The organism is Streptomyces sp. bgisy159, from assembly GCF_965341775.1.
Lineage (GTDB): Bacteria > Actinomycetota > Actinomycetes > Streptomycetales > Streptomycetaceae > Streptomyces.
In genome coordinates, this window is sequence record NZ_CBDQZH010000004.1 from 167,744 (window position 1) to 222,974 (window position 55,231).

58 protein-coding genes and 1 pseudogene (2 of these 59 cut by a window edge) are annotated in these 55,231 nt (G+C 72.0%); 38 read left to right on the forward strand and 21 right to left on the reverse strand.

Annotated elements, in window-relative coordinates; all coding sequences use genetic code 11:
* A protein-coding gene (locus ACSLTV_RS06400; RefSeq protein ID WP_435611786.1) for a hypothetical protein crosses the window boundary here: on the forward strand, positions 1-36 show its end. Its footprint begins 357 nt before the window's first position; the window shows 36 of its 393 coding nt (coding positions 358-393); its start codon lies off the left edge, out of view; it ends in the stop codon at positions 34-36.
* A complete protein-coding gene (locus ACSLTV_RS06405) occupies positions 33-626 on the forward strand; it encodes a hypothetical protein (RefSeq protein ID WP_435611787.1) in 594 nt (197 codons plus the stop codon). The genes ACSLTV_RS06400 and ACSLTV_RS06405 overlap by 4 nt, the downstream gene beginning before the upstream one ends.
* A gap of 199 nt (positions 627-825) precedes the next feature.
* Here ACSLTV_RS06405 and ACSLTV_RS06410 read toward each other — a convergent pair whose 3' ends face one another.
* The 7 genes from ACSLTV_RS06410 to ACSLTV_RS06440 all read right to left on the reverse strand — a co-directional run bounded on the left by ACSLTV_RS06410 (position 826) and on the right by ACSLTV_RS06440 (position 4,470).
* Positions 826-1,605 carry a hypothetical protein gene (locus tag ACSLTV_RS06410; protein WP_435611788.1) on the reverse strand — a complete coding sequence of 260 codons (780 nt, stop codon included), beginning with the start codon at positions 1,603-1,605 and terminating at the stop codon, positions 826-828.
* Positions 1,602-1,943: a hypothetical protein gene (locus ACSLTV_RS06415; protein ID WP_435611789.1), complete on the reverse strand. Its 342-nt coding sequence runs from the start codon at positions 1,941-1,943 to the stop codon at positions 1,602-1,604. Before ACSLTV_RS06415 ends, ACSLTV_RS06410 begins: the two co-directional genes overlap by 4 nt.
* Positions 1,940-2,128, reverse strand: a complete 189-nt coding sequence (locus ACSLTV_RS06420; protein ID WP_435611790.1) for a hypothetical protein — start codon at positions 2,126-2,128, stop codon at positions 1,940-1,942. The genes ACSLTV_RS06415 and ACSLTV_RS06420 overlap by 4 nt, the downstream gene beginning before the upstream one ends.
* Positions 2,125-2,346 carry a hypothetical protein gene (locus ACSLTV_RS06425; RefSeq protein WP_435611791.1) on the reverse strand — a complete coding sequence of 74 codons (222 nt, stop codon included), beginning with the start codon at positions 2,344-2,346 and terminating at the stop codon, positions 2,125-2,127. The genes ACSLTV_RS06420 and ACSLTV_RS06425 overlap by 4 nt, the downstream gene beginning before the upstream one ends.
* Positions 2,347-2,366: 20 nt before the next feature.
* Positions 2,367-3,188: a zinc finger domain-containing protein gene (locus ACSLTV_RS06430; RefSeq protein ID WP_435611792.1), complete on the reverse strand. Its 822-nt coding sequence runs from the start codon at positions 3,186-3,188 to the stop codon at positions 2,367-2,369.
* Positions 3,185-4,000, reverse strand: a complete 816-nt coding sequence (locus ACSLTV_RS06435; protein ID WP_435611793.1) for a hypothetical protein — start codon at positions 3,998-4,000, stop codon at positions 3,185-3,187. Before ACSLTV_RS06435 ends, ACSLTV_RS06430 begins: the two co-directional genes overlap by 4 nt.
* A gap of 191 nt (positions 4,001-4,191) precedes the next feature.
* Positions 4,192-4,470 carry a hypothetical protein gene (locus ACSLTV_RS06440; RefSeq protein WP_388517339.1) on the reverse strand — a complete coding sequence of 93 codons (279 nt, stop codon included), beginning with the start codon at positions 4,468-4,470 and terminating at the stop codon, positions 4,192-4,194.
* 211 nt (positions 4,471-4,681) lie between these two features.
* On the opposite strand from ACSLTV_RS06440, the gene ACSLTV_RS06445 reads away from it, so the two are divergent.
* The 9 genes from ACSLTV_RS06445 to ACSLTV_RS06485 all read left to right on the forward strand — a co-directional run bounded on the left by ACSLTV_RS06445 (position 4,682) and on the right by ACSLTV_RS06485 (position 14,087).
* Entirely contained in the window at positions 4,682-5,143 is a 462-nt protein-coding gene (locus ACSLTV_RS06445; RefSeq protein WP_435611794.1) for a hypothetical protein, read from the forward strand.
* Positions 5,144-5,243: 100 nt separating this feature from the next.
* Positions 5,244-5,456, forward strand: coding sequence for a hypothetical protein (locus ACSLTV_RS06450; RefSeq protein ID WP_435610283.1), 213 nt, complete (start codon positions 5,244-5,246; stop codon positions 5,454-5,456).
* A gap of 742 nt (positions 5,457-6,198) precedes the next feature.
* On the forward strand, positions 6,199-7,650 hold the full coding sequence (locus tag ACSLTV_RS06455) for an AAA family ATPase (RefSeq protein ID WP_435611822.1): 1,452 nt from the start codon (positions 6,199-6,201) through the stop codon (positions 7,648-7,650).
* A 525-nt stretch (positions 7,651-8,175) separates the two neighbouring features.
* Positions 8,176-9,132, forward strand: coding sequence for a hypothetical protein (locus ACSLTV_RS06460; RefSeq protein WP_435611795.1), 957 nt, complete (start codon positions 8,176-8,178; stop codon positions 9,130-9,132).
* Between the two features lie 132 nt (positions 9,133-9,264).
* Positions 9,265-9,723 carry a hypothetical protein gene (locus ACSLTV_RS06465; protein WP_432135194.1) on the forward strand — a complete coding sequence of 153 codons (459 nt, stop codon included), beginning with the start codon at positions 9,265-9,267 and terminating at the stop codon, positions 9,721-9,723.
* A gap of 58 nt (positions 9,724-9,781) precedes the next feature.
* Positions 9,782-10,102: a hypothetical protein gene (locus ACSLTV_RS06470; protein WP_432135195.1), complete on the forward strand. Its 321-nt coding sequence runs from the start codon at positions 9,782-9,784 to the stop codon at positions 10,100-10,102.
* 36 nt (positions 10,103-10,138) lie between these two features.
* On the forward strand, positions 10,139-12,844 hold the full coding sequence (locus ACSLTV_RS06475) for an ATP-binding protein (protein ID WP_435611796.1): 2,706 nt from the start codon (positions 10,139-10,141) through the stop codon (positions 12,842-12,844).
* A complete protein-coding gene (locus tag ACSLTV_RS06480) occupies positions 12,841-13,443 on the forward strand; it encodes an RNase A-like domain-containing protein (RefSeq protein ID WP_432135197.1) in 603 nt (200 codons plus the stop codon). The genes ACSLTV_RS06475 and ACSLTV_RS06480 overlap by 4 nt, the downstream gene beginning before the upstream one ends.
* Positions 13,440-14,087: a hypothetical protein gene (locus tag ACSLTV_RS06485; RefSeq protein WP_435611797.1), complete on the forward strand. Its 648-nt coding sequence runs from the start codon at positions 13,440-13,442 to the stop codon at positions 14,085-14,087. Before ACSLTV_RS06480 ends, ACSLTV_RS06485 begins: the two co-directional genes overlap by 4 nt.
* A gap of 182 nt (positions 14,088-14,269) precedes the next feature.
* Here the strand turns inward: ACSLTV_RS06485 and ACSLTV_RS06490 are convergent, their stop codons facing one another.
* Entirely contained in the window at positions 14,270-15,139 is an 870-nt protein-coding gene (locus ACSLTV_RS06490; RefSeq protein ID WP_435611798.1) for a UbiA family prenyltransferase, read from the reverse strand.
* A 144-nt stretch (positions 15,140-15,283) separates the two neighbouring features.
* Between ACSLTV_RS06490 and ACSLTV_RS06495 the strand changes: the two genes are divergently transcribed.
* The 3 genes from ACSLTV_RS06495 (at position 15,284) to ACSLTV_RS06505 (ending at position 18,037) form a co-directional block, all read left to right on the forward strand.
* The gene (locus ACSLTV_RS06495; RefSeq protein ID WP_432135200.1) at positions 15,284-16,342 is read left to right on the forward strand and encodes a type III polyketide synthase; all 1,059 of its coding nucleotides are present in this window, start codon (positions 15,284-15,286) and stop codon (positions 16,340-16,342) included.
* Between the two features lie 142 nt (positions 16,343-16,484).
* On the forward strand, positions 16,485-17,024 hold the full coding sequence (locus ACSLTV_RS06500) for an isoprenylcysteine carboxyl methyltransferase family protein (RefSeq protein ID WP_432135201.1): 540 nt from the start codon (positions 16,485-16,487) through the stop codon (positions 17,022-17,024).
* Positions 17,021-18,037, forward strand: coding sequence for an NAD(P)/FAD-dependent oxidoreductase (locus ACSLTV_RS06505; RefSeq protein ID WP_432135202.1), 1,017 nt, complete (start codon positions 17,021-17,023; stop codon positions 18,035-18,037). Before ACSLTV_RS06500 ends, ACSLTV_RS06505 begins: the two co-directional genes overlap by 4 nt.
* Positions 18,038-18,132: 95 nt before the next feature.
* Here the strand turns inward: ACSLTV_RS06505 and ACSLTV_RS06510 are convergent, their stop codons facing one another.
* Positions 18,133-19,050: an RNA polymerase sigma-70 factor gene (locus ACSLTV_RS06510; protein WP_432135203.1), complete on the reverse strand. Its 918-nt coding sequence runs from the start codon at positions 19,048-19,050 to the stop codon at positions 18,133-18,135.
* A gap of 65 nt (positions 19,051-19,115) precedes the next feature.
* The gene (locus ACSLTV_RS06515; RefSeq protein WP_435611799.1) at positions 19,116-20,339 is read right to left on the reverse strand and encodes an NAD(P)/FAD-dependent oxidoreductase; all 1,224 of its coding nucleotides are present in this window, start codon (positions 20,337-20,339) and stop codon (positions 19,116-19,118) included.
* Between the two features lie 350 nt (positions 20,340-20,689).
* Between ACSLTV_RS06515 and ACSLTV_RS06520 the strand changes: the two genes are divergently transcribed.
* Both ACSLTV_RS06520 and ACSLTV_RS06525 read left to right on the forward strand, forming a co-directional pair.
* Positions 20,690-21,583, forward strand: coding sequence for a glycosyltransferase family 2 protein (locus ACSLTV_RS06520; RefSeq protein ID WP_432135236.1), 894 nt, complete (start codon positions 20,690-20,692; stop codon positions 21,581-21,583).
* A gap of 429 nt (positions 21,584-22,012) precedes the next feature.
* A complete protein-coding gene (locus ACSLTV_RS06525) occupies positions 22,013-24,718 on the forward strand; it encodes a BTAD domain-containing putative transcriptional regulator (protein ID WP_435611800.1) in 2,706 nt (901 codons plus the stop codon).
* On the opposite strand, the gene ACSLTV_RS06530 is transcribed toward ACSLTV_RS06525, so the two are convergent.
* On the reverse strand, positions 24,678-26,402 hold the full coding sequence (locus tag ACSLTV_RS06530) for a bifunctional 3'-5' exonuclease/DNA polymerase (protein WP_432135206.1): 1,725 nt from the start codon (positions 26,400-26,402) through the stop codon (positions 24,678-24,680). The genes ACSLTV_RS06525 and ACSLTV_RS06530 overlap by 41 nt on opposite strands.
* 342 nt (positions 26,403-26,744) lie before the next feature.
* On the reverse strand, positions 26,745-27,512 hold the full coding sequence (locus ACSLTV_RS06535; RefSeq protein ID WP_432135207.1) for a Clp protease N-terminal domain-containing protein: 768 nt from the start codon (positions 27,510-27,512) through the stop codon (positions 26,745-26,747).
* A gap of 185 nt (positions 27,513-27,697) precedes the next feature.
* Between ACSLTV_RS06535 and ACSLTV_RS06540 the strand changes: the two genes are divergently transcribed.
* Positions 27,698-29,029: a DUF2786 domain-containing protein gene (locus ACSLTV_RS06540; protein WP_435611823.1), complete on the forward strand. Its 1,332-nt coding sequence runs from the start codon at positions 27,698-27,700 to the stop codon at positions 29,027-29,029.
* A gap of 2 nt (positions 29,030-29,031) precedes the next feature.
* Here ACSLTV_RS06540 and ACSLTV_RS06545 read toward each other — a convergent pair whose 3' ends face one another.
* From ACSLTV_RS06545 to rpmB, 4 genes are all read right to left on the reverse strand, one after another.
* Positions 29,032-29,631: a DUF4232 domain-containing protein gene (locus ACSLTV_RS06545; RefSeq protein ID WP_432155984.1), complete on the reverse strand. Its 600-nt coding sequence runs from the start codon at positions 29,629-29,631 to the stop codon at positions 29,032-29,034.
* 208 nt (positions 29,632-29,839) lie between these two features.
* Entirely contained in the window at positions 29,840-30,421 is a 582-nt protein-coding gene (locus ACSLTV_RS06550) for a hypothetical protein (protein WP_432155985.1), read from the reverse strand.
* An 84-nt stretch (positions 30,422-30,505) separates the two neighbouring features.
* Positions 30,506-30,811 carry a 30S ribosomal protein S14 gene (gene rpsN, locus ACSLTV_RS06555; RefSeq protein ID WP_432155986.1) on the reverse strand — a complete coding sequence of 102 codons (306 nt, stop codon included), beginning with the start codon at positions 30,809-30,811 and terminating at the stop codon, positions 30,506-30,508.
* Positions 30,811-31,047, reverse strand: a complete 237-nt coding sequence (rpmB, locus tag ACSLTV_RS06560; RefSeq protein WP_432135212.1) for a 50S ribosomal protein L28 — start codon at positions 31,045-31,047, stop codon at positions 30,811-30,813. Before rpmB ends, rpsN begins: the two co-directional genes overlap by 1 nt.
* Before the next feature lie 62 nt (positions 31,048-31,109).
* Between rpmB and rpmG the strand changes: the two genes are divergently transcribed.
* The 5 genes from rpmG to ACSLTV_RS06585 all read left to right on the forward strand — a co-directional run bounded on the left by rpmG (position 31,110) and on the right by ACSLTV_RS06585 (position 34,206).
* Complete coding sequence (gene rpmG, locus ACSLTV_RS06565; protein ID WP_432135213.1) at positions 31,110-31,274, forward strand: 50S ribosomal protein L33; 165 nt, start codon at positions 31,110-31,112, stop codon at positions 31,272-31,274.
* Between the two features lie 8 nt (positions 31,275-31,282).
* Entirely contained in the window at positions 31,283-31,531 is a 249-nt protein-coding gene (locus ACSLTV_RS06570) for a type B 50S ribosomal protein L31 (RefSeq protein ID WP_432135214.1), read from the forward strand.
* A complete protein-coding gene (locus tag ACSLTV_RS06575; protein WP_435611801.1) occupies positions 31,531-32,871 on the forward strand; it encodes a CobW family GTP-binding protein in 1,341 nt (446 codons plus the stop codon). Before ACSLTV_RS06570 ends, ACSLTV_RS06575 begins: the two co-directional genes overlap by 1 nt.
* Positions 32,872-32,874: 3 nt before the next feature.
* The gene (rpsR, locus tag ACSLTV_RS06580; protein WP_432135216.1) at positions 32,875-33,111 is read left to right on the forward strand and encodes a 30S ribosomal protein S18; all 237 of its coding nucleotides are present in this window, start codon (positions 32,875-32,877) and stop codon (positions 33,109-33,111) included.
* An 834-nt stretch (positions 33,112-33,945) separates the two neighbouring features.
* The gene (locus ACSLTV_RS06585; RefSeq protein ID WP_398866139.1) at positions 33,946-34,206 is read left to right on the forward strand and encodes a DUF397 domain-containing protein; all 261 of its coding nucleotides are present in this window, start codon (positions 33,946-33,948) and stop codon (positions 34,204-34,206) included.
* 73 nt (positions 34,207-34,279) lie between these two features.
* Here ACSLTV_RS06585 and ACSLTV_RS06590 read toward each other — a convergent pair whose 3' ends face one another.
* Complete coding sequence (locus ACSLTV_RS06590) at positions 34,280-34,777, reverse strand: ATP-binding protein (RefSeq protein WP_435611802.1); 498 nt, start codon at positions 34,775-34,777, stop codon at positions 34,280-34,282.
* A 387-nt stretch (positions 34,778-35,164) separates the two neighbouring features.
* On the opposite strand from ACSLTV_RS06590, the gene ACSLTV_RS06595 reads away from it, so the two are divergent.
* Both ACSLTV_RS06595 and ACSLTV_RS06600 read left to right on the forward strand, forming a co-directional pair.
* On the forward strand, positions 35,165-35,989 hold the full coding sequence (locus ACSLTV_RS06595; protein ID WP_432135237.1) for a helix-turn-helix domain-containing protein: 825 nt from the start codon (positions 35,165-35,167) through the stop codon (positions 35,987-35,989).
* Between the two features lie 129 nt (positions 35,990-36,118).
* On the forward strand, positions 36,119-37,579 hold the full coding sequence (locus tag ACSLTV_RS06600) for an aldehyde dehydrogenase family protein (RefSeq protein ID WP_435611803.1): 1,461 nt from the start codon (positions 36,119-36,121) through the stop codon (positions 37,577-37,579).
* Here ACSLTV_RS06600 and ACSLTV_RS06605 read toward each other — a convergent pair.
* Positions 37,524-37,877 carry a hypothetical protein gene (locus tag ACSLTV_RS06605; RefSeq protein ID WP_432135219.1) on the reverse strand — a complete coding sequence of 118 codons (354 nt, stop codon included), beginning with the start codon at positions 37,875-37,877 and terminating at the stop codon, positions 37,524-37,526. The genes ACSLTV_RS06600 and ACSLTV_RS06605 overlap by 56 nt on opposite strands.
* A 294-nt stretch (positions 37,878-38,171) precedes the next feature.
* On the opposite strand from ACSLTV_RS06605, the gene ACSLTV_RS06610 reads away from it, so the two are divergent.
* The 7 genes from ACSLTV_RS06610 to ACSLTV_RS06640 all read left to right on the forward strand — a co-directional run bounded on the left by ACSLTV_RS06610 (position 38,172) and on the right by ACSLTV_RS06640 (position 43,166).
* Complete coding sequence (locus ACSLTV_RS06610) at positions 38,172-38,966, forward strand: helix-turn-helix domain-containing protein (protein WP_432155991.1); 795 nt, start codon at positions 38,172-38,174, stop codon at positions 38,964-38,966.
* Positions 38,959-39,198, forward strand: a complete 240-nt coding sequence (locus tag ACSLTV_RS06615) for a DUF397 domain-containing protein (protein ID WP_435611804.1) — start codon at positions 38,959-38,961, stop codon at positions 39,196-39,198. The genes ACSLTV_RS06610 and ACSLTV_RS06615 overlap by 8 nt, the downstream gene beginning before the upstream one ends.
* A 76-nt stretch (positions 39,199-39,274) precedes the next feature.
* Positions 39,275-39,814 (forward strand): DinB family protein, encoded by a 540-nt coding sequence (locus tag ACSLTV_RS06620; protein ID WP_432155992.1) that lies wholly within the window; start codon positions 39,275-39,277, stop codon positions 39,812-39,814.
* Positions 39,815-39,859: 45 nt separating this feature from the next.
* Positions 39,860-40,501, forward strand: coding sequence for a PadR family transcriptional regulator (locus tag ACSLTV_RS06625; RefSeq protein ID WP_432135222.1), 642 nt, complete (start codon positions 39,860-39,862; stop codon positions 40,499-40,501).
* A gap of 76 nt (positions 40,502-40,577) precedes the next feature.
* The gene (locus ACSLTV_RS06630) at positions 40,578-41,528 is read left to right on the forward strand and encodes an ATP-binding cassette domain-containing protein (protein ID WP_432135223.1); all 951 of its coding nucleotides are present in this window, start codon (positions 40,578-40,580) and stop codon (positions 41,526-41,528) included.
* The gene (locus ACSLTV_RS06635; RefSeq protein WP_435611805.1) at positions 41,525-42,286 is read left to right on the forward strand and encodes an ABC transporter permease; all 762 of its coding nucleotides are present in this window, start codon (positions 41,525-41,527) and stop codon (positions 42,284-42,286) included. The genes ACSLTV_RS06630 and ACSLTV_RS06635 overlap by 4 nt, the downstream gene beginning before the upstream one ends.
* A 100-nt stretch (positions 42,287-42,386) precedes the next feature.
* Positions 42,387-43,166, forward strand: a complete 780-nt coding sequence (locus ACSLTV_RS06640; protein ID WP_432135225.1) for a MerR family transcriptional regulator — start codon at positions 42,387-42,389, stop codon at positions 43,164-43,166.
* 27 nt (positions 43,167-43,193) lie between these two features.
* Here ACSLTV_RS06640 and ACSLTV_RS06645 read toward each other — a convergent pair whose 3' ends face one another.
* Positions 43,194-43,559: a YbjQ family protein gene (locus tag ACSLTV_RS06645; RefSeq protein ID WP_432135226.1), complete on the reverse strand. Its 366-nt coding sequence runs from the start codon at positions 43,557-43,559 to the stop codon at positions 43,194-43,196.
* Positions 43,560-43,690: 131 nt separating this feature from the next.
* On the opposite strand from ACSLTV_RS06645, the gene ACSLTV_RS06650 reads away from it, so the two are divergent.
* Positions 43,691-44,614, forward strand: a complete 924-nt coding sequence (locus ACSLTV_RS06650; RefSeq protein ID WP_435611806.1) for a DedA family protein — start codon at positions 43,691-43,693, stop codon at positions 44,612-44,614.
* A gap of 94 nt (positions 44,615-44,708) precedes the next feature.
* Here the strand turns inward: ACSLTV_RS06650 and ACSLTV_RS06655 are convergent, their stop codons facing one another.
* A complete protein-coding gene (locus ACSLTV_RS06655) occupies positions 44,709-46,367 on the reverse strand; it encodes a threonine/serine ThrE exporter family protein (RefSeq protein WP_432135228.1) in 1,659 nt (552 codons plus the stop codon).
* Between the two features lie 139 nt (positions 46,368-46,506).
* Entirely contained in the window at positions 46,507-46,998 is a 492-nt protein-coding gene (locus tag ACSLTV_RS06660) for an inorganic diphosphatase (protein WP_121791090.1), read from the reverse strand.
* A gap of 79 nt (positions 46,999-47,077) precedes the next feature.
* Between ACSLTV_RS06660 and dacB the strand changes: the two genes are divergently transcribed.
* From dacB to folE, 6 genes and pseudogenes are all read left to right on the forward strand, one after another.
* Positions 47,078-48,727 carry a D-alanyl-D-alanine carboxypeptidase/D-alanyl-D-alanine endopeptidase gene (gene dacB / locus ACSLTV_RS06665; protein ID WP_435611807.1) on the forward strand — a complete coding sequence of 550 codons (1,650 nt, stop codon included), beginning with the start codon at positions 47,078-47,080 and terminating at the stop codon, positions 48,725-48,727.
* A 133-nt stretch (positions 48,728-48,860) separates the two neighbouring features.
* The gene (locus ACSLTV_RS06670; protein ID WP_432135230.1) at positions 48,861-49,985 is read left to right on the forward strand and encodes a zinc-dependent metalloprotease; all 1,125 of its coding nucleotides are present in this window, start codon (positions 48,861-48,863) and stop codon (positions 49,983-49,985) included.
* A gap of 751 nt (positions 49,986-50,736) precedes the next feature.
* A pseudogene (gene tilS / locus ACSLTV_RS06675) lies at positions 50,737-51,666 on the forward strand (tRNA lysidine(34) synthetase TilS); the annotation flags it as partial.
* A gap of 89 nt (positions 51,667-51,755) precedes the next feature.
* Complete coding sequence (gene hpt / locus ACSLTV_RS06680; protein ID WP_381078971.1) at positions 51,756-52,316, forward strand: hypoxanthine phosphoribosyltransferase; 561 nt, start codon at positions 51,756-51,758, stop codon at positions 52,314-52,316.
* 205 nt (positions 52,317-52,521) lie between these two features.
* Positions 52,522-54,561, forward strand: coding sequence for an ATP-dependent zinc metalloprotease FtsH (ftsH, locus tag ACSLTV_RS06685; RefSeq protein WP_432139141.1), 2,040 nt, complete (start codon positions 52,522-52,524; stop codon positions 54,559-54,561).
* Between the two features lie 163 nt (positions 54,562-54,724).
* A protein-coding gene (gene folE / locus ACSLTV_RS06690; RefSeq protein ID WP_432139136.1) for a GTP cyclohydrolase I FolE crosses the window boundary here: on the forward strand, positions 54,725-55,231 show its 5' portion. 99 nt of this gene lie beyond the right edge of the window; only the first 507 of its 606 coding nucleotides appear in the window; it begins with the start codon at positions 54,725-54,727; its stop codon lies beyond the right edge, outside the window.

Genomic DNA, 55,231 nt, shown 5'->3' on the forward strand with positions numbered 1-55,231 from the left:
CGGGCGCGCAACTTCGCAGGCATACTGATCGGGTGAGCACTTTTTGGGATCTTGTTATCAAGATCGGAACCGGTGCCCTGGCTGGCGCCGCCGCTGCCTACTTCTTGGCGCCGTATGTGAGTCATCGGCAAGAGATCGGTAAGGATCGGGCTGCGGCCCTGCTGGCGTTGCGTGGTGAAGTCGTCAAGTTGCGGGCTCACCTGGCGTTTCAGTGGCATCACTACAAGGCTCAGAAGTCGTACCCGGGTGATTTCCTTCGCCCGCAAGAAAGGGCGCGGATTCTCTGTGACATGGTCACGCACGCATGGAACCTGTCCCCCAAACAAAGGGTGAGAGTCCACCGTCATCTGGTGACCATCTTCGGGGCGTTGGATGTGCGCGCGGCAGAGGAACTATCGATGGTCCCCATGAAGGATGAGCGCTTCCACCCCGTGAACGAAACCGAGGTGTGGCAGGCAGCGCTCTTGGCTGACTACGACGAAGTGGAAGCGCTGGGGCTGGAGATGAGCGGCAGTATGCAAGGCTTCGTTGACAATCAGGCCGACGAGGATCGTTACAACCAACTTCAGTTGGACATCACTGAGTTGCTCCGCACGGTCGGCGGGGTTGATCGCCTCGCCCCGTAGCGGTCCGAGTTTCCGGGCACGCCGAAGGCGCCACCGACTATAGGTCACGGATCGATAACGACGCAACCCTGTAGCGCCAATGCCAGTAGCGGCGCTGGCGTCGGCGAGATCGATCGAATCTGTCAAGAGGGGGCGCCCCGGCGAGGGGGCGCCCCTGCTGGACTTTGGCGGGTCCGCTGACGCCCAACCTGTCCGGGGGCTACGCGGCGCGAGGGATGTCCACGCCGAGCGCGGCGATCAGTTCGGGGAGGTCGTCCCACTCCCACACCCGCGCGCGCTCCCTGCCGTCGAGCGGGACGGGCGCCGAGCAGCCTCGCCCGCCCGCGCACGTGATGCTCGGCGGCCCGTCGGGGGCACTGTGCAGGGTGAGCTCGCAGGCGCACCACGGGCACGGCTCGGGCAGGGGTGTCTCGCGCCGGTCGAGGCCGAGGGCGCGCAGCACCCGGGCCTCGGCGAGCCGTGCCGTGCGCCGCGCTTCGTGCAGCAGGTACAGCGGCAGCACCTCGAACGCCGGGGCAGCGAGGGCGCCGTCGAGCTCGTGCTCGGGGGCGGTGTCCTCATCCTGCACGCGCCCCTCGATCCACACGCACGCCCAATGCAGCCCATGCGCCCGCGATCCGGCCGTGCGCCGACTGTCCGGCGCGCTCGGGTTGGCGCTCTCCCATGTCCGGGGGTCGCCCTGCTCGGTCCGCTGCACGGCGGCGGCGAGGGTGTCGGCAAGGTCGAAGATCAGTCGCTCGACCGCGCGCCCGGTGTCGAGGGCGCCGAGGTTGAGCGGGGCGGGGTGCTCGCGCAGCACGAGCGGCGCCCGGTCCTCGACGAGCAGCTCGTCGTCGCCCTCGCGCATGGTGTGCGCGAGTTGCCTCGGTGGCCAGTGATCCGCCGGGGGCGTCTCGATCGCGAGCAGCAGTGCCGCCCACTGGCCCCGGATGGTGCGCAGGGCGCGCACGGTCTCGTGCACAGCCTGTGTGTAACTCACTGCTCCCCCTTGTCTGCTGCCACGCGCAGGGCCTCGGCCTCGGCGGCGTACTCGTCGCGCTCGGTCTCGATCTCGCGCATGGCCTGCTCGGCGGCGTCGATGCGGCGGTTCAGTCGGAGTGCGGCCGACTGCTGTCCGCCGGCGGACCGTCGGAAGGTGTCGCACTCGGCGATCTCGGCCTCGGCCAGGGCGCGCAGGTGCGCGGCGTCCTCGCGGGTGAGTGCGCCTCGGTCGGCGCGGGCGAGCAGCAGGTGCAGGGCTGTGCGTCGGTCCTCGCGCGCTGCCTCGCGGGCGAGGGTCCGGCCGCGCCGCGATCGTGTCCGGGTGTGGGTGTTCATCGGTTCGTCTCTCCGTTCTCGGCTCGGCGCGTCGTCGAGCAGGCGGTGCAGGTGGTCGAGCAGGGGCTGCGGTCGAGGCGGCGCAGCTCGCGGTCGAGGCGGTCGTCGATCCGGACCGAGTAGGCCAGGGCCGCGCCGAGGGCGAGGGCGAGCACGACGGCGAGGGCGAGCAGAGCAGGGCTCACGGGGCGGTCTCTCCGTTCGTTCGGGCACGGCGCAGCAGCCGGGCGAGGGAGCGCCGAGCGCGTGGGGCCTCCCGCGCGCGAGGCGCGACCGGTCGCGCGGGGTAGCTCGTCGTCATGTGCCATCCCTCGATGGCGAGGCGGTCGGCGAGCGAGGCGACGACGACGGTCGCGAGGTGAGGGTGCACGTCGAGCTCGTCGGTCAGGTGGGCAGCGATCACGGCGCGAGCGGCAGGCGGGATCATCGGGCCTCGCCCCCGCCGGTGGTGTGCCGGGCTCGGGTGTCTCGCCGCGGTGCGGGCGGTTGGCACATGATCCGGGCGAGCCTGATCTGCTCGGCCTCGGCCTGGCCGTTGTCGCCGGCCTCGGCGAGCAGGGCCTCGACGCGCGACGGGTGGACGCCCGAGAGCGGTCGTCGCCCCTTGCCGCGGTTGCGGAAGCTCGACTGGCAACGCTCGTCGACCTCGGCGAGGCAGTACGGGCAGCGCACCGACAACGGGTCGGGGATGCCCTCGGCGACGAGCTGCTCGCGGTGCGCACGAGCCGGGCGGAAGCGCGCGAGCTCGGCCGCGACGTGCGCGGGCATGTACCGGCGTGGGCCGGTGCCGACACCGGACATGAGCGCGGCGAGACGTTTCTGCCCGCCGTGGTCGATCTCCGCGCGGTACTGCGCGGGCGCGGTGTGCCCGGTCGCAACTGCCGCCCGGGTGCCGAGCAGTTCGGCCCGCCATGCGGCGACGTTGTCGGGGTCGACGTTGGGCACCGGGTCGGTGTGGCGGTTCATGAGCTCGGTCCGGTACGGGCCCCATGCGGCGAGCAGGTCGTGCGGCTCGATCGGCCGGAACTGCGCCGAGCGGTCGCCGCCGCGCTGTTCGTAGTAGCGGCGGGTCGCGCGGGCGGCGTCCCATCCGACATCGGACATGGTGGCCGGCACGTCGGCGACGGCGGCCGTCCACTCCGAGATGGTGCGGGCGGACTGCTGAGGGTCGGCGAGCGCGCGGCGCACCCGCGAGTCGAGCGTTCCGGCGAACGCCAACAGGGCGGCGATCTGCTGCTCGTTCATGGGGTGCTCTCCTTCTGTGCGTTGAGCAGGGCGAGGCCGGCGGCCAAGTTGTCGGCGTAGGCGGCGGTCGATGGCTGCGGTCGCGGCGACGAGCTCGACGGGCGGTCGAGGTCGGACCAGACCTTGAGCCAGTAGCGGGCCGCTTTCGGGGCCTCGCCCGGTGTGGTGCGACGGGCGGCGAGGTCGACGAGCGTCTCGACGCCGTGCCGCTGCGTCAGCCGGTAGACGTCGCGCTGCTCCCCGAGGCCGAGTGACCACCGGACGGTGATCGAGGCCGCGGCGAGGGCGTCGTCGAGCGGGCGCAGTTCGGGAATCAGAGCGGCCGAGCTCGCGCGCGGCTGCTGCTGTTGTGGTGGTGAGTAAGTAGGTACGTTCTGGGGGCCGGTTTCCGGCCCCCCGGGGGCCGATCCTCGGCCCGCCCCCGGGCCGGTATCCGCTCCCCCCGGGGCCGACGTCCGGCCCTCTCCGGGGCTGCTCACCGGCCCCCCGGGGGTCGCTGTCCGGCCCGGGGCGATGTCCGGCCCGGGGCGATCCTCGGCCCCCTCGTGGTCGAGGAGCGGCAGACGATAGACGGTCTCGCCACTGGGCCCGGTACGGCCCTCGACGATGTCGAGCTCGCCCGAGGCGAGCAGGGCGTCGACGGCGGTACGGACGGTGGATCGAGCGGCGCGGGTGCGCCGGATGAGCGAGGCGGTACCGGCGTAGGCGACGCCGTCGGCGCCGGCCCGATCAGCGATGGCGAGCAGAACCAGACGGGCGGCGCCTCGGCTCTCGGACCGGGCCCAAACCCAATCCGTCGCGGCGAGGCTCAACGGTGCGTCTCCTTAAGGGAGTCGGGTCGCCCGGCGGTTCGGGGCGTCCGGCGAGGGCGGCGGGTGTGTGCTTGGGGCAGCGATGGCCGACGATGTAGCGACGGGTTCCGATCGCGCGGCAGTAGGTGCCGGCTGCGCCGTCCCAGAAATCGCAGATCATGCGGTGCTCGGGGTGGCGGTGCGGCGCCCGGTCACTGACCGGCGCCGACGTACCGCGCGTAGACCACGTGTCGGGCGACGTCGTTCTCGACGACGGTCCGCGCGATGGCTTGGAAGGCGCCGGCCGGCGCGTACGACGTGAGCTGTCCCGACCGGATGGCTTGTGCAGCAGCAGCCGCTCGGGCGCCCGTCGCCTTCTCCTGGATTTCGGCCCACTGGTTCGGGTGCGCCTTGAGCTGCGCGACGAGCAGCGCGTGCCGGGTGTTCTTCTGCCGCGCGGGCGGCGGCCCCGCGATGAACTTGACGGTCACTAGATCCCCCATCTGACCTTTGTTGACGAACTCGAACAGACGGCACCGAAGAGACCCCCGGAGGCGTCGAATATCTGTTCGTGTTCACGAACAAGAACAACGTACGCAGGGCAGAAACCCAACGTCAACGCAGTTCCGAGGTGTGCAACCGGCCTAGATCGCTGGTTAGATGAGGTTGTTCGCGTTCTGCGACAAGAACGGAGATGAGACCGTGTCGGAGAACGACACCTCCATACGCCCCGGTACGGGCGAGGCCGAGCGGCCCGTGACCCTGCTGCGTGACATCGTCCGTGCGGCGATCGATAAGCCAGGTGAGAACCTGCGCAGCTTGTCGGCCCGAGCCGTAGACCCGGAGACCGGACAGAAGATCGCGCACAACACGCTGCCGAAGATCGCCAGTGGGGAGGGGTACCGGCGCGAGCGATGGATCGTCGGCGCCGTCGCGGCGGCGACCGGCCTACCCCTCGAAACCGTGCAGGCTGCTGCGTCCGCCGAGTGGACCGGCCTCGACGTGGCCAAGCTGCGCACGAGCAAGCCGGGGGCGACGGTCGTCGTCGCCTACGCGGAAGGAACAAATCCGCATGATCTGCCCGTTCTCCAAGAAAAGCTAAAGGAGCTCGGCCTCGGGAACCTGCGCATCCTGCCCGAGGGTGGCGGTGACGGCGTGTCGTAGTCGCGTGACCTGCGGTGTTTGTGGCGGTAGTGTGAGTGAGCCTTTGCCTCGGACATATGTTCGAGCGCTTGGCTCCGCCATGCCACAAGGGGGGGGCATCTTGTTCCGCGTCCGCCGTACCCGACTCGACAACACAGCACCAGCAGCCGGCGCCGCCGATGCTGCCGATCGGCACATCCTGATCGACGATCGGCACATCACGGATACCGGCGCCCTCGCTCTCGAACTCGTCTTGAACGCCCTTCCCCCCGCATCGGGCGACAGGACGAACGAGCCGCAGCAGAAGGACGGGCCGAGCGCGGCGGCGGGATGAGTCGGCGAAGGGGGCCGCACGGTGATCCGTGCGGCCCCCTTCGCCGTTCCCGCGGCCTCACGTCGGCCGCTCGGGCGCGGTGTCTTACTCCCCCGAGGTGAGGCTCGGAGCCTGCTCCGGTGCGGCCATTGTGAGGCCGTGGTGAGGCCGGACCGCTCTGGAGTAGTCGGCACCGGCTGACATCAACGAGTCTTGCGAAACGCTCTGACCTGCATGTTCTGTCACTTGCCGGTGCCGACTGGAACCCATCATCACGATTGATCTTGAGCTCGTAATGCGTAGGTCTCGGGTTCGAATCCCGAAGGCGGCTCATTTTGAACCCCAGGTCAGGTCTCTGACCTGGGGTTTCTGTCATTCATGCTGCGTCGTCCGGACTGGACTGCGGCGGTCGACCTGCGCACGCGCAATGCGTAGGTCGGAGGTTGTGGCGGTGTGGTTCCCCCGGGGCGTGCGTGCGGATGCCCCGTCCGGGGTGGGTGCCGTACGCGCGAGGTGCGCGGTCGTAGTCTCGGGGGCTCCGCCGCCCGCGTACGATCCGCCGCGTCAGTTGACGCGGTCCACCCCGACCGAACCCCACCCGGCCGGAAGAGCCGCAGGGCGGCCCAGCGGCGCGAACCCGGAAGGGCCGTGAAACGGGCCGGAATCCTTCAATGGGCGCATCGACTGGGGAAGTGACAAATAAGTGCAGCTATAATAAGTGCATCTATATGTGGGAGCTGGTGCTGTGGACAAGCCCGCCGAGATGTTCGATCGTGTCTTCGAATGGGCCGAGCTGACCCGGTTCGCCACCCTGCCGGGCCCGCGGGCCACGCTGGGTGTGGTCTCCGGTCGCCGCCGGCAGGGCAAGACCTTCCTGCTCGACGCCGTCGCTCGTGCCAGTGGCGGCTTCATGTTCACCGCCACCGAGACCACCGAGGCCGACGCCCTACGCCAGTTCGGTGAGGCACTGGCCCGTTATCGCGGGCAGCCCACTCCGTTCCGTTTCGCGCACTGGGACGAGGCGGTCGCGGAACTCATGCGCATCGCCGACGCGGGCGGCCCCACCGTGGCGGTCATCGACGAGTTCCCCTTCCTCGCCAAGGCATCTCCCTCCCTGCCTTCGATCATCCAGCGCGCTCTGGACCCTGCTGCCCAGCACACCAACACTCCCGTGCGTCTGCTGCTGTGCGGTTCCGCGCTGTCGTTCATGGGCCGGTTGCTGTCCGGCAATGCTCCGCTGCGTGGCCGAGCCGGCCTCGAACTCGTGGTCCCGACCCTGGACTTCCGGCTCGCTGCCGAGTTCTGGCAGATCGACGACCCGCGCACGGCGTTGCTGACCAATGCCATCGTCGGCGGCACGCCTGCCTACCGGCGTGAGTTCACTCAGGGGGACACCCCTGCCGGGCCGGACGACTTCGACGACTGGGTCATCCGCGCCGTGCTCAACCCGGCGCGTCCGCTCTTCCGGGAGGCCCGCTATCTTCTCGCCGAGGAGCCCGAACTCCACGACACCGCGCTGTATCACTCGGTACTGGCGGCCATTGCCGCGGGTAACGCGGCTCGTGGCGGCATCGCCGACTATCTGGGGCGCAAGTCCACCGACCTCGCCCACCCGTTGAGCGTTCTCCAGGGCGTCGGCCTGATCACCCACGAAGCCGATGCCTTTCGCCGCAACCGCTCCGCCTACCGCATCGCCGAACCGCTCGTCACCTTCTACCACGCGGTCATGCGCCCGGCCTGGGGTGATCTGGAACGCCCCGGGCGGGCGCCCGACGTATGGCGCCGAGCCCAGTCCACCTTCCGCAGCAAAGTCGTCGGTCCGCACTTCGAGCAGGTCTGCCGGGAATGGGCCCGCTGGCATGCGGCACCCCACACCCAGGGAGGACACGTCACACGCGTCGCCGGCGGAACCGTCAACGACCCGGCTGCCAGGACCAGCCGCGAGGTCGACGTCGCAGTCCACGGCGAGAGCCAAGAGGGTCGTCAGGTGCTGCTCGCCATCGGCGAAGCGAAGTGGAGTGACGTGATGGGAGCCGGCCACCTGGAACGCCTCCGGCACATCCGTTCCCTCCTGACCAGGAGTGGCACGGCTACCGAGGCAACGAGGCTCTACTGCTTCAGCGGCACCGGCTTCACCGATGAGCTGAATCACCTCGCAAAGAACGACCCCACGATTCAACTGATCGACCTGCCCCGCCTCTACCACGGAGAGTGACTCTCGATCTGCGGCGCGGGGGACCGGTCGGCCGTACCGGCCGGGACCCGTATGAGGAGTTCGGGCTCTTCGGAGAGGAGGGCGCGGGCTCGTACGACCATGCGCGATCCGTCGTCGGGCGGTCAGGGTGAGGGCGGGCAGCCACCACGAAATGTCGGTGGTGGGCCGCAGATCCTCGGCCTGGAGCGGTGCGTCGCGATTCGGCGGTAGCGTGGCGAGGCCGGGCGAGCACCGCTGCGGACAGGCGGGGCGGAATTCATGCGGATGCGGTTCGAGGCCGGGGCTGAGGACCGGAACGGTTCACGACCATGTCCCGCGCCGGCCCGCCCGGCGCCCCCGACACCAGCGGCGCGCCGTTGCCTGCCACCGGCACTGGAACAACGTCGCCGCGGATGCGACCACGTGACCCGACGACCAAGATCAAGACTAACGGCCGTCGTGTCCGATCATCTCGATTCGGTCATTCAACTTCCTTTGTCTTAGTCATGTTTGACGATCTTTTCGCTGTGGTTCAATGAATGAATTGTGGTGATTCGGCTTCTCGCGGGTGGAGTCGCGTTGATCAAGGAAAAATGTTTCGAGGTCACTTCGGCGCTGCTCGCGGAGCTGCTCGACACCCGGCCGGAATACCGCAGCCGTTGGCGCGCCCGGGTTCAGCGGGACCGTTCGGCCGGCCGGGTCAACATCGCCGCCGTGGCTCAGGTTCTGGCCGAACACCTGTGGGATTCCGGCGAGTTCCCCGAGTCTGAGCAGTCCCTCGCGCGCAAGCAGAAGGACCGTGTCCGCCGCGCGCTCGACGGCACCATGATCACGGCGGAGACCCTGACCTGGCTCATCGACGCCTTCCGGATGAGCGAGCGCGACGCCCAGTCCCTGCGTGCCACCCACGAAAGCGAGTCGGGCAGTCGGCCCGACGGAATCTCCGACGCGGTCCAGGAACCGCGGGCGATGGTCCGACGCCAATGGCATCGCACGGTGACGGTATTCGAACGTTATTTCCTCAACCCCGAGGGGCAGTTGACCGAACGCCGTACCAAGCACGTGATCATGGCTCTGCAGGACGGTGTGGACAGCTATTTGTTCAATCACGAATCCTCCGTGGAGGCCATCGAGGTGATGCACGGCGGCACCCTCGGACCGGAACATCACTACGACGGTCTGGTCTCCCACGAGATCACGTTTCCCCGGCCGCTGACACAGGGGCAGCGGACCGCCTTCGAGTACCGGACCGTCTACCGCCCCACCGCGCACCCCCCGCAGGAGGTGCGGCGCCCCGCCCGCGGCCGGATCGAGAACTTCGACATGGCCGTGCACTTCGAGCCCCGCCGGCTGCCCAGCCGACTCTGGTGGGCGACCTGGGCGGACCATCACCTCGGCGACCCCGTGCAGTTGGAGCCCGCCCAGGTGTGCGAGACAGGCCGCGCCCACCGCTTTGTGTCCTACGTAGAGCGGTCGGTGGTCGGCTTCCGCTGGACCTGGTGAGTCGGTCTCCGCCGGACCTGGTGACACGGGCGCCCCGTGCGTCGTAACGGCGCACCGCGCGCCGTAAGTGCGCCATGTGGCGTGTTCACTTCCCCCATCAGTCAGCCAATCGGACGATCTCGGGGGGACACCGTGGGAATCCTCAGCCAGTTCGACGTCATCGACTCCTTCAACCAGCTGATCCCGAACGCAGCCGGGCACTCCGACAGCTATCTGCGCGAGGTCGCCAAAGCGACCCAGGAGCAGGGCCTGCCCGTCGAGATGAACCTGGAGAGCAACTCCGACGGCCTGTTCGCCGCGATGCGCGGACAGGGCGCCCGCCGGTTCCTCGTCGTCCAGCCCGTGGACCGCAAGGCCCGCGGCCTGCGGATGATGCACTACGGCTTCCCGGTCGGCACCAACCTCACCGCCGGCTGGCTCCTCACCGGAACCACCGGCAACCTCAGGCTCTTCGACTACCTCGACCTCACCGCGGTCATCGAGTCCGTCCACGGACTCGCCGTCGTCCCCGCGCTCTACAGCGTCGCGGACAGCACCGGCTTCGCCCGCGAGGAGATCCGCAAGTACCAGAGCGGCTTCTTCGGCGTCTGATCGCCGTCGCCCGACCGTCTGGTTCCCGAGCATCCCAGCCGTCATCGGAAGGACAGCCATGGGCTGGTTCATCTTCATCGTCTACGTCGTCGGCATCATCGGCACCACCCGCTACGCGATGCGCCTCTTCGACCTGCACTGGGCCGACATCAACGGATCCGGTCTGAACGGCATCGGCGCCCGCTTCAAGACCATGGTCCCGGGCATCTTCTGGCCCGTCGGCCTGCCGATCCTGCTGCTCATCGGGCAGCAGCGCGCGGAGCGCCGCCAGGCCACCCGGCAGAGCGTCACAGACCTCATGAGCGGCGGCGACACCCCGCGCACCCCCTCCACACCGCAGCCCGAGCAGCGCACCCGCAACCCCTTCGACGACCTCTGAGCCACGACGCCCGCTCTCACTCCTGGAGGTGATCAAGTGCAGTGGCCGGACGTCCGTCATGACACGGCCGTGATCTGGGTCGACACGGACTTCTTCGCCAGGCCGGTCTGCTGGGCCACCGCGGTGGCCCGGATCGTCGCGGGCCCCCGCGCGCCCGAGGCGGCCGACGGCCCCGTGGACAGCGGCACGGCGATGCGGGCCGTGTCCAGCCGTATCGTGCAGGCCCTGAACGGCTGGGCGAACCGCGCAGCCCTGGAGGTCCGCTACTCGGCGCCCGCCGTCGGCCGGCCTCAGGGCATCGACTGCCACCTCGTCGCCCGCGCCGCCGCCGGCACGCGGTACGAGGCCGAGTCGTCAGCCGCGCAACTGCTCGGCGCCGCCGCACAGTTGCTGCCCCCGGGCTTCGTCGTGGAGCCGGTCGCCCAGGCCGACGTCCTCGCAGCTCCCCCGGGGGCGGTCACCTGCGCCGAGGTCCGCCGTCACGAGGAGGTCGTCGCCCCCGCCCTGCCCGACTACTCCGCCGCCGAGTACTACTACGTACCCGGGCGACTGCACGGCGACGGCTCCGCCTGGGCCCCGTTCCTGCGCGCCCTGCTGCACACGCCGTCGCCGGCCCTGGTCAGCCTGGTGTTCCTGCCGACCGTGCTGACCCCCTTGGAGAGCGACGCCTACGGCCATCTCTGCTCCGGCCTGGAGTACGAGGCCGCCGCCCGGACCGTGCCGGACTACCTCGGACAAGTGGAACTGCCGCCCGACGAGAACGCCCGCCGTGCCCTGGAGGCCTGGCGCCGCTTCGGGGACAGTCCTGCCAAGGTCCTGGCCCGCGCCACGGTCGTCGGGGACCACGCGGCCACCGACACGATCGCCGCCACCCTCGCGGCGGCCGTGGGATCGTCGCACGAGGTGACCGAGCGCGGCATGTCCGGCGGCGTGCGCATCGTCCGGCCCGGTGACCGCGAGGAACTCCGGCTCGCAGCCCAGTGCCTGGCGGGCGGCTCGATCGCGCCCTGGGGCGGCCACCCCGTGTGGAACCTGCCCCAGGCGCCCGAGACCATCCGCCGCGTGCCCTATCTGTTCGGGCCCGAGGAAGCCGCCTCGATGTTGGTCCTCCCGGTGCCCGGCCCCGACGGCTGCCCCGGCCTGGATGTGTCGTCGCCCGAACTGGACCGCCTCACTCCGGCGCCCGACACCGAACCGGGCACCCCCGCGCTCGCCCTCGGCGACCGGATCAGCGGCGGCCCCGCCACCACCGTCCACCTGCCCGTCGACGACCTCGTCAGCCACGGCCTCATCGTCGGGGCGCCCAACACCGGCAAGTCGACCACCCTGCAGAGCCTCCTCGTCCAGCTCTGGCGGGACCACCAGGTGCCGTGGCTGGTCATCGAACCCGTCAAGACCGAGCACCGCGGCATGCTCGCCGTGCCCGGGATGGAGGCGCTGCGCATCCACACCCTCGGCGACTCCGAGCGTGCGCCCTGGCGTTTCAACCCGCTTCAACCGCCCCCCGGCGTCACCGTCGACACCCACATCTCCTCGCTGATGGCCGTGTTCCGCGCGGTGGTGCCCGACATGGACAGCGCCCTCCCGCTCATCCTCGAACGCGCCCTGGAGGAGACCTACGTCCGGGCCGGCTGGGACGGCGGACGCACCCTGCCCGGCGCCGCCCCGACCCTGCGCTCCCTGCTTCCCGTCCTGGAGGCACTGAAGGACGACAGCGACTACCACGGCCAGGCCCTCAACGTGTTCCCGGCCCTCGCCACCCGCGTACGGGGCCTGCTCGCCGGCGAGCGTGGCCACATGTTCGACACCATGGAGGAGACCGACTGGGCCGGACTCATCGACCGGCCCGCCGTGCTGGAACTGGCTGCCATGGCCGACCCCGCCGCGATCGACATGACCCTCGGCTTTCTGCTCTCCCAGTTGTCCGCCCTCGCCCGGCTGCGCGGCAGCCAGAACCGCCGGCTGCGCCACCTCATCGTGCTGGAGGAAGCCCACCGCGTCTTCGCCCGCCCCTCGGGCGGCCCCGACCGCAGATCGGCCGAGGCGGTCTCCGCCCTCGCCAACGCCCTCGCCGAACTCAGCTCCTTCGGGCAGGGCTTCGTTCTCGTCGACCAGGTGCCCGAACGCCTGGACGATGCCGCCACCGCCCTCACCGGCGTGAAGATCATGCACGCGCTGCGCAGCGAGCAGAGCCGGCAGGCCACCCTCGGCGACATGGGCGCCGGCCCACGCTCCGCGCAGACCGCGGCGGCCCTCCGCCGCGGCCAGGCACTCGTAGCCACACCCCGCACCACCGACCCCCTGCTCGCCGGGATCCGGCCCGACCCGGCCGTGGACACCGCGCGCATCGTCGACGACGACACCGTCGTACGGCACATGGCGGGGCCCACCCGCGACCAGGCCCGGCTGCTGCCGTACGAGCTGTGCTCCCGCGACATCTGCCAGGACGGCTGCCTCCCGCGCCGCAGAGAACGGGGCCGAGCCCTCGCCTTCGCCCGGCGCCGGGAGGAACGCGCCGAGGCGCACCGGGCGCCGCGTGGTGAGCCGTACCGCGGGCCGGCTCTCGCCGACCTCGCCCAGGCCATGGCCCGCTCCTGCGCCAGCGACGTGGCCGACACGTACTGCGCGCTGGTCCACACGGATCTCACCAGACCGCTCCCCAGCCTGACGCCCCAGCGCCGGCAGTCCGATCTGGCGGCGGTCGTACGCAAACAGGCGGCACGGGCGGGCGGTACACGGTGATCTTTCACGACACCCCAGAGGACGAGCAGGACCACCACGACAGGCTGCGGCAGGCACTCGACGACCACCGCGACCTGCATCCCGACCACCATCGGGAGAGGGGACGGGTCGCCGAGTTCCGCGAGCAGGACGAGTCGTACCGCGAGGTGGCCGACCGGCTGCCGCCCTCCGGCGTCGACGTGTTGAGCGACCTGTACCGCGAGGAACTGCGCGACGTGGGGCACGCCATCGACAAGCACGTCGGGTGCTCCGCCGACGAACTGCGGGAGTTCCCGTCGTACGACTCGGAGGCCGGCGCGTCCTCCTTCGACACCCCGGGACAGGCCGCCGACGCCGTCAACGACGCCCTGTACCACTCCGCCGGCGACATGGTCGCCTGGCTGGTCAGCGACAACCCGGATCACTTCGTCTGCGACACCGACCTGGGCAGGACAACCGGCCGCTGGGCCCGCAGCCGCGACCACGCGGACGGCATCGAGGTGACCGGCATCCGCGTCGTACTGGCCAGAGACGACGACGATCCGCGCGGGTTCGTGTTCCGCACGGCGTTCCCGATTCCCTCGGATCAGGTACGCGGTGCCGGGCGGCGACGCACATGAAGGACATACGGCAGCAGGTCACCGTCGGCATCGTCTGTCTGGTGTGGCTCGTCCTCGCCCTGCTCACCGACGACACGCTTTCCCCGACCCCGCTGCGGCTCTTCTCGGCGGCCGGGACCACGGTGACCATCCTGGCCCTCGCGTACGAGAGGTACCTGTGGCGGTGGAAGCTCGTGCGCCGGTTCACCGGAAGCCCGCTGCTGCAGGGCACCTGGCGGGGCGAGGTGACCACCTCCATCATCCGGGAGGACGGCACGCCGGTGCCCTCGATCCCCGCCGCCCTCCATGTGGTGCAGAGCGCCTCACGTGTCAGCGTGTCCCTCTTCACCGAGGACTCGGTGTCCACCTCCACCCACGCCTCGCTGCTGCGCGGTGACGACGGCCGTTGGTGTCTGCGCTGGCAGTTCACCAACCAGCCCCGGCCCGTGGCCCGGCAGCGCAGCCAGCGGCACCGCGGCGTGGCCGAGGTGTGGATCGGCGCCGTACCCGGCGAGGGGCTGTGCGGCGAGTACTTCACCGACCGGCGGACGTACGGCGAAGTGAGCTTCGTGGAGTGGAGCCCGCAGCGGTACGGCAGCGCGTCGTCGGCCCTCGCGGCGTCGGACTTCGCGCCCGCCAGGCCGTACGCGGGGGCGGCGGGCTGACGGGCCGAAGGGGGCGTCGGCGTGCGCTTGACACACAGAGGCGCCATAAGGTCGCCAACGCCCGTCCGGCCGTGTGCGGGATGACGCTCGGCGGGCCGCCACATCCCAGACAGGGCAGTCGAGACGTCAGCCAGGCGAGGGGGCAGACCCGCCGGCGGTGTCACCACGTCACATCCTCACTGTCAGGCGATTCCGGTGCCGCGCAGCAGCAGGAGTGACACGTCCACCACCGCCACGGCGACCGCGGTGGCGAACGCGGCCCGCATCCATCGGGCTCCCAGCACGGTCCCCGCCGCGGCCACCAGGCCGGCCACCACGAGCGCCGTCATTCCCCACCTGCCGGGTGGCCCGGCGGGCCCCAGCGCCAGCACCGCGGTCGCGGCCACCAGCGGCACCGGCAGCAGCAGCCGGGTGCCGTACGGGCCCAGCCGGTGCGGCCAGCCCCGTACGCCCGTCGCCAGATCCCCTTGGATGTCCGGCAGTACGTCGCCCAGATGGGCGCCGATCCCGAGCATCGCCCCGGCGGCGACGGCCCACCACGCCGGCCACGGCTGCCCCGGCAGCCCCAGCGCCACGAATGCCGGGAGAGCGGCGAAGCCCACCGCGTACGGTGTCCAGGACCACGCCGTCGCCTTGAGCCGCAGGTTGTAGGACCACGCCGCCGCCACTCCGGTCAGGTGAGCGGTGCCCGCCCACAGGCCGCAGGCGAGCGAGAGCGGTACGCACAGCGCCAGCGCGGTGAACGCCGCCCACCACACCTGAGCCGCACCGATCGGGCCGTCGACGAGGGGCTTGTCCCGGCGGCCGGCGGCGACGTCCCGGTGCGCGTCGAACGCGTCGTTGCACCAGCCGACGGACAGTTGCCCGGTCAGAACGGCGGCTCCGGTCAGGACACAACGCGCCGGAGTCTGGCCCGCGGTGACGGCGAGTGCGACCGTCAGAGCGGTGACCGCCACGACCGGCCCGGGGTGGCACGCTCCGGCCAGGCCGGCGGCCCGGCCGGAGCGACTCGTGACCGGGTCACCGGCCGTCGACTGTTCGGGAGTCACCACCCGGCCGATCGTAGGCGGCCCCGTCCCACGCGGCGGGACCACGCGCCCGGGCGACGGCCGGACGGGCGATTCATGGTGCCGGAGCCCCGGTCCGGGGAAACGTGCAGAGGAACTCACCCCAGTCGGTCACCGGACGGGAACCCTATGACGCGGATCGCCGCCGTTCACGGTGTACTCGCACCGCACTGTCACACCCAGTCCGAGATCACCGACATGGTGGCCCGCACCTGTCTGCCCGAGGGCACCGACCGCAGGGCCCTGGACCGGCTGCACCGCAGTGCGAAGGTCCGCTCGCGCCACACGGTGCTGCCGCTCGAACGGTACGGGCAGCTGGACGGATTCGGCACCGCCAACGACGTCTTCATCACCGCCGCCACCGACCTGGGAGCCGAGGCCGTCCAGGGAGCACTGCACAGGGCCGGTCTGTCCGCGGCCGACGTGGACCTGCTGCTCTTCACGTCCGTCACCGGCATCGCAACCCCCTCGATCGACGCCCGGCTGGTGGGCCGCCTGGGGCTGAGGCCGGACGTCAAACGGCTGCCCCTGTTCGGCCTGGGCTGCGCCGGCGGCGCAGCCGGTCTGGCCCGTATGCACGACTACCTGCTGGGCAGGCCGGGTCAGGTGGCCCTGCTGCTGTCGGTCGAACTGTGCTCGCTCACCTTCCAGCGCGACGACGCCTCCGTGGCCAACCTGGTCGCCACCGCGCTGTTCGGCGACGGCGCCGCCGCGGTCGTCGCCCAGGGTGCGGACCGCCGGGAGGAGACCTCCGGCCCGACGGTGGTGGACACCCGCAGTCACCTGTATCCGGACACCGGTCGCGTCATGGGCTGGGACGTCAAGGACTCCGGCTTCCGCGTCGTCCTCGACCCGCGGGTCCCCGACGTGGTGCGCCAACACCTCGCCGACGACGTCGAGGGGTTCCTCGGCGACCACGGCATCAAGCCGAAGGACGTGACCGCCTGGGTGTGCCACCCCGGTGGCCCCAAAGTCCTCGAGGCCGTCAGCGAGACCCTCGACCTGACGGAGGGCGCACTCGATGTGACGTGGCGTCACCTGGCCGCCGCGGGCAACCTGTCGTCGTCGTCGGTTCTCCACGTACTGCGCGACACCCTGGCCGAACACCGCCCGCCGCCGGGCACGCCGGGTGTCCTACTGGCGATGGGGCCCGGCTTCGCCTGCGAACTGGTCCTGCTGCGCTGGTAGTACCGGCCGCCGCCGCCGGAGGAGGGAAGGGCGCGGAAGGACGGCAAAGGCGCGGGAAGGACGGGGCAAGGGCGCGGGGAGTCGGGAAGGGCGCGGGAAGGACGGCAAGAGCGCGGGAAGTCGGGAAGGGCGCGAAGGGGACATGATCTGGTACGGACTGCTGGTGGCCGCCGTCGCGGGGGAGCGCGTCGCCGAACTCGTCGTCGCCCGCCGCAACGAGCGGTGGAGCACCGCCCGCGGCGCGAGGGTGACCGGGCAGGGCCACTACCCGGCGATGGTCACCCTCCACACCGGCCTGCTGATCGCCTGCCCGGCCGAGGTGTGGCTGACCGGCCGGCCCTTCGTACCCGGCCTGGCCTGGCCGATGCTGGCCGTGCTGGCGGCCTCCCAGGCGCTGCGGTGGTGGTGTATCCACACCTTGGGACCTCGCTGGAACACTCGGGTGATCGTCGTACCCGGTCTGCCACTGGTGACCGGAGGCCCCTACCGCCGGCGGTGGCTGCGGCATCCGAACTACGTGGCCGTCGTCGCCGAGGGGGTGGCCCTCCCCATGGTCCACACCGCCTGGACCACCGCGGTCCTGTTCACGGTGCTCAACGCCGCCCTGCTCACCGTGCGCATCCGCTGCGAGAACCGTGCGCTCGCCGCCGCGGCCTCGCCGACCGGGCCCGCGCAGGCGTGATCGACGTACTGGTGGCCGGTGGCGGGCCGGCCGGTCTGGCCGCCGCCATCCACGCCGCGCTCGCCGGCCTGGAGGCCGTCGTCGTCGAGCCCCGGACCGCCCCCGTGGACAAGGCCTGCGGCGAGGGCGTCATGCCCGGCGGTGTCGCCGCGCTGCGGGCACTGGGCGTCGAGGTCGGCGGCCGTGAACTGCGCGGCATCCGCTACCTGGACGGCACCGCCCGCGCCGAAGCGCCCTTCCGGGACCACGGAGGCCTGGGGGTCCGTCGCACGGCGCTGCACTCCGCGCTGCACGAGCGTGCCCTCGGTCTCGGCGTGCGCGTGCTGCCGGGCAGGGTCGACGAGGTGCGCCAGGACGCGGACACGGTCACCGCCGCCGGGATCACGGCCCGCTGGCTGATCGCCGCTGACGGCCTGCACTCCCCGGTGCGCCGCGGCCTGGGCCTGGATCTGCCGGGCCGCTCCCACGGCCGCTACGGACTGCGCCGGCACTACCGCGTCGAGCCGTGGACGGACTTCGTGGAGGTCCACTGGTCCCGGGACGGCGAGGCCTACGTGACACCGGTCGGCGACGACCTGGTGGGCGTCGCGGTCCTCAGCCGCACCCGTCGCGGGTACGACGAGCACCTGGCCGCCTTCCCGGCGCTCACTGCGGCGCTGCGCGGCCCGGCCGCGACGGACGTACGCGGTGCCGGACCGCTGCGGCAGCGGGTGCGGCGCAGGGCCGCCGGCCGCGTCCTGCTCGTCGGCGACGCCGCCGGCTACCTGGACGCCCTCACCGGCGAGGGCGTCGCCCTCGCGCTGGCGACGGCCGGGGCGGCTGTCCGCTGTCTGGCCGCCGGACGGCCGGAGGAGTACGAGCGCGCCTGGGCCCGGCTGACCCGGCGTCACAGGCTGCTGACCGGGACCCTGCTGGTCGCGAGCCGCCGTCCTGGTACCGCCCGCCTCATCGTCCCCGCGGCGTCGCGGATGCCCCCGGTGTTCACGGCCGCCGTCCATTTGCTGTGTTCATGAGAACGGTCGGTCTCGTGAACAGATCCCGGTCGGCCGCGTCCGGCATCCCCGCCCTTTCCGTGTGTCCTGCGGCCCTGCCGGGCCGCGAGGCGGTGTCAGCGCAGGCTCAGGGGGGTCTCCGAGGTGACGTGGGTGAGTTTGGCGGGGTTGCGGACGTAGTAGAGGCCGGTGATGCGGCCGTCGTGGACCCGGAGGGCCAGGATGCCGTCGAGTTCGCCGGCCAGGTGGACGAGGAGCGCCGGGGTGCCGTTGATGACGGTGGGGGCCGTGGTGAGGGGTTCGGTGAGCTTGGTCAGGCCGCCGAGGAACAGGCGGGCCACCTTGTCGGCGCCGGCGACCGGGCGCAGGGCCGCGTGCTTGACGCCGCCGCCGTCGCTGACGAGGACGACGTCCGGGGCCAGTACGTCGAGCAGCTCCTGCGGGTCGCCGGACTCGATCGCGCGCCGGAACGACTCCAGCGCGGCCTGCGCGGCCTTGGGGGAGACCGCCTCGCGGGGACGGCGGGCGTCGACGTGGCGGCGGGCCCGGTGGGCGATCTGGCGGACCGCCGCGGGGGTCTTGCCGACGGCGGGCGCGATCTCGTCGTAGCCGACGTCGAACACCTCGCGCAGCACGAACACTGCGCGCTCGGTCGGCGACAGGGTCTCCAGGACCAGCATCATCGCCATCGACATGCTCTCGGCGAGTTCGACGTCCTCGGCGACGTCCGGGGCCGTGAGCAGGGGCTCCGGCAGCCACGGGCCGACGTAGGCCTCCTTGCGGCGCTTCAGGGTGCGCAGGCGGTTCAGTGACTGGCGGGTGGTGATCCGGACCAGGTACGCGCGGTCGTCGCGCACCTGGCCGGGATCGACCTCGACCCAGCGCAGCCAGGTCTCCTGCAGCACGTCCTCGGCGTCGGCCGCCGATCCGAGCATCTCGTAGGCGATGGTGAAGAGCAGGTTGCGGTGGGCGACGAAGGTGTCGGTCGCCCTGGTGGCGTCGTCGCTCACCGGGCTGTCCGCGTCGTCGTGCATGAATCGGCCTCCGGGGCGTGCTGTGCCGCCTGGTGCACCGGCGGCGAACGGGTCGTGTCGTCGCGTCAGGCCGCCCGTCCGGTGGGCCGTGCCGTCGGCTGTTCCGGCCTCGCCGGGGCCTTCGCCGACTTGGTCCGCAGGAGTTCTTCCCGCTTGCCGTCCTTGATCCACATGCTGCGCGCACCGGGCTTGCGGCCCTCGTACGCCAGCTGCTCGACGGTGTGCTTGACGACGTACTCCTTGAGCCTGCCGCCCGGACGTCCGCCGACGTGGAGGCCGATCGCGTTGTCGTCCCGGCGTGCGAACTGGAAGATGCCGGCGCGGCGCCCGAGGCTGATGCACTGTCCGGCGAACCCCACCTGCGCCGCCACGGGCTCCTTGCCGGCGATACGGCTGAGCACGGTCTCGGCGGCCTGCGGGCCGAGCTGGACCGCCGACTGGCAGCCCATCCGGTACGGCAGGTCCGACGGCGCGGCCGAGTCCCCGGCGGCGATGAGGCGCGGGTCGTCCACGCTGGTCAGGGTCTCGTCGGTGAGCAGCCGGCCGAGGGTGTCGGTGCGCAGCCCGCTGCGTGCGGCCAGGTCCGGCACCGAGAAGCCGGCGGTCCAGACGGTGATCCGGCTCAGCAGGTCGCGGCCGTCGGCGAGCCGTACCGCGTCCCGCGTCACGGCCGTCACCCGTGTGCCGGGGCCGTCCAGGACGGTCACGCCGAGCCGGGCGAGCTGCCGGGCGACCGAGCGGCGGCCCTTGGGGTGCAGGTAGGGGCCGAGCGGGCCGCCGCAGACCAGGGTGACGGCGCGGCCCGCCTCCGCCAGCTCGGCGGCGACCTCGATGCCGCTCGGCCCGGCGCCGACCACGGTCACCGGGGCGCCGGCGGGGGCCGAGTCGAGGGCCGGCCGCAGCCGCTCGGCGTCCTCCAGTGTGGCGATCGGGTAGGCGAACTCGGCCGCCCCGGGCACGGCCGGGTCGGCGCTGCCGCTGCCCACCGCGTAGATCAGGTAGTCGTAGCCGAGTGTGTCGCCCGAGGCGAGGGCGAGGCGGCGGTCGGGCGCGTCGATGCGGGTCACGGTGTCGACGACCAGCCGCACGCGCTCGGACAGGACCTCGCCGTAGTCGACCACCGCGTCGTCACTCCCGCCCACCAGCTGGTGCAGGCGCAGCCGCTCGACGAAGGCGGGGCGGGGGTTGACCAGCGTCACGGTCACGTCGTCGCGCTGGGTGAGACGGTTGGCGGCCATGACGCCCGCGTATCCGCCACCGACGACGATCACTTCGGTGTTCTGAGCCATGGTGTCTGTCTCCTACGTCTCCGGCGTCTTCAGGGGTTCGGCCTCAAGACACCGGGCGGGCCGCCGCTGTGACACGGTGTGGCGCACGTCACTCCGAGCTGGGCAAAAGGAACCTCGGGCGGAGACAACGGCCGCCCTTGAGGCAACATCTTCGTGAACGACATCCAGGGGCCAGACATCTGGGTGTCCGGCATCTGCGTGCCTGGCATCTGCGTGCCTGGCGTTTGCGTGCCTGGCGTTCGCGGGGCTGACATTTGCGTGGCCGACATCTGCGTGTCCGGCATCTGGGTGAACGACAGGCGCGGCACGCGCGGACGCCGGTGTCGTCGTCGCCGTACGAGATGAGGGACCTGGTGGAGCCGAGGATCGCCGTCGCCGTCGTGACCATGGGCAACAGGCCCACCGAGGTCGACGCCCTGCTGGAGTCCGTGGCCAAGCAGGACCTGGCGCCGGCCCGTCTCGTGATCGTGGGGAACGGCTGCCGGCTGCCCGAGTTCGCCGAGCGGCTCTCGCTGCCCGGTGAGGTCACTCCGATCGAGGTGGACGAGAACCTCGGCTGCCCCGGCGGGCGCAACGTCGCGCTCGCCCGGCTCCGGGAGTACGGCGACGTCGATGTCGTGGTCGAGCTGGACGACGACGGACTGCTGGTCGACCCGGACGTGCTGCGCCGGATCCGCGATCTGTACGCGGCCGACCCGCGGCTTGGGATCGTCGGCTTCCGCATCGCCGACGAGACGGGGGAGACCCAGCGGCGGCACGTGCCGAGGGTGGGCGCGTCCGACCCGATGCGCGGCGGGTACGTCACCGGCTTCCTCGGCGGGGGTCACGCGCTCAGCATGGCCATGCTCGACGAGACCGGCGACTGGCCCGCCGAGTTCTTCTTCGCGCACGAGGAGACCGACCTCGCCTGGCGGGCCACCGACGCCGGCTGGCGTATCCGCTACGCGCCCGAACTGCTGCTGCAGCACCCCAGGACCTCGCCCGCCCGGCACGCCATCTATCACCGCGTCACCGCCCGCAACCGGGTGTGGCTGGTCCGCCGCAACCTTCCGCTGCCGCTCATCCCGGTCCACCTCGGCGTGTGGGTCGCCGTCACCCTGCTGCGTACGCGGTCGGCCGCCGGGCTGCGGGCCTGGTTCGGCGGGTTCGTGGAGGGGGTGCGCGAGCCGGCGGGCCCGCGGCGCCCCATGCGCTGGCGCACGGTGTGGCGACTCACGCGGCTGGGCCGACCGCCGGTGATCTGAGCCAGGGTGGTCTCGGCCGCGGTGACCTGGGCTGATGCGATCTGAGCCGGGGTGGCCTGCGTCGGGGGCCTGAGCGGGGTGAACGGTGGCCTGGGTCGAGGCCATCTGCCTGTATGGGCGAGACCCCGGTCGTTCACCTCCGCCGACCGGGGCCCTCGCGCGCCCGGAACCGGCCGCAACGGCGACACTCCCCCGAGCTGCGCGTCGTACGCGCGCGCCCTCGGGCCAGTTCCGATGGAATGATCACATCAAACGGCACCAACGGATCGCTAACATGTGGCCAACGGTTCTCCCCGCCGTCGCACGGCAGTTGGCGCGAAGTCGTCGGCTCGCGCGGCGAGTGGCCCGGGAACTGGCCGATGCCGCCGAGAACCGTCCAGGGCATGGTGGCCGAAAGCCGCCGTATCGAATCGAGGTGGGTGGATCGGCGTGAAGCGGCGGTACGAGCTGCGGTTCGGACTGCTGGGACCGACGGTTCTCTACGACGCCGAGGGCGCGGGCGGCCGCTCCGGCTCGGGAAGCGCCCGTGATTCCGACGGTACCGGTGCCCGGGAGGCCGGGGGCGAGGTCCGGGAACTGCACGGGGGACAGGAACTCCGGGAGGTCCGCGAGGCTCAGGAGGCTGACGAGGTCCACGAGGCGCAGGAACTTCATGAGGTCCGCGAGGCTCAGGAGCTCCAGCCGGTCGACGGACTCGGGATGCGGAGCATCGGCAGTCCCAAGGTCCGCACGCTCCTCGCCGCGCTGCTCCTGGAAGCCGGCCGGGTCGTTCCGGTCGAGTCGCTGGAGGAGGTGCTGTGGGGCGGCGCGCCGCCCGCCTCGGCCCGCGCGTCCCTGCACAACCACGTCACGCGGTTGCGCCGCCTGCTCGACGACCCCGAGCGGCTGCGGGCCGTACCGCCCGGCTACCTGCTGCGCGTCGAGTGGGGCGAACTGGACGTGCATGCCTTCGAGAGCCACCTGGCCGCCGCCCGGGCCGCGCACGCCGCCCGGAACTGGGACCGTGTCGTACGCGAGTGCGTGGCCGGCCTCGCGCTCTGGCGGGGTACGCCGCTGAGCGGTCTGCCCGCCGAACTGGGCGGCTACGCCTTCGTCCAGCGCTTCCAGGAGGCCCGGCTGCTCCTGCTGGAATGGCGCTACGACGCCGACCTGGCCCTCGGGGGAACCCGGCTGGACCGTGTGCTGCCCGAACTCGCCGCGCTGGCCGTCGACCACCCGCTCCGTGAGTCGTACCAGCGGCAGCTGATGCTCGCCCTGCACCGCACCGGACGTCAGGCCGAGGCCCTCGCCGTCCACCGCGACCTGCGCACCCGCCTCATCGACGAACTCGGCGTCGAGCCGGGCCGGTCCGTCCGCGACGCCCATGCGGAGGTGCTCCGCGGAGCGGGGGAGGCGGACGCGGTGAAAGCCCCGGCGGACGGTGACGGGACTGCGTTGGCGGGCGGAGACGTTCGGTCCGACCGTGCGGGGCGGGCCGGGGGAGGGAGGCGGGCCGGGGACGTGGAATGGGCCGGGGACGTGGAATGGGCCGGGGGCGCGGGACGAGGTGAGGACGCGGGACGAGGTGAGGGCGCGAGGCGGGCTGACGGCGTTCGGGAGGGCGTCGGCGCCGACTTCGGTACCCGGGTCGTCGGAAGTGTGAGGGGCGAGGGCGACGAGGCGGCCCCGTCCGACGCGGCGCCCCCTGCCGACGGACCGGCTTCGGCGGACGATCCGGACGCCGGCGCGTCGCCCGCCCCGGCCGCGCTGGCCACCCCGTCCTCGACACCGCGCCGCACCGATGCCCCCTCGTTCCCGGGCCGCCCCACGGCCTGCGACCACCGCGAGCATCCCCATCACCTGCGCCAGCCCGGCCAGTCCCGCCAGCCCGACCACCTCGGTCAGCCCGGCCGCACTGGTCACCCTGCCTCCCCTGGGGCCACCCCTGTCACCGGCACCGCCGCCACGGACACTCCCACCCCCGCCACCGGTACCGCTGCCACGGGCACTCCCACCCCCGCCACCGGTACCGCTGCCACGGGCACCCCCACCCCCGCCACCGGCACCCCCGATCCCACCGCCCCGCTCCCTCCAGCCCAACTCCCACCCCCACCAGCCGCCTTCACCGGCCGTACCGACGAGGTCCGCCGCCTCCACCGCACCCTCACCGAGCCCGGCGGCGAGGGCGCCCCCCGGGTCGCCGTCGTCAGCGGGATGGCCGGCGTCGGCAAGAGCGCCCTCGCGCTGCGGGTGGCCCACACCCTGAGGGAACGTTTCCCCGACGGTCAGCTCTACCTCGACCTGCAGGGCGCCACCCCGGGCACGATCCCCCTCCGCGTCGACCAGGCCCTCGCCTCCCTGCTGCGCGACCTGGGCACGGAACCCCACCGCATCCCCGAGCGCCACGAGGCCAGGTCAGCGTTGCTGCGCACGCTGCTCGCACCCACCCGCACGCTGATCCTGCTCGACGACGCCGCGCACGCCGCCCAAGTGCGGCCGCTGCTCCCGGCCGGCCCCGGCTGCGCGGTGCTCGTGACCAGCCGCTCACCACTGACCGTGCTCGACGGTGCCCACCGCTTCCCGCTCGCGCCGCTGTCGCCGCAGGAGAGCGCGGCACTGCTGCGCGCGGTCTCCGGACGGACCGGCCTCGACGCGTCGCATCCACTGGTCGATCTCACCGGCCGCCTCCCTCTCGCCCTGCGCGTCGTCGCGGCCCGTCTCGCCGCACGCCGCGCCCTCACCCCCGATGTGCTCGCCGGTCAACTGGCCACCACCGACGGACGGCTGAGCCGACTCGAATACGACGACCTCAGCGTGCGCAGGTCGCTCGCCGTCACACGTGACGCACTCGCCGCGTCCGACCGCGAGGCCGACCGGGACGCGGCCCTTGTCCTGAGCCGCATCGGCGCGCTCGATCAGCCCGCCTACGGCACATCCCTGCTCGCCCGTCTCACCGGCATCGACGAACACCGCGCCGAGGCCGCGCTCGACCGCCTGGTCGACGTCGCCCTGCTGGAGGAGACCACCTACGGCCGCTACACCCTCCACGACCTCGTACGCGAGTTCGCCCGCGAGCTGGCGACGGCGGACCCCGAATCTGGCGAGGAGAGGCCCCTCACTTGGCGTCCGCGTAGCACTCCACCACCGCTGTCGTGAACGGGAACCGCACCGGCGTCTCCCCGAACGTCAGCCGCCCCGCCAGCTCCGACGCCTCCCGGATCGCGGCCACGACCGCCTGCGCCTCCTCGCGCGGGCAGTGCACGATCACCTCGTCGTGCTGGAAGAAGACCAGCTCGGCGGCCATGTCCGCGCAGGTGCGGCGCAGCGCGGCGAGCATGAGCAGTGCCCAGTCGGCGGCGCTGCCCTGGACCACGAAGTTTCGGGTGAAACGGCCCCGCGCGCGGGCGTTGCCGGACGCGTAGCCCGGCACCCACTGCTGCCGTTCGTCGGCGTCTCCGCTCTCGCCGGCCCCGAAGGGACCGCCCGCTTCGTCGCCGAGGGGGATGCCCGCCTCCTCCGCGTGGTCCTCCCCCGCGGTGACCGCCGGCGGGCAGGTGCGGCCGAGCCAGGTGCGGACCAGGCGTCCTTCCTCGCCCGCCCGCGCGGCCTCGTCGACGTACGCCACCGCGTGCGGGAAGCGGCGGCGCAGCGCGGCGAGGTTCTTCAGGCCGTCGCCGGAGGTCTGCCCGTAGACGGCGCCGAGCACGGCGAGTTTGGCGTGGTCGCGGTTGCCGGCGAAGGCCCGGTCGGAGACGGACTGGTAGAGGTCGGTCTCCCGTCCGGCGACCTCCATCAGGCCGGGGTCGCGGGAGATCGCCGCGAGCACCCGGGGCTCCATCTGGTCGGCGTCGGCCACGACGAGTCGCCAGCCGGGGTCGGCGACGACCGCACGCCGGATCACCTTGGGAATTTGCAGGGCCCCTCCGCCGTTGGTCACCCAGCGCCCGGTGACCGTCCCGCCGACGAGGAACTCGGGGCGGAACCGGCCGTCGCGCACCCAGTCCTGCAGCCAGCTCCAGCCGTGGGCCACCCACACGCGGTACAGCTTCTTGTACTCGACGAGGGGTTTCACGGCCGGGTGGTCTAGCGACTCGATCTCCCAGCGGCGGGTGGAGCGGACCCGGATCCCGGCCCGCGCGAACGCCTTGACGACTTCGGCGGGCAGGTCGGGGCGTACGCGGTGGCCGAAGGCGGCCGACACCTCCTCGGCCAGCTCTGCCAGGCGGCGCGGTTCGCCACCGCCCGCGTACCGCTCGCCCAGCAGGTCGTGCAGGACCGCTCGGTGCACGTCCGCCCGCCAGGGTATGCCGGCCCTGTTCATCTCGGCGGCCAGCAGCATCCCCGCCGACTCGCTCGCCGCCAGCAGCCGCATCCGGGCGGGGTGCTCGGTCCGGTCGAGCCGCCTCTGCTGTTCGGCGTAGACCGCGAGGAGGTCGGTCAGCGGCAGGCGGGCGGTGTCCTGCGGCTCGAACAGCGGTGACTGGGCGCCGGGGGAGGCGGCCCGCTGCGGCGGGTCGGGCGGTACGGGGCCGCCGCGCAGCCGGGCCAGGGCGGCGGCGGCCGAGCGGGGCTCCCCGTACCGCCCCTCGTGACCCAGGAGCAGGGTCTCGGCGTCCTCGACGTCGTAGCACCGCTCGACTCGCACCCCCGTGGCGAGTAGACGCGGGTACACCTCGGCCGTGGAACGCCAGACCCAGCGGGTCACGTCGGGCCGACCGCGGACGGCTTCGACGAGATCCGGCTCCCGGACGACCGACGCGGCGGGCAGCCCGTCCGGGCCGAGGGGGGCGAGCTCCACGCCACCGCCCTCGGCCGGAGCGAGTGCCCACCGATCGGTCATGTCGCGAGTGTGCCAGTCGGCACTGACAATCCGCCCCGACCTGCACCGATCCGGTCCGCGGAGGGTGGCGGGGCGCCCTGTCCCGGGGGGCCCTGGTCCCATCTCTGGACGCCCGTCTCCAAGCCCTCGGAGATACGTGGGCCGTCCTCGGCCCCGATGCGCGTTGCCGGCCCCGATGCCCGTTGCCGGACCGGATGCCTGGTCGCCGGACCGGATGCCCGTTGCCGGGTCTGCGTCCCGTCGCCGGGTGCGAGCCGATGGCCGGGGCTGAGCGCCGTCGGCGGGTGCGAGCCGATGGCCGGGGCTGAGCGCCGTCGGCGGGTGCGAGCCGATGGCCGGGGCCTAGTCCGACGCCGGGTCCGAGCCCGTGGCCGAATCCGGGCCCGCGCCCATTCCCTTGGCGAACTCGGACAGGGCCCGCGCCACGTACTCCTCGGTCCGTGTCTTGGAGATGCCGAGGCCGCTGAGGACGCCGTCCCCGTGCTCGAACTCCAGCAGGGCGAGGAGGAGGTGCTCGGTGCCGATGTAGTTGTGGCCGAGGCGCAGGGCCTCGCGGAAGGTGAGTTCCAGCACCTTCTTCGCGTCGGAGCCGTAGGGGATCAGTTCCGGGACCTCCTCGGCGGCGGCCGGCAGCGCGGCGGCGGCGCTCTGGCGTACGGAGTCCAGCAGGACGCCCTGCGCGGTGATCGCCTTGGCGGCCAGCCCCTCCGGCTCGGCCAGCAGGCCGAGGACCAGGTGTTCGGGCCGGCCCTCGGGGTTGCGGGCTGCGACGGCCTCGTTGTGGGCCGCGACCACCGCGTTGCGGGCGCGCGGGGTGTACCGGCTGAAGCCCTGGCTCGGGTCCAGGTCGGCCGACTCCTTCGGCACGAACCGCTTCTGGGCGGCCTGCCGGGTGACGCCCATGCTGCGGCCGATGTCCGTCCAGGAGGCGCCGGACCGCCGGGCCTGGTCCACGAAGTGGCCGATCAGGTGGTCGGCCACGTCCCCCAGGTGGTCCGCCGCGATCACCGCGTCCTGCAACTGGTCGAGGGGTTCCGGGTGGACCTTCTTGATGGCCGCGATCAGGTCGTCGAGCCGTACGGATGACGTGATGCTCTGGTTCGTCGACATGTGTCAACCATAGGTTGACAGTCCTCGGTATGCAACCTTGGGTTGACAGTGTGGGTCGAGACGGCCGCGACCGGGCGACTCGCCGTCCGTGGCACGATCGGACCGTGAGCCCCACCGACCGCCCCGGCAGCACGCCCCGGGACGCCCCGCCCGCCGGCACCGTCGAACGCGCCTTCCGGGCCGCCCTGTACGACGCCGGTGACGCCTCCCTGGACACCGGAGCCTCGCTGCTCGCCGCGGACGTGGCGGCGGACACCGAACTCGCCGCACGCGGAACGGAGTTCGTGGCGGCCCTGTGGCGGCGCGGTTGGCAGCCCGCCGACGTGGTGCGGATCGTCCGCCGGGACCTGGACGAGGTACACGTACGCCACGTCGCCGCGCTGATCCGCGCCCAGGCGGCACAGGACCCCGCCAAGGATGGCGCCCAGGACCCCGCCAAGGATGGCGCCCAGGACCCCGCCAAGGATGGCGCCCAGGACCCCGCCAAGGATGGCGCCCAGGGTCACGCCAAGGACGGCGCCCATAGCCACGCCAAGGAACGCACCCAGAACCGCACCCAGAACCGCACCCAGAACCGCACCCAGGATCACCCGCAAGACCGCATCCAGGACCGCGAGCAAGCCAGCACTCGGAGCCACGCGCAAGGCAGCCGCGCTCGCGACCGCGCGCGGGGTCGCCGGTGGGCCGCGCAGCTCGACGAGCTGCCCGCCGACCCGCCGCCCCGCACCGACCGCTTCTCCCACGCGACCGCCGTCCTGGAGCTGTACCGCCTGCTGCTGCGCCTGCCCGCCCTGGAGCCCCTGCCCGAGCCGGTCCGCGGGCACCGGTCGGACACCCGCATGCTCACGCGGATCCGCGGCCTGCTCGCCAAGGCGGAGGCCACCGGGTTCCCCGAGGAGGCCGAGGCGCTGACCGCGAAGGCGCAGGAGCTGATGGCCCGGCACAGCGTCGACGAGGCGCTGCTCGACGCCGCCGCGCCCGCGGCCGACGTGCCCGGCGCCTGCCGTATCGGCGTGGAGCCGCCGTACGAGCAGGCCAAGGCGGTGCTGCTGGACGCGGTCGCCGCGGCCAACCACTGCCGGGCCGTGTGGAACGAACCCTTCGGCTTCTCCACGGTCGTCGGCTTCGAGGCAGACCTGGAGGTGGTGGAACTGCTCCACACCTCACTGCTCGTCCAGGCCCAGACCGCGCTGACCAAGGCGGAGGCCGCCCAGCGAGCCGGCGGACGCAAGCGCACCAAGACCTTCCGGCAGGCCTTCCTCGCGGCCTACGCGCACCGCGTCGGCACCCGGCTCGCCTCGGCCACCTCGGCCGCGCGCAGTCATGTCGGTGCGGACCTCCTGCCCGTTCTCGCCTCCCGCGAGGTGGCCGTCACCGCCACAACGGACCGTCTCTTCCCCGAGACGGTCACCACCCGCCTGCGCGGCGTCACCGACGAGGCCGGCTGGGCCGAGGGCGCCCAGGCCGCCGACCACGCGCGCGTGGAGCCCCGGCGAGGGCTGCCGCGCCACGGCTGAGTTCAGTCGCCCGCCGCCTGGAGCGCGCTCACGGTCGCGGCCGGCCCGCCGTCCTTCCGGGCGACGGCGCCGTACGACCACGGGAAGTCGAACGCGGGCGCCGAGCCGCCGGGCAGGGTGTAGGCGGCGGTGTCCGCGGCGATGGAGTCCCGCCCCTCAGCGCCGCGCACATAGGTGAGGGTGAAGGAGGCGGCGCCCTGTCCTGCCAGGGTGAGCGGTTGGGCGCGGGCGGCCGGGTGGCGCGGCACCGGGACCGCCGCACCGGCCGCCGTCAGCCGGACCTCGGGGAACCCCTCAAGGGTGCAGTCCGCCCCGGTGTTGGTGATCGTGACGGTGACGCTGCCGGTGTCACCGGCAGCCGGGGCGGCGTTGACGGGGCCGAGCTGCGAGTCGAGCGCCTCGGCGGTGCAAGGGTGGGTGGCCGTGGCCGGGGCCTGCCCGTCGTCGGTCCCGCCCGCGGCGGCACTCGTGCCGCCGTCGGCGCCGCTGGTGCCTCCGCTGTCGCAGCCGGTCAGCAGCAGAGCCGCGGCGAGGGCGCCGAGGGCGGTGAGAGCGGCAAGGGAGGTGCGGCCCTTGGTGCGGGGGAGCGGTCCGGAGCGCATCGTGGCTGTCCTCGGGGTCGTGAGGTGCGTGGGTTACTTGGTCGCCGGTGTCGTCGACCTGTGTTGTCATCTTGTGCCGCTGTCCTGCGCCGTCGACCTGCGCCGTCGACCTGCGCCGCTGTCCTGCGCCGTAGACGTGCGTTGCCGACCTGTCTGCCGACCTGCGTTGCCGACCTGCGTTGCCGACCTCCGCAGTCGGCGAAGGGGCCTACGGGCCGACGGCCGGCGTCTGCGACGCCATTGCCTCCGGCAGCCCGGACGGCAGGCTGCCCTCGCCCGCCTTGCGGTACGTCTCGGTGCCGACCGCGCTGTCCCAGGTCACCTTGAGCGTGTCGCCGCCGACGGAGTCGACCTCGCCGACGACGCGGTCCTTCCTGCCGCTGGCGCAGCCCAGCCGGAAGACCCGCGTCCCCGACTCCTCGCCCAGGGTGCCCTTGCAGACGGTCCCGCCGGTCGCGTAGAGGGCGGCCTTGTCGCCGATCGCCATCAGGACGACGGCCTCGCCGCCGTCCGTGGCCAGCCAGCTGCCCTCCAGCGGCCCCGCGGAGGCGGACGCGGACGCCGTGGGATTCGCCGAGCCGTCGCCGGAACCGCCGCTCGAAGCCCCGCCGGTGGCGCCGCCGTCCGCCGTCGCCGTGGTGCCCGGGGCGGCGGAGGAACCGTCGTCCGAGCCACCGCCGCCGCAGGCCGTCAGCGTCACCGCCAGCGCACCGGCCAGCGCGACGCCCGCGGCCCACGTCCGCCGGCGGGCCTCAGGACCCCGCCGGGTCGAGTACATCACTGAAGTCACAGCAACTCCCCAAACACGCTGAGCCCGGCGGAAGACCCCGGAGAGGCCCACCCCTCCGGCAGGTCCGCAGCAAGCTACCAGGCACTACCAGGAGGACTTCCGCACCCCCGGCAGGTGCCCCGCGTGCGCCTGCGACCGCAGGCTCACCCGGGACAGCCCGAACGTCCGGAAGTACCCACGGGGACGCCCGTCCACCTGGTCCCGGTTGCGCACCCGGGTGGCGCTCGCGTCGCGCGGCTGGCGGCGCAGCTCCGCCTGGGCGGCGGCCCGCTCCTCGGCCGTCGACGTCGGACGGCGGACGATCTCCTTCAGCTCGGCCCGGCGGGCGGCGTACCGCGCGACGGTCTCCCGTCGCTTCTCGTTCTTCGCGATCTTGCTCTTCTTCGCCATCAGACCCGCACCCCCCGTGCGCGGATCCGGGCCACCGCGGCCTCGATCCCGAGCGCGTCGACCGTCTTGATCCCCTTGGTGCTCAGCCGCAGCCGGACGTACCGCCCCTCGCTCGGCAGCCAGTAGCGCTTGGACTGGATGTTGGGGTCGAAGCGGCGGGAGGTCCGCCGGTGGGAGTGGGAGACGCGGTTGCCGAAGCCGGGCCGGGTGCCGGTCAGCATGCAGTGAGCGGACATGGGTGACGTACCTCTCCTGGGGCGAGGGTGGTAATGGGATTCATTTTCAGTAAGATAGCAGCATGGCACGCAACGAACTCCGCCCGGTCATCAGGCTCCGGTCCACGGTGGGGACCGGCTACACCTACGTGACCCGCAAGAACCGCCGCAACGACCCGGACCGCATGACCCTGCGCAAGTACGACCCGGTCGCCGGCCGCCACGTCGACTTCCGAGAGGAGCGCTGACCACCGCCATGCGCAACGGAATCCACCCGCCGTACGGTCCCGTCGTCTTCCGGGACCGGGCAGCGAACCACGCCTTCCTGACCCGCTCCACCATGACGAGCGAGAAGACGATCGAGTGGGCGGACGGCGGCACCTACCCCGTCGTCGACGTCGAGATCTCGAACGTCAGCCACCCCTTCTACACCGGCACCGCCCGCGTCCTGGACACCGCCGGACGCGTCGAGCGCTTCGAGCGCCGGTACGGGAAGAAGGGCTGATGCTCCCCGTCGTGATCGTCGGCGGGCTGCACGCCGACGCCCGCCGGGCGGCGGTCGACCGGCTGCTCGCCGACGTCACCGGCGCGGTCGTGCTCCACCACGACCTGGCCACGGCCGGCGCCGGGACCGTCGTACGGACGATCCGCGACGCAGGCGGCGTTCTCGCGGCCGGTGAGGCACCCCTGGTCAACGACTGCGCGTGCTGCGCGCTGCGCGAGGACCTGGTGCCCGAGCTGCGCCGGCTCGCCGAGGACGGGGTGACGCGGCTCGCGGTGGTCGAGCTGTGGGACTCCGTCGAGCCGAAGGCGATGGCCGAGGTCGTCGTCGCGGGAGGGCTCACGGTCACCGGCGTGATCACGGCCGTCGACCCGGCGCTGGTGCTGCCGTACCTCGGCAACGGAGACGACCTGGCCGAGCGCGGCCTCGCGGCGGCCGCAACCGACCGGCGCACCGTGGCCGACACCTTCGCGCGGCAGCTGGAGTACGCCCCGGTCCTCGCCGTTCTCGCCTCCCCGGAGGCCGACGACGAGGACCACGAGCTGCTGGCGCAGCTCCATCCGACGGCCCGCCGCGTCCTCGTACGGGACGGACGGCCGGGCGGGCCGCCGGGCAGCGCGGGCTCCGACGCCGCGGCGGACGCCACGACGCCCCGGGGGAGCGCGCCGGGGGCACCGCCGGCTGCACGTGCAAACGCCGAACCGCCCCTTCCGGCCCCGCCGGCTTCCCCGACCCCGCCGGCCTCCCCGGGCTCCCCGACCCCTCCGACTCACCTTGTCTCCCCGATCCCACCCTCGCCCGACCCCTCCCCCCTCGCCGCAGCCGCCCTGGCGGGGTTCGACGTGGAGGCGGCTGCCGCCGCCCAGCACCCCGCCTGTGCCCTGCTGCCCGCCGAGGCCGACGCGCACGGCGTGGGGACGTTCGTCTGGCGCCGCCACCGCCCCTTCCACCCGGAGCGGCTGTACGCGGCGTTGGAGGACCTGACCTGCGCCGCCGCCCGCAGCCGGGGCCGGTTCTGGCTCGCGGACCGGCCCGACACACTGCTCCACTGGGACGCGGCCGGGGGTGCCCTGTGCGTGGAGTCGGCCGGCCCCTGGCTGGCCGCGCTGCCCGACGCGGCCTGGGACATGGTGCCGGCGGTGCGCCGTGCCGCCGCCGCGATGGACTGGCACCCCGAGCACGGCGACCGCTGCCAGCACCTCGTCTTCACCTCGCCCGGCCTCGACCGCGACGGACTGGCCCGGCTGCTGGAGTCCTGCCTGCTCACCGAGGCCGAGTACGCCGCCGGCCGGGACGCCTGGAAGCGGCTGCCGCCCGCCTTCGACACCTTGCTGGAGATCTGACCCATGCCCGCCAAGCGCGACCGCAAGCCCACCACCGGACACCGGCCCAACCCGCTGGACCAGGCCGGGATCACCTACATCGACTACAAGGACACCGACCTGCTGCGGAAGTTCGTCTCCGACCGCGGCAAGATCCGCAGTCGGCGGGTGACCCGGGTGACGTCCCAGCAGCAGCGACTGCTGGCCCGGGCGATCAAGAACGCCCGTGAGATGGCCCTCCTGCCCTACGGCTCACGCTAGGGCCCGCACCCGGGATCTGCACCGGGCCCCGCCCCCCGGACCAGTGCAAGGGGACCTGCACCAGGGACCTCCCTCCCCCACGGAGCTGCACAAAAGGGACCTGCCCCACGGACCTGCCCCACGGACCCCCACGGACCTGCCCCACGGACCAGCCGCCCCCAACCGACCGCCCCGGCCGGCCTCTCCCCCGTCGGCCGGGGCGGTCTGCGCTCGTCGCCGGTCCTGGACCGGTGCCGCCCGTGGGAGTGTTTCCGGCCACCGGTCCACCAGGGCCCGGCGGCTCGCCCCACCACGGACCCGACGATGAGATGACCCCCGGGACCGCCGTGGGTATGACCCCGGCCTCGGCCTCGGGCATGACCCGGCCGTCGTCCGCGTGGACCGGTCCCCCTCCCGGCGGACCTCGGGGCCAGTCCCGTCACCAGGCGAAACATCCGTTCGGCCCAGGTCGTGCCGGCCCGTGGCGCCCCCAATACCACGGAACGGATGCCCGCCGTCCGGTGAACCGGAGCCGATCCGGCCGCCCCCCGCTCACAGAACCGTCATTTGAACGCTGGAACATGGACCGCGTCGCACGCGTCTCTTCTAGTGCGCGAAGGGCTCTGGCTCTGCGCGAGGGGTTCGATCGGGCGATCCGCCGCAGCGGGCACAGCATGGGCCGCGGGCTTCGGGGCAGGCGCTTCGGTAAAGCGGGCGTCAACGCTGTAACCGCGGGACCACCCCGCGTGCACGTGCATTTGCTCGCGCATCTGCACATGAACGGGGTTATGATCCGGGACAGTTGACCATCGCATCAATGGCCACACCAGCCAGTGCACCATCAGGGAGCGACCTGTGGACCACGACGTTGACGGGGGACGCGACGTGTACAACGGCATGACGGCCACACAGCTGCACGGGGTTGCCTGGCAGAAGAGCAGGCACAGTAATTCGCAGGGTTCGTGCGTGGAGTTCGCGCGGCTGCCGGGCGGCGACGTCGCCGTCCGCAACTCGCGCTTCCCCGACGGCCCGGCGCTCGTCTACACCCGCGCGGAGATCGAGGCGATGCTGCTCGGCGTCAAGGACGGTGAATTCGATCACCTGGTGGCCGGCTGACGGCCGGCGACCCTGGCGCGCCCGTCGTGTGTGACGCGCGTAGAAACGCGGCGCCGCAGTGCGCCGCGTTCCTCTACTCCGCCGGGGCGTGTACCCGGAACAGCGCCCAGACGACCTTGCCGCCCAGGGTGCCGGCCAGCGGGTGCCAGCCCCAGCCGTCGGCGAAGGAGTCGACGAGGAAGAGGCCGCGCCCCGACTCCGCCGAGAAGTCCTCGGTGTCGCGCGCGACGGGGCTGTCCTCGCCCGGGTCCCGCACCGCACACACCAGCCGTCCGGTCCACCGCATCAGGTGCAGTCGTACCGCGGCGCCGCGCTCGGGCGGGCACAGGCCGGGCGTGCGCGGCTCGGGCACGGAGGGCAGGCCGTGCCGCAGGGCGTTGGTGACGAGTTCGGAGACCACCAGGCAGACGTCGTCGGAGCGATCGTCGACGCCCCACTGGTCGAGGGTCTTCCGGGTGAACTGTCTCGCCTCGCGCACCGCTTCGTAGCGGGCGGCCAGGGCGCAGGAGGCGGCGTCGGAGACGGCTGCGGGATCCAACGGCGGAAGGCCCTGCCGTAACGGCTTGAGCATGGTCGATCCATTCGTCCCCATGCGAGGCACTCCCGGGAATTCGCGGTCGTTGCGATGCAGCGGTGGCGCGGGACCATGGTTTCGGATGCGTACACCAGATGCAAGAGCAGATGCACGTGCACGTGACCGAATTGGACCTGACCGTACCGCTTCTTGGCCATTTTTTCCGCCATCTTCCTGCCGCTCGGCGGCTCCCTCCGTGTCCTTCCGCGCGTGTTCCGGGGTCCCGCCCCGGTGTGCCCTCGCCCTCAAGCTTTGGCTTCTTTCCGTCTCTGTAATCGGGCGAGTACTGCTCGGAGTGTTTTAGTGGCAGACTTCGGCCCCTGAAGACGGTTGGGGAGGCTGGCGAACGTGAGCGCGGGAGAGCCCGGATCGGTGGTGCGACGCATGCTGCTCGGCTCGCAACTCAGGCGACTGCGTGAGTCACGTGGCATCACGCGCGAGGCCGCGGGTTACTCGATCCGCGCCTCGGAGTCGAAGATCAGCCGGATGGAGCTGGGCCGGGTGAGCTTCAAGACGCGAGACGTCGAAGACCTGTTGACGCTGTACGGCATCACGGACGAGGCGGAGCGCGCGGCGCTCGTCGGACTCGCCCGCGAGGCCAACGTGGCGGGCTGGTGGCACAGCTACTCCGACGTCCTGCCCAGCTGGTTCCCCACCTATGTCGGCCTGGAGGGCGCGGCCTCCCTGATCCGCGCCTACGAGGTGCAGTTCGTGCACGGCCTGCTGCAGACCGAGGCGTACGCGCACGCGGTCGTCAGCCGGGGCATGAAGGGTGCGAGCGCCGCCGACATCGACCGGCGGGTGGCGTTGCGCCTGGAGCGGCAGAAGTACCTGGTCTCCGAGAACGCCCCCGAGTTCCACGTCGTCCTCGACGAGGCCGCGCTGCGCCGGCCCTACGGTGACCGCGAGGTGATGCGCGGCCAGCTCCAGCACCTCATCGACGTCTCCGAGCAGTCCAACGTGCGGCTCCAGGTCATGCCGTTCAGCCTCGGCGGCCACTCCGGCGAGTCCGGCGCCTTCACCATCCTCAGCTTCCCGGAGTCCGACCTGTCGGACGTGGTCTACCTGGAGCAGCTGACCAGCGCGCTTTACCTGGACAAGCGCGAGGACGTCGCCCAGTACGAGCAGGCGCTCAAGGAACTCCAGCAGGACAGCCCCGGGCCGGACGAGAGCCGGGACCTGCTGCGCGGGCTGCTGCAGCTGTCGTAGGGGACAACCCTCGATTTCCGTGCGGGACAGGGTCGTTCTGAAACGAGCACGCCAACTGACCTGATTCGTCAGTACGATGACACGTGATCAGAGCGCGAGCGCCCCGGCGGCAAGGGATTGAGGGATCACATGTCGTCCTGCTTCACCGACCTGGCCCTGCAGTACATCGGCGGTGAGTGGCGCCCGGGTACCGGCTCCTGGGACATCATCGACGTCAATCCGTACGACGGGACCAAGCTGGCCTCGATCACCATCGCCACCATCGACGAGGTCGACCAGGCCTACCGCGCCGCCGAACGCGCGCAGCACGCCTGGGCGGCGACCAACCCCTACACCCGGCGGGACGTCTTCGAACGCGCCCTTCGGCTGGTCGAGGACCGGGAGCGGGAGATCACCGAGGCGATCATCGCCGAGCTGGGCGGTACTCACCTCAAGGCCGGTTTCGAGATCGGCCTCGCCAAGGAGTTCCTGCGCGAGGCGGCTCAGCTGACGCTGCGCTCCGAGGGCCGGCTGCTCCCCTCGCCCATCGAGGGCAAGGAGAACCGCCTCTACCGCGAGCCGGTCGGCGTCGTCGGCGTGATCAGCCCCTTCAACTTCCCCTTCCTCCTGTCGATCAAGCCGGTCGCTTCCGCGCTCGCCCTGGGCAACGGCGTCGTCCTCAAGCCGCACCAGGACACTCCCGTCGTCGGCGGCACGCTGATCGCCAGGCTCTTCGAGGACGCCGGTCTGCCGCCCGGGCTGCTGAACGTCGTCCTCACCGACATAGCCGAGATAGGCGACGCCTTCATCGAGCACCCGGTGCCCAAGGTGATCTCCTTCACCGGCTCCGACAAGGTCGGCCGCCACATCGCCACCGTGTGCGCGGCCCAGCTCAAGCGGACCGTCCTCGAACTGGGCGGCAACAGCGCACTGGTGGTCCTCGACGACGCCGACATCGGCTACGCGGTCGACGCGGCCGTCTTCAGCCGGTACGTCGACCAGGGCCAGGTCTGCATGGCCGCGAACCGGGTGCTGGTGGACCGGTCGGTGGCCGAGGAGTTCACCGAGAAGTTCGTCGCCAAGGTCAGAACCCTGAAGACCGGGGACCCGAGCGACCCGCAGACCGTCATCGGCCCGGTCATCAACTCCCTCCAGGCCAACGCCGTGACCGCCGCCGTCGACCAGGCCGTGGCCGAGGGCGCCACGGTCCTGGTGCGCGGCGAGGCGTCCGACAACCTCGTGGGCCCGTCGGTCCTCACGGACGTCCCGGCCCACTCGGCCCTCCTCCACAAGGAGATCTTCGGCCCCCTCGCCCTCGTCGTCCCATTCGACGGTGAGGAGGAGGCCATCCGCATCGTCAACGACACGCCCTACGGCCTCAGCGGCGCCGTCCACACCGCCGACATCGAACGGGGTGTCGCGTTCGCCAAGCGCGTCGACACCGGGATGTTCCACGTCAACGACGGCACCATCCACGACGAGCCGCTCGTCCCCTTCGGCGGCGAGAAGCACTCCGGGATCGGCCGCCTCAACGGCGAGACGACCCTGGACGCGTTCACGACCCTGAAGTGGATCTCGGTCCAGCGGGGCCGGAGCCGGTTCCCGTTCTGACCCCGTCCGCGCCGGCGCCGGAAAGCCGGGCCCCACGACTCCTCGCGATGCGGTGCACGTCCGTCAGCGCCTCGTGCATCCGCGCCAGCACGTACCGCAGTTGCGCGGGTGTCGCGCGCCGGTCCGCGAGCAGGTCGGCGGCGTGCCCGAGCAGATCGCCCGCCATGGCCAGCTGCGTGACCTCCAGGGTGTCCGCGAGCCGCGACACGTAGCCGGTGCCGTCGCCGACGACGTAGCAGGGCTTCCCGTCCTGCCCGGCCCACGGCAGCAGCCGGGCCGGAGCGCTCCCTTCCGTCATGTCGCCGCCTCCCGCCGCGGCGCCGGGCGCGGAGGCCCCTGCGGGACCCCCAGCGACCCCACCCCGATCCCGAGCGGTTTCCGGGACGCCCTGAAGAGACGGGCGATACGGTGGTTCACGTCGTCAGCTCCTTCACGCTTGTTGTCGCTTGTTGATGACCACGCCCCCGGACCGGTGCCACGGTCGAGGGGGCTTCGCTTTCTGTGACGAATCAGTCACACTCTGCGGCAATCGGGGCTAGCCTCGCCAGAGGGGACGAGGTGACAGACGTTTTGTCACAGGGGAGTTGATCCGATGGGCACCATCTACGGCGACTGGCTCCGTCAGCGGCGCGAGGCGAAGGGCCTCACCCAGCAGGAACTCGCCGACCGGGCCGTCATGACCCGTTCGCACATCGCCCACATCGAGGCGGGGCGCCGGGTCCCGTCGAGGGAGGACGCGCGCCGACTGGACCGGGCGCTGGGCACGGGGAATGTGCTGAGCAGCTTTCTGCCGCGGGACGACGTGGCGATCGCCGACTACTTCGAGGCGGTACGCGTACTCGAACAGCAGGCGTCGATGATCAGGGAGTTCTCCCCGGCCTATGTCCCTGGGATTCTGCAGACGGAAAGGTACGCGCGTGCGGTTCTGAGCTCGGCGTTCCCTCCGGTGAGTGACGAGGAGTGTGACAGGCGCCTCGTCACACGCCTGGAGCGCGGGAAGATCCTCGAAGACCCGGTGGCCCCCGTGGTGTGGGTGCTACTGGACGAAGCCGTGCTCAGGCGCCCCGTGTGCAACCGGGAAGTGATGGCCGAGCAGATCACGCACCTCGTCCGGCTCGTCGAGGCCCGACGTATCCGGGTGCATGTGCTGCCGTTCGCCGTGGGCCTCTACCCCTTGCAGGACGGTGACCTCAGACTGATGTGGTTCGAGGACCAGCCGCCGTTGGCGTACACGGAGGGCCAGGGGATGGGGAAGCTTCATGATTCCCCGTCGGTGATCCACGAGTTGAGGAATCGCTACGATCTCGCGCTGAGCGACGCGTTGCCGCTGATGGACTCACTGGCTCTGCTCAGGGCCACCGCGAAGGAGTACGGACACCATGACTGACCGAAGCATCCCGGACGCCGCGGCTCTGAGCGGCTGGCGCAAGTCTTCCCACAGCAGTCCGAACGCCGACAACTGCCTCGAAGTCCTCGACACCCACCCCGCCGGCATACCCGTACGCGACTCCAAGAACCCCCACGGCCCCGCCCTGCTCTTCACGGCGTCCCCCTGGGCCGTCTTCGTCGGGGCCGTGAAAATCGGAGAGCCCCCGACGGGCATTGCGGACAGTATCTGACCGCAAGGGTCCGTAACGTCGTCGGTGTCAGGCAGGGGGCAGGAACCCCGGCGGCTCCGGCGAAAGGCAGACGGTCATGGTCATGCACGTTCCCTCGGCAGAGTGCGGTGACGAGCGCGGGGCGCTGCTGGCGTTCCTGGAGGAGCAGCGCGGCGGCATCCGCCGTTCGGTGCTGGGGCTGACGGAGGAGCAGGCGTCCTCCCGGCCCAGCGCCAGTGAGCTGTCGCTGGCGGGGCTGGTCAAGCACGTCGCGGAGGTGGAGCAGGGCTGGGTCGCGCTGGCCAAGGGCGAGGAACGGGCCGTGCAGCGGGACCAGTCGAACTGGCACGAGTGCTTCCTGCTGGTGGGCGACGAGACCGTCGAGTCGCAGCTGGCGTACTGGGAGAAGGTCGCCGCCGAGACGGAGGCGTTCGTGCGGTCGGTGCCGAGCCTGGACGACAGCTTCCCGCTGCCCAGCGAGCCGTGGTTCCCGCCGGGTGAGCGCGTCTCCGTGCGCTGGCTGATGCTGCACCTGGTCCGTGAGACGGCCCGGCACGCCGGCCACGCCGACATCATCCGGGAGTCGCTGGACGGGAAGACGGCGTTCGAGCTGGTGGCGCAGGCGCAGCAGGGCTAGGGCCCGGTCCCGTGGAACGGGTGTGCCGGATCTAACCTGGTCGGCATGTCAGCGATCCGTCTCCTCGTGCTGGGCGCGGTGCGCCAGCACGGGCGGGCCCACGGCTACCAGGTGCGCTCCGACCTGGAGTACTGGGGCGCCCACGAGTGGTCCAACGCCAAGCCCGGCTCGATCTACCACGCCCTGAAGCAGCTGGCGAAGCAGGGACTGCTGCGCGCGCACGAGACCGCCCCGTCCACGGTCGGCGGCCCGCCCCGCGTCGAGTACGAGATCACCGGGGCGGGCACCGAGGAGTATCTGCGGCTGGTGCGCGACGCGCTGACGTCGTACGACCAGAAGGTGGACATGAAGTCCGCGGCGATCGGCTTCATGGTGGACCTCCCGCGCGGTGAGGCGGTGGCGCTGCTCCGGGAGCGGATCCGGCGGATCGAGGAGTGGCGCGCGGCCGTCACCGAGCACTACGTCCCCGAGGACGGGCCCGAACAGCTCGGGCACATCGGCGAGATCATGAACCTGTGGGTCCACACGGCCGACGCCGAGGCCGAGTGGACGCGGGGGCTGATCGAGCGCGTCGAGCGCGGTGCCTACACCTTCGCCGGCGAGGGCGAGCCGTTCGTCGGCGTCCTCGCCGAGGGTCAGCAGAACCCGTGGGCGACGGGGGAGCGTCACCCCGGGGACGATCGCTAATCAAGTTTGACCAGTGCAGGGTGCACCGCTACTCTGACGGTGCTAGTCAAGTTTGACTAATGGAGGAGCGGAAGACGTGACGGATCTCGCGATCAGCGTCGAGCGGGCCCGCAAGAGATACGGCGGGAAATCCGCGCTGGACGGCCTCGACCTGCGGGTCGCCCCGGGCACCGTGCACGGGGTGCTCGGACCCAACGGCGCGGGCAAGACCACCCTCGTCCGCGTCCTGTCCACGCTGCTGCGACCCGACTCCGGCCGGATCACGGTGGCCGGCCACGACGTCGTCAGCCAGGCACGTGCGGTACGCCGGAGCATCGGACTGCTCGGCCAGCACGCCGCGCTGGACGAGGACCTCGGCGGCCGCCAGAACCTGGAGCTGTTCGGCCGCCTCCACCACCTGGGCGCCCGCCACGCGCGCGTGCGTGCCGGCGAACTCCTGGAGCGCTTCGACCTCGCCGACACCGGCCGCAAGCCGGTGCGCGCCTACAGCGGCGGTATGCGGCGCCGCCTCGACCTCGCCGCCTCCCTCATCACCGAGCCCCGGGTCCTCTTCCTCGACGAGCCCACCACCGGCCTCGACCCGCGCGGCCGGGCCGAGGTCTGGGCCTCCGTCCGCTCCCTCGTCGGCGGCGGGACCACGGTGCTGCTCACCACCCAGTACCTGGAGGAGGCCGACCAGCTCGCCGACCGCATCGCGGTCGTCGACGCCGGCCGGGTCGTCGCCGACGGCACGGCCGACGAGCTGAAGGCGATGACCGGCGGCGACCGCATCGACGTCACCCTGCGCCGCGCGGGCGACCTGGGCGCCGCCGTCGCCCTGCTGCCGGTGCCCGCGTCCGGCGTCACCGTCGACGCCGACCGGCGGCTGCTCAGCGCGCCCGTCACCGACCGCATGGCCGCCCTCGCCGGGGTGCTGCGGGCCCTGACGGACGCCGGCATAGAGGCCGAGGACATCGCCCTGCGCCGCCCCACCCTCGACGAGGTGTTCCTGCACCTGACCGCAGACCCGGTGAAGGAGACCGTATGACCGCCCACGTCGTCACCGACTGCTGGACCATGACCCGCCGCGAACTCGCCCACTGGGCCCGCCAGCCCGTCCGGGTGGCCGTCGGCGTGCTCTTCTCCGTGCTGCTCCTGCTGATGTTCGGCTACCTCGTCGGCGGCGGCCGGGGCGTCGACGGCGAGTACCTCGACTACCTGGTGCCCGGCATGCTCGCCCTCACGATGGCGTTCGGCCTGGAGTCGACCATGCTCGCCGTCACCCAGGACCTCGACAAGGGCGTCGTCGACCGCTTCCGCTCCCTGCCGATGGCCAACGGCGCCGTCCTGGTGGGCCGGTCGGCCGCCGACATGCTGCAGTCCGTGCTCGCCCTCGCCGTGATGGTCGCGGTGGCCTTCGCCCTCGGCTGGCGCGTCCACGGGGGCCCCGCCGCCTTCCTCGGCGCGCTCGGCCTGCTCCTGCTGTTCCGGTTCGCCATGCTGTGGATCGGCATCCACCTGGCCCTGGTCGCCGGGCGGCCGGAGATGGTGCAGACCGTGCAGATCCTGGTCTGGCCGGTCGGCTTCCTGTCCAACGCCTTCGCCACGCCCGACGCCATGCCCGGCTGGCTGGGCACCGCCGTCGAGTGGAACCCGCTGTCCCAGACGGCCACGGCGGTGCGGGACCTGTTCGACGGCCCCGGCGGCGAGGCCGGACACCTCTGGGCGGCCGTCGTATGGCCGCTCGGGCTGCTGGCGGTGTTCCTGCCGCTGGCGGTACGCCGGTTCGCCCGGCTGGACCGCTGACCGGGGGGAGCGCGGCGGCAGGTGGTGCTCCGGGACCCGGGCTTGCACCTCACGCGACGTGAGGACCCATGGTGGACCACGTACCGAGAAGGGAGCGGAAGTGAGCCACCCCGCAGGACAGGACTACTCCGTGGGCCAGGTCGCCGGCTTCGCCGGGGTCACGGTGCGCACCCTGCACCACTACGACGACATCGGCCTGCTCGTCCCCAGCGAGCGCAGCCACGCGGGCCACCGGCGTTACACCGACGCCGATCTCGACCGGCTGCAGCAGATCCTGTTCTACCGGGAGCTCGGCTTCCCGCTCGACGAGGTCGCCGTCCTGCTCGACGACCCGGACGCGGACCCGCGCGCACACCTGCGCCGGCAGCACGAACTGCTGACCGCCCGGATCGAGAAGCTGCGCAAGATGGCGGCGGCCGTGGAGCACGCCATGGAGGCACGCACGATGGGCATCAACCTCACCCCCGAGGAACGGTTCGAGGTCTTCGGCGACAAGGACCCCGAGCAGTACGCCGAGGAGACCGAGCGGCGCTGGGGCGGGACCGACGCGTACGCCGAGTCGCAGCGCCGCGCGGCCCGCTACACCAAGGAGGACTGGAAGCGCATCACGGCGGAGGTCGACGACTGGAGCCGGCGCTACACCGAGCTGGTGGCGTCGGGCCGGCCGCCGACCGGCGAGGCCGCCATGGACCTCGCCGAGGAGCACCGCGGGCACCTCGCCTCGTGGTACTTCGACTGCCCGTACGAGATGCACCGCTGCCTGGGGGAGATGTACGTCTCCGACGAGCGGTTCAAGGCGTACTACGACGGCATGCACGAGGGGCTCGCCGAGCACCTCAGGGACGCGATCCTCGCCAACGCCGACCGGCACTCGGAGTGACGTCCTGGCTCGGGGGCGGCCCTACGGTCACTCCTGGGCCAGGACCACCGCCGTGCCGTACGCGCACACCTCGGTGCCGACGTCCGACGCCTCCGTCACGTCGAAGCGGAACATCAGCACGCCGTTCGCGCCCCGCGCGCGTGCCTGCTCGACGAGGCGTTCCATCGCCTGGTTCCGCGTCTCCACGAGCGTCTTCGTCAGGCCCTTCAGCTCACCGCCGATCATCGACTTGAGACCGGCGCCGATCTGACTGCCCAGGTGCCGGGAGCGCACGGTCAGCCCGAAGACCTCGCCGATCACCTCCTGCACCCGGTACCCGGGCACGTCGTTCGTCGTCACGACCAGTACATCCGGCCGGGGTCCCTGGCCGCCGCCGTATTCCTCGATACCCATGTCCACAGCTTTGTCCGGGGGCGGGCAGGGTGCATCCTGGGATCACCCATGGAACCCGGGCCGTGGCGGCTGCGTTGTACGTTGGGGCAGCCAGCCCCACGCCCGCATCCCACAGCAGGAGCCACAGACCCGTGACCACGCTTGCGCTCGGCCCCGAGTGGCTCAGCCCGGACTATCTGATCGAGACCTTCAGCCTGCCCGGCATCCTGCTGATCGTCTTCGCCGAGTCCGGGCTGTTCGCCTTCCTGCCCGGCGACTCCCTGCTGTTCACCGCAGGTCTCTTCGTGGCCGAGGGGGACTACATCAGCCAGCCGCTGTGGCTGGTCTGCACGCTGATCGTGCTCGCCGCCGTCCTCGGCGACCAAGTCGGTTACATGATCGGCAAGTTCCTCGGCCCCAAGCTCTTCAACCGGCCCAACTCCAAGCTCTTCAAACAGGAGAACCTGGACAAGGCCCACGAGTTCATGGAGAAGTACGGCCCGAAGGCCATCGTGCTGGCCCGCTTCGTGCCCATCGTGCGCACCTTCGCGCCGATCGTGGCCGGCGCCGGCCGCATGAAGTACCGCACCTTCCTGTCGTACAACATCGTCGGCGGTGTCGCCTGGGGCACGGGTGTCACCCTCGCGGGTTACTGGCTGGGCCAGATCGACGCCATCAAGAAGAACGTCGAGGCGATCCTCGTCCTGATCGTCCTGGTCTCCGTCGTCCCGATCATCATCGAGTACCTGCGTGAACGCTCGAAGAAGAAGCGCGCCGCCGCCCAGACCCCGGCCACCCCGGCCCCGGCCGCCCAGGTCCAGCAGGCCCCGTACCCGGTGACGGACGACGCGACCACCCAGCTCCGCCGCATCCCCGCAGCCGACCCCCAGCCGCAGCCTCAGCAGCAGCCCCGGCAGCAGCCCCGGCAGTACGACCAGAACCAGTACTACGGCCAGCAGTACGGCGGGCCCGAGCAGTACCCCCAGCCCCAGCAGCAGCCCCAGGGCAACGGCTACTACCAGCAGACCAACGGCCAGTACCCGTACGACCAGAGCCAGGGGCAGGGCGGCTACTAGCCCTCGCCCTGAGGGCGCGGGGGAGCCGCGCGGACGGCCGTGCCCGCCCGGCGCTCCCGGGCGGACACGGCCGCCCGGACTCCGCCGCGCCCGCTCAGAAGCCGCGCGTCCGCTTGGCGGCCCGGCGCTTCTCCACGGACACCCGCAGGAACATCCGGGACATCTCCGAACCCAGGTTCACGCCGATCGCGATGGCCATCGCCAGCGCCGCCGCCTTGGTCAGCGAGGCGATCCCCGCGTCCACCTCGTTCTGCGCGATGGACAGCACCCCGAAGTACGTCGCCGAACCGGGCAGCAGCGGCCCGATCGCCGCGGTGGTGAACGGCAGCGCCGAAGCGAACCGGTGCCGCGCCAGCAACTGCCCGAACAGCCCGACCAACCCGGCCGCCGCGGCCGTGGCGGCGACCGGCGAGATGTCCCCCGCGTAACGCATCGCGCCGTAGACCACCCAGGCGACTCCCCCGTTGAGGGTCACCGCGACCACCGTCGACCGCTCCTGCTGCAACAGCACCGCGAAGGTCAGCGACAGCACCATGGAAGCGGCGATCTGCCACACCGGGCGCTCGACGCTGCCCAGCTGCGCGTCGGGGCTGAACCGGGCGCCCAGGTTCACGCCCAGGAAGAGCACCACGAGCACCCCGACGACGATGCCCACGAGGAAGTACATGACCTCCAGCAGACGCGCGGCGGCCGTGATGTAGAAACCGGTCAGCCCGTCCTGCACGCCCGCCACCAGCGCCCGCCCCGGCAACAGCGCGAACAGCCCACCGGTGATGACCGCGGACGCCTTCACGTCGACGTGCGCCAGGTTCAGCGCCACCCCCATCGCGGCCGGCGGCATCGCGGCGACCAGGAACTGGTAGAACTCCGGCAGCCCGCGCCCCGCGCACAACCACGCCAGCCGGTCGCCGAGCATCGCCCCGACCGCCGCCGCCACGAACACCAGCGGGCCACCGCCGACCAGCACCGAGGCCGCCCCCGCGAGCAGCCCGCTCGCCGAGGTGAGCACCCAGGTCGGGTACGGGTGCCGGTTGCGGCGTATCTCCGCCAGACGCCGGTACGCCTCCTCCAGGGAGACGCTGGTCTCCGCGTCGGTGAGGTCGTCCACCAGCCGGAACACGGCCGCCAGCCGCGTGTAGTCGGTGCCCCGGCGCCGCACCGTGCGCGACGCCGTCACCGGGTCCTCCACCAGCGACGGCTGGTACGAGATCGACAGCAGCGTGAAGGTCACGTTCGGCTCGCAGCGGTCCAGCCCGTAGCTGCGGCACACCGCGAACATGGCGGCCTCGACGTCCTCGGCGCCCTCGCCGCCCGCCAGCAGCAGCTCGCCGAGCCGCAGCGTCAGGTCGAGCACGCGCGGCACCGCCGGGACGTCCTCCTCCGCTTTCTGCACGGGTTCGGGCGCGGGCCGGTCGGCCACCGACATGCGCAGCATCGTGCGCATCCGGTGCTGCCAGGGCACGTCCCCGGCCAGAGCGACCGCCGGTATCCCGGCGGGAGGCGTGAAGGCGGGCGGGGCGTTGCGCGAGCCGTACGTGCTGGGCGGGGTGAACGCCGAGCCCTCCGGCTCGGCCGGGGGCGGATGCGGGACGTCCAGGCCCTCGGGAAGGGCGAACTCGGACGTGGTCTCCGACTCGCCGCCGCCCTTCGGGACCCCCAGCCCCCGGGGAATGGCGAACTCCGACGTCAGCTCGGCGTCGTAGACACCCTGCGCCTCGTCCGACTGTGGCTTGCGGTCCTCCGTCTCCGGCACTGAGCAACGCTCCCTGAACGACACCTTCCGTGAGCCCTCAGTATGCGCACACACGGCGAAGGGGCCGCACACACGCGCGTGCGGCCCCTCTCAGCGGCGTTGGCCGAAGGCCCGCGGGCTCTCCGGCAGACGGCCGGGCTCAGTGGCCGCCCTGCTCCTTGAAGCGCTTGTAGGACCGCTCGATCTCGATCTCGGCGTCGGTGCGGCCGACCCAGTTGGCGCCCTCGACGGACTTGCCGGGCTCCAGGTCCTTGTACACCTCGAAGAAGTGCTGGATCTCCAGGCGGTCGAACTCCGACACGTGGTGGATGTCACGCAGGTGCTCCACCCGCGGGTCGGTCGCCGGCACGCACAGCAGCTTGTCGTCGCCGCCGGCCTCGTCGGTCATGCGGAACATGCCGATCGCGCGGCAGCGGATCAGGCAGCCCGGGAACGTCGGCTCGTCCAGGATGACCAGCGCGTCCAGCGGGTCGCCGTCCTCGCCGAGGGTGTTCTCGACGAAGCCGTAGTCGGTCGGGTAGGCGGTCGAGGTGAAGAGTCGACGGTCCAGGCGGATCCGACCGGTCTCGTGGTCCACCTCGTACTTGTTGCGCGAACCCTTCGGGATCTCGATCGTGACGTCGAACTCCACCGGTGGCTCCTCCATGATCAGCACATACTTCGGGTGATTAAGTGTCCCTCACGCAGGTGTGTGATCGCGAAAGGGGCTGGTGGTCGTGCCAGAACTGAGGCCTTGGCGGGCCGCGAGACCGCACGCGGTGCGGGTCGCCGCCGCCGTACGACCACGCGTCGCGCGGCTGTCCGCAGCCGCCAAGCCGCAGTTCACACGGCTCGCGCAGGTCGCGGGACCGCTGCTCGCACGAGTGCCGCGAACCATCGGGCCGCGCCTCGCGATCACGAGGCCGAAGGCCGTCAGGACCTGGCGGTACACCGCGGGTGCGGCCACGGCCGGGCTGGCACTGGCCGCCGGGGTGGTGACCGCCGCCGGCCCCTGGGACTCCTCGGGTCAGCGTACGGCCGAGCGGGACCGCGCCGCCGCCCAGGGCCGTACGGGTGGCGCAGATCACGGCCGCCCGCCGTCCGGCCCCCGTCCGGCCGCCCCGCGTCCCGCGCCCAGCGCCGTCGCCGTCCTCACCGGCCTGGGCGGCACCGCCGCCGGGACCGGACGGTCCGCCCCCGGCTCCGTGCCCGACCCGGCCGCCCTGACGGCCGTCCTGGACCCGCTGCTGGACGTCCCGGCGCTCGGCGGCCGGCACGCCGCCGCGGTCGTCGACGTGGCCACCGGCCGGCTCCTGTACGGCGCCGCCGACGGGGCCGGCCGGGCTCTGACCCCCGCTTCCACCACCAAGATCGCCACCGCGGTCGCCGCGCTCTCCGCGATGGGCCCCGACCACCGCCTGACCACGCGCGCGTCCCTGGAGGCCGACACCGGGGAACTCATCCTCGTCGGCGGCGGCGACCCCACCTTGACCGCCAGGGCGGCCGCGGACGGCTGGGCCAGCCTGCGCACCCTGGCCGCGGACACCGCCGCCGCGCTGAAGAAGCGCGGCATCACCCGGGTCACGCTGTCCTACGACACCAGCCTGTACGCCGGCACCCGGATTCACCCCATCGGGGTCAACCCCAACCTGGCCCCGGTCACCGCACTGATGGTCGACGAGGCCCGCACCGACGACTCGACGAGCGGACCGGCGCGCCGGGCGGCCGACCCGGCCGCGGACGCCGCACGCCGCTTCGCGGACCTCCTGCACAAGGCCGGCGTCACGACGACCTCCCCCGGCCCGTCCAAGGCCACCGCCCGCGCGCGGACACTGGCCGCCGTCTCCTCGCCGCCGCTGTCCGACGTGGTCGAGCGGATGCTGACCAACAGCGACAACGACATCGCCGAGGCCCTCGCCCGGCACACCGCCCTCGCGAGCGGCGAACGCGCCGACTTCGCCGGCGGCGGCCGCGCGATCCGCGCCCGGCTGGAACGGCTCGGGCTGCCCCTGGCCGGAGTCCGCTTCCAGGACGGCAGCGGCCTCGACCGGCGCGACCGGCTCACCCCGAAGCTCCTCACCGCGCTCCTCGTCAAGGCCGCCGACCCGGCCCACCCGGAACTGCGCACCGTCCACACCGGCCTGCCCGTGGCCGGCTTCACCGGCACCCTGGCCGGCCGGTACGCGCAGGGCGCGGCGGGTGTCGTACGCGCCAAGACGGGCACCCTGACCGGTGTCAACACCCTGGCCGGCACGGTCGTGGACACCGACGGCAGGCTCCTGGCCTTCGCCCTCCTCGCCTCCGACACCACGAACGCCGGGGCCGCCCAGGCCGCGCTGGACCGCGCGGCCACGGCGCTGGCGGCGTGCGGGTGCCGGTGACACCCGCCGAGCCCGTCGGGGCCATGGGCCCCGCCGGTCAGCGGCCCGCCCGCCGACCGTGGCACCCGCCCACGGGCACGGGCCTCGCGTCCGTGGCCTGCCCCCGGCCGCGGGGCTCACGTACGGTTGACGCATGACGAGCATCGGTGGTGCGGAGATGGTCGACTGGAATCTCGCGGTGGCGACCGCGACCCGCCTCGTACGGCCGGGTCCGGAGGTGAGCCGCGACGAGGCCAGGGCCGTCGTCGCGGAGCTGCGCCGGCACGCCAAGGCCTCCGAGGAACACGTCCGGGGCTTCACCCGGATGGGCACCGAGGAGACCCACGACACCCCGGTCCTCGTCGTCGACCGCCCCGGCTGGATCCGGGCCAACGTCGCGGGCTTCCGGGAGATCCTCAAGCCCCTCCTCGAGAAGATGCAGGAGCGGCGCGGCAACAGCACCGGCGGCGCGGTCCTGGGCGCCGTCGGCGGCAAGGTCACCGGCGTGGAACTCGGCATGCTGCTGTCGTTCCTCGCGTCCCGCGTCCTCGGCCAGTACGAGACGTTCGCCCCCGCCACGCGCGAGCTGCCCGCCGGGGAGAACGGCGGCGGCCGGCTGCTCCTGGTCGCGCCGAACATCGTCCACGTGGAGCGCGAACTCGACGTCGAGCCGCACGACTTCCGCCTGTGGGTCACTCTGCACGAGGAGACGCACCGCACCCAGTTCTGCGCCGTGCCCTGGCTGCGCGACCACCTGGAGGGCGAAATCCAGTCTTTCTTGGGGGAGACCGACGTCGACCCCATGACCTTCCTGGAGCGCGTCCGGGAAGCCGCCCAGTCCCTGGCCGGGGGCCGCCCGGAGGGCGAGGAGGACGACGGCGGGCACTCCCTGGTCGAGCTGGTGCAGACCCCGGCGCAGCGGGAGATTCTCGGCCGTCTCACCGCCGTGATGTCCCTGCTGGAGGGCCACGCCGACTTCGTGATGGACGGCGTCGGCCCGGACGTCGTGCCGACCGTCGCCGAGATCCGCGAGAAGTTCCAGCAGCGGCGCGCCAAGGGCGCCTCCCGCCTGGATCTCGCGCTGCGCAAGCTCCTGGGACTGGACGCCAAGCTCCGGCAGTACCGGGACGGCGAACGCTTCGTACGGGCCGTCGTCGGCCAGGTCGGCATGGACGGCTTCAACCGGGTGTGGACCTCACCGAACACCCTCCCCACCAAGGCCGAGATCGCCGAACCGGCGGACTGGATCGCGCGGGTGCATCGCAAGGCCGAGTCGTGAGCCCCTCGCGGCCGCGGTGAACCGGATTCGGCCGACGGCAGGCGAACGCCCCCGCAATCACCCGTCCGAGGGACCGTGAGCCCTGGGCAGGCGTGCAATGCTCGGGGAACGGCCCGGTTCTGTCACCATCTACACACTCTGAGTGACCGGCCTCGGGCTCACCCCCCGAACTCCACGAAGGGAACCGGACATGGGTCCCCATCCTGCGGTCGCGGCGATACGCCTGGCGGTCCGCCGCGTCCTTCACGACCTCCTCACCGAACAAGCCTCCGCCACCACGGGCACGGCTCCCGCACTCCCGGCAGTCGCCCCCGTCCCGGCCCCGGCGGGCACCGGCGCCGCGCCGGCACCGTTCGGCGGCGCGCCGACTGATCCCAGCTCGGCGCCGACGGGTCCCGGCAACGCGTCAGCGGGTCCCCGCAACCCGTCAGCGGGTCCCGGTACCGCGCCGGTCGATCCCGGCGGTGCGGCCACGGCTCCCGGCTCCGCAGCGGTGGGCATCGGCTCCGCCCGGGCGGGCACCGGCGCCGCCACGACCGGGGGCGGCACCCTCTCCGCCCCGCGCACCGTTTCCTCCTCACCCACCGTCCCTGACGGCGCCGACCCTCATGGCGCCGACTTCGGCGGTGCCGGGTCCGGTGGTGCGGGGGCTTACGGTGGCGGGTCCGGTGGCGCGGAGGCGTACGGTGCCGGGTCCCTCGGCGCTGGGCGTCCGGGTGGCGAGCCCCGCGGCGCCGGCCGCCAGAACCTCGCCGCAGGGCGCCCCGCGGCACCGCTCGTCCTCGTCGCCTGCTCCGGCGGCGCCGACTCGATGGCGCTCGCCTCCGCCCTCGCCTTCGAAGCCCCCCGGCTCGGCATCCGCGCGGGCGGCATCACCGTCGACCACGGCCTGCAGCCGGGCTCCGACCTTCGCGCCGCCGAAGTCGTCCTGCGCCTGCGCGAGCTCGGCCTGGACCCCGTGGAGTCCACCGCCGTCACCGTGGGCCGCGAGGGCGGGCCCGAGGCCGCCGCCCGGGACGCCCGGTACGCCGCCCTGGACGCCGCCGCCGAACGCCACGGCGCCGCCGCCGTCCTGCTCGGCCACACCCGCGACGACCAGGCGGAGACCGTCCTCCTCGGCCTCGCCCGCGGCTCCGGCATCCGCTCCCTGTCCGGTATGGCCGCGGTCTCGGGGGCCGACGGCCGCTACCGGCGCCCCTTCCTCCAGCTCGACCGGCAGACCGCCCGCAAGGCCTGCATGGTCCAGTCCCTGCCCGTCTGGGACGACCCGCACAACGCCGACCCGGCCTACACCCGCTCCCGGCTCCGCCACGAAGGCCTGCCCGCCCTGGAGAAGGCGCTCGGCAAGGGCGTCGTCGAGGCCCTCGCCCGTACGGCCCAGCTCTCCCGTGACGACGCCGACGCCCTCGACGAATGGGCCGGCCAGGCCGACGCCACCGTCCGCGACGCCGCCGGCCTCCTGGAGTGCGCCAAGCTCTACGCCCTCCCGCCCGCCGTCCGCCGCCGGATCCTGCGCCGCGCCGCCATCGGGGCCGGCGCCCCGGCCGGCTCCCTGTTCGCCCGCCACATCGAGGAAGTCGACCGGCTGATCACCGGCTGGCGCGGCCAGGGAGCCATCAACCTCCCCGGCAAAGTCGTCGCCCGGCGCCAGGGTGGCAGACTGGTGATTCGGCAAGGCTGAATCCCGACTCCCCGACCGGGGGCGGGACCCGACCCCGACCCCAACGGGGCCGGAAGCCGGTGGCCGTAAGTGCGGGACGACCGAAAGTGATGCGGGTGGACGCGAAAGACATGGGTGCCGACCTCAAGCAGGTGCTCATCACCAAGGAAGAGATCGACGCCAAGCTGGCGGAGCTGGCCGCGAAGATCGACGCGGAGTACGCGGGCAAGGACCTGCTCATCGTCGGCGTCCTCAAGGGCGCGGTGATGGTCATGGCCGACCTCGCCCGAGCGCTGTCCACCCCCGTCACCATGGACTGGATGGCCGTGTCCTCCTACGGCGCGGGCACCCAGTCCTCCGGCGTCGTGCGGATCCTCAAGGACCTCGACACCGACATCAAGGGCAGGCACGTCCTGATCGTCGAGGACATCATCGACTCCGGGCTGACCCTGTCCTGGCTGATCAACAACCTCGGCTCGCGCGAGCCCGCCTCCCTGAAGGTGTGCACCCTGCTGCGCAAGCCCGACGCCGCCAAGGTCGCCATCGACGTGGAGTGGGTCGGCTTCGACATCCCCAACGAGTTCGTCGTCGGCTACGGCCTGGACTACGCCGAGAAGTACCGCAACCTGCCGTTCGTCGGTACGCTCGCGCCCCACGTCTACGGCGGCTGAGCCGTCCGTGCCCGGTCGCTGAGCCGGACGGGCCAGTCTTGTCAGACGATCGGGAACCCCAGCGGGTTCCGCACCGTTGGAGCATGCAGACGGCGTCACCGGCCTCTCCGTGCGGCTTCGGGCCACCATGCTGGGGTACCGTCAGAAGAACTGTCTTATCAAACTCACTATGGCAGGAGGGACGGGGCGGCACCGCTCCGTGTGGATGGACGTGAAGCGATACTTCCGTGGGCCGGTCATGTGGATCGTGCTGGCCGTCCTTGCCGTGGTCGTGTTGATGCAGGTCGTCGGCGATTCCGGCGGCTACAAGACGGTGGACACCGGCCAGGTCGTCCAGGCCATCAACGACAACAAGGTCGAGTCGGCCAAGCTGACCACCGGTGACGAGCAGACCATCAAGGTCACGCTCAAGGACGGTGTGAAGGTCGAGGACAGCTCGAAGATCCAGGCGAGCTACATCGGCGACCAGGGCGTGACCATCGCCAACACGCTGCAGACCAAGTACCAGGACAAGCAGATCCCGGACGGCTACACCGTCTCACCGTCGAAGCAGAACCCGTTCGTCGGGATCCTGCTCTCGCTGCTCCCCTTCGTTCTCATCGTCGTCGTGTTCCTGTTCCTGATGAACCAGATGCAGGGCGGCGGCTCCCGGGTGATGAACTTCGGCAAGTCGAAGGCCAAACTCATCACCAAGGACACCCCGAAGACGACGTTCACCGACGTCGCGGGCTGCGACGAGGCCGTCGAGGAGCTCCACGAGATCAAGGAGTTCCTGCAGGAGCCGGCGAAGTTCCAGGCCGTCGGCGCCAAGATCCCCAAGGGCGTGCTGCTCTACGGCCGCCCCGGCACCGGCAAGACGCTGCTCGCCAGGGCCGTCGCCGGCGAGGCCGGTGTGCCGTTCTACTCGATCTCCGGTTCCGACTTCGTCGAGATGTTCGTCGGTGTCGGTGCCTCCCGGGTCCGTGACCTGTTCGAGCAGGCCAAGGCGAACGCCCCCGCGATCGTGTTCGTCGACGAGATCGACGCCGTCGGCCGCCACCGCGGCGCCGGCCTGGGCGGCGGTCACGACGAGCGCGAGCAGACCCTGAACCAGCTGCTCGTCGAGATGGACGGCTTCGACGTCAAGGGCGGCGTGATCCTCATCGCCGCGACGAACCGGCCCGACATCCTCGACCCGGCCCTTCTGCGGCCCGGCCGCTTCGACCGCCAGATCGCGGTCGACCCGCCGGACCTGCAAGGCCGTCTGGAGATCCTCAAGGTTCACCAGAAGGGCAAGCCGGTCGCACCCGACGTCGACCTCGCGGCGGTCGCCCGCCGTACGCCGGGCTTCACCGGCGCCGACCTGTCGAACGTGCTGAACGAGGCGGCGCTGCTCACGGCCCGCAGCGACAGGAAACTCATCGACAACCAGATGCTGGACGAGGCCATCGACCGCGTCGTGGCGGGCCCGCAGAAGCGGACCCGGATCATGTCGGACAAGGAGAAGAAGATCACCGCGTACCACGAGGGCGGTCACGCCCTGGTCGCGGCGGCTTCCCCGAACGCCGATCCGGTCCACAAGATCACGATCTTGTCCCGCGGCCGCGCCCTCGGCTACACCATGGTCCTGCCGGACGAGGACAAGTACTCGACCACGCGCAACGAGATGCTCGACCAGCTCGCCTACATGCTGGGCGGGCGGGCGGCCGAGGAACTGGTCTTCCACGACCCGACCACGGGCGCCGCGAACGACATCGAGAAGGCCACCACCACGGCCCGCGCGATGGTCACCCAGTACGGCATGACCGAGCGTCTGGGCGCCATCAAGTTCGGCGGCGACAACACCGAGCCGTTCCTCGGCCGTGAGATGGCCCACCAGCGCGACTACTCGGAAGAGGTCGCCGCCCTGGTGGACGAGGAAGTCAAGAAGCTCATCGAGAACGCGCACAACGAGGCCTGGGAGATCCTGGTCGAGAACCGCGACGTCCTCGACAACCTCGTCCTGGCCCTCCTGGAGAAGGAGACGCTCGGCAAGGAGGAGATCGCCGAGATCTTCGCGCCGATCGTCAAGCGCCCGCCGCGGCCCGCCTGGACCGGTTCCTCGCGGCGCACGCCGTCCACCCGTCCGCCGGTGCTCTCCCCGAAGGAGCTCGCCCTGACGAACGGCGCCAACGGCGTGACCCCCGCGATCTCCACCGCAAAGTCCACGGCCGTCGACCCCGCCCCCGCGGTGGAGCCGACCCCCGAGGACCGCCCGGAGAGCTGACTCACGGCCGGGGCCGCCCGATACGGCCCCACCAGGCCCGGAATGGATGCCGCGCCCCCCAGGTTCTAGCCTGGGGGGCGCGGCATCGCGTTGTGCGTGCATGTCCGCCCGCAGATCGACACGCGTTCGCGCACGCGTGACCCGCACAGGAACGAGGCTTCACATGACCGACCCCGTGACGCTGGACGGCGAGGGCACTATCGGCGAGTTCGACGAGAAGCGCGCCGAGAACGCCGTACGGGAACTCCTGATCGCGGTCGGTGAGGACCCGGACCGAGAGGGCCTCAGGGAGACGCCGGCGCGGGTGGCGCGGGCCTACCGGGAGATATTCGCGGGGCTGTGGCAGCAGCCCGAGGACGTGCTGACGACCACTTTCGACCTGGGCCACGACGAGATGGTGCTGGTCAAGGACATCGAGGTGTTCTCAACCTGCGAACACCACCTGGTGCCGTTCCGGGGCGTGGCACACGTCGGCTACATCCCGGCGACCACCGGAAAGATCACCGGCCTGTCGAAGCTGGCCCGGCTGGTCGACGTGTTCGCTCGCCGGCCCCAGGTGCAGGAGCGTCTCACCACGCAGATCGCGGACTCCCTGATGGACATTCTGGAGCCGCGTGGGGTGATCGTCGTGATCGAGTGCGAGCACATGTGCATGTCCATGCGGGGCATC

Excerpts from the sequence above, each read along its gene's own strand:
- ACSLTV_RS06670 (WP_432135230.1), top strand. The coding sequence starts at position 48,861 with ATGACGAGCATCGGTGGTGCGGAGATGGTCGACTGGAATCTCGCGGTG.
- ACSLTV_RS06570 (WP_432135214.1), top strand. The coding sequence starts at position 31,283 with ATGCGCAACGGAATCCACCCGCCGTACGGTCCCGTCGTCTTCCGGGAC.
- rpmB (WP_432135212.1), bottom strand. The coding sequence starts at position 31,047 with ATGTCCGCTCACTGCATGCTGACCGGCACCCGGCCCGGCTTCGGCAAC.
- ACSLTV_RS06595 (WP_432135237.1), top strand. The coding sequence starts at position 35,165 with ATGCTGCTCGGCTCGCAACTCAGGCGACTGCGTGAGTCACGTGGCATC.
- ACSLTV_RS06515 (WP_435611799.1), bottom strand. The coding sequence starts at position 20,339 with ATGGCTCAGAACACCGAAGTGATCGTCGTCGGTGGCGGATACGCGGGC.
- rpmG (WP_432135213.1), top strand. The coding sequence starts at position 31,110 with ATGGCACGCAACGAACTCCGCCCGGTCATCAGGCTCCGGTCCACGGTG.
- ACSLTV_RS06620 (WP_432155992.1), top strand. The coding sequence starts at position 39,275 with ATGGTCATGCACGTTCCCTCGGCAGAGTGCGGTGACGAGCGCGGGGCG.
- ACSLTV_RS06430 (WP_435611792.1), bottom strand. The coding sequence starts at position 3,188 with ATGAACGAGCAGCAGATCGCCGCCCTGTTGGCGTTCGCCGGAACGCTC.
- rpsN (WP_432155986.1), bottom strand. The coding sequence starts at position 30,811 with ATGGCGAAGAAGAGCAAGATCGCGAAGAACGAGAAGCGACGGGAGACC.
- ACSLTV_RS06545 (WP_432155984.1), bottom strand. The coding sequence starts at position 29,631 with ATGCGCTCCGGACCGCTCCCCCGCACCAAGGGCCGCACCTCCCTTGCC.
- ACSLTV_RS06470 (WP_432135195.1), top strand. The coding sequence starts at position 9,782 with ATGGGCTGGTTCATCTTCATCGTCTACGTCGTCGGCATCATCGGCACC.
- ACSLTV_RS06530 (WP_432135206.1), bottom strand. The coding sequence starts at position 26,402 with ATGACCGATCGGTGGGCACTCGCTCCGGCCGAGGGCGGTGGCGTGGAG.
- hpt (WP_381078971.1), top strand. The coding sequence starts at position 51,756 with ATGCGGGTGGACGCGAAAGACATGGGTGCCGACCTCAAGCAGGTGCTC.
- ACSLTV_RS06575 (WP_435611801.1), top strand. The coding sequence starts at position 31,531 with ATGCTCCCCGTCGTGATCGTCGGCGGGCTGCACGCCGACGCCCGCCGG.
- ACSLTV_RS06485 (WP_435611797.1), top strand. The coding sequence starts at position 13,440 with ATGAAGGACATACGGCAGCAGGTCACCGTCGGCATCGTCTGTCTGGTG.
- rpsR (WP_432135216.1), top strand. The coding sequence starts at position 32,875 with ATGCCCGCCAAGCGCGACCGCAAGCCCACCACCGGACACCGGCCCAAC.
- ftsH (WP_432139141.1), top strand. The coding sequence starts at position 52,522 with ATGGACGTGAAGCGATACTTCCGTGGGCCGGTCATGTGGATCGTGCTG.
- ACSLTV_RS06645 (WP_432135226.1), bottom strand. The coding sequence starts at position 43,559 with ATGGGTATCGAGGAATACGGCGGCGGCCAGGGACCCCGGCCGGATGTA.
- ACSLTV_RS06500 (WP_432135201.1), top strand. The coding sequence starts at position 16,485 with ATGATCTGGTACGGACTGCTGGTGGCCGCCGTCGCGGGGGAGCGCGTC.
- ACSLTV_RS06605 (WP_432135219.1), bottom strand. The coding sequence starts at position 37,877 with ATGACGGAAGGGAGCGCTCCGGCCCGGCTGCTGCCGTGGGCCGGGCAG.
- ACSLTV_RS06610 (WP_432155991.1), top strand. The coding sequence starts at position 38,172 with ATGGGCACCATCTACGGCGACTGGCTCCGTCAGCGGCGCGAGGCGAAG.
- ACSLTV_RS06495 (WP_432135200.1), top strand. The coding sequence starts at position 15,284 with ATGACGCGGATCGCCGCCGTTCACGGTGTACTCGCACCGCACTGTCAC.
- ACSLTV_RS06600 (WP_435611803.1), top strand. The coding sequence starts at position 36,119 with ATGTCGTCCTGCTTCACCGACCTGGCCCTGCAGTACATCGGCGGTGAG.
- ACSLTV_RS06635 (WP_435611805.1), top strand. The coding sequence starts at position 41,525 with ATGACCGCCCACGTCGTCACCGACTGCTGGACCATGACCCGCCGCGAA.
- ACSLTV_RS06625 (WP_432135222.1), top strand. The coding sequence starts at position 39,860 with ATGTCAGCGATCCGTCTCCTCGTGCTGGGCGCGGTGCGCCAGCACGGG.
- ACSLTV_RS06455 (WP_435611822.1), top strand. The coding sequence starts at position 6,199 with ATGTTCGATCGTGTCTTCGAATGGGCCGAGCTGACCCGGTTCGCCACC.
- ACSLTV_RS06510 (WP_432135203.1), bottom strand. The coding sequence starts at position 19,050 with ATGCACGACGACGCGGACAGCCCGGTGAGCGACGACGCCACCAGGGCG.
- ACSLTV_RS06590 (WP_435611802.1), bottom strand. The coding sequence starts at position 34,777 with ATGCTCAAGCCGTTACGGCAGGGCCTTCCGCCGTTGGATCCCGCAGCC.
- ACSLTV_RS06535 (WP_432135207.1), bottom strand. The coding sequence starts at position 27,512 with ATGTCGACGAACCAGAGCATCACGTCATCCGTACGGCTCGACGACCTG.
- ACSLTV_RS06615 (WP_435611804.1), top strand. The coding sequence starts at position 38,959 with ATGACTGACCGAAGCATCCCGGACGCCGCGGCTCTGAGCGGCTGGCGC.
- ACSLTV_RS06415 (WP_435611789.1), bottom strand. The coding sequence starts at position 1,943 with ATGAACACCCACACCCGGACACGATCGCGGCGCGGCCGGACCCTCGCC.